We start from the raw sequence: 55487 nt of genomic DNA, 5'->3' as shown, positions 1-55487 counted from the left end.
GCGAGTCGTTTCGGCAACCCCGACTCATCCAGCGTCCGATAGCCCAGCTTATGATAGAAATGTTCGTTGAACGCCAGATCCCGGAACGTAGTCAGGGTGAGAGCCGGAATATCGTGTTCGATCGCATATTCTCTTGCGGTTCCCAGCAGGCGTCTTCCGACACCATGGCCCTGATGCCCGTCCTCGACCGCCAGTTCGATGATGTGCAATGCATCTTTATATCGTGCCGTCGTGACGAATCCGATGCAGCGCTTGTCCATTGTCGCTACCCAGACCGTGCCTTCATCAATGTAAATCTGATGCAGTTCAGCGGACATTACGGTGTCGCTGGCGATCCATTCCAGTCCGGCTACCGGCAAGAAGGCCTTTGCCGCCGATCGCTCTATATCCGGCAAGTTCGCCGCATCAGCGGCACTTGCTGGTCGAATGAAGATGCAGACCATCTTCGCGCCGCGCCTATTTGACCGCGCAGATCAGTCCGGAGGACGTCACCACACCGACGATTTCGGGATCCTGCAACGACCGGGTCTGTTTGACAAATTCCTTGACCGTAACATCGCCCGGTTCGCGTTTCCTGAGCTTGCCAAGATCATTGAGCTTTTTAAGTTGCCCCAGCGACAGGCGATCCACCATCCGGTCCGCCATGCAGGCCGATATCGGTGCGGACAATCCCGCACTGATCAGCCCGTTGCGGACCCGGGTTTCAGGAGTAGCGCATGCCGCCAGGGCCGACAGTGCCGTCATCATCAAGATGATGCGGGTGGCGTTCATTTCTTGCTTTTCGCCAGCTCGATCGCTTCGAGTACAACGCGTTTGGCGTCTTCGGCATCGCCCCATTTGCCGACCCGGACCCATTTCTCGGGTTCGAGATCTTTGTAATGGGTGAAGAAATGCTCGACCTGCTGCATGACGATTTCCGGCAAGTCATTGCCTTCACCGATCTTGCGATAATAGGGAAAGGTTGCGTCAATCGGGACGCAGAGCAATTTTTCGTCGCCGCCATGTTCGTCTTCGAGGTTGAGAACCGCGATTGGCCGGCAGCGCACGACGCAGCCAGGCATGAACGGCGAACGGGCCACGACCAGCGCATCGAGCGGGTCGCCATCCGGCGACAATGTGTGCGGAATGAAGCCGTAATTGGCCGGATAGCGCATCGGCGTGTGCAGGATACGGTCGACAAACAGAGCGCCGGAAGCCTTGTCAAATTCATATTTGACGGGTTCGCCACCAACCGGAACTTCGATTACGACGTTCAGGGCTTCTGGCGGATTATCGCCAATCGGGATTTTGTTAATGTCCATGGAAAAGGAGATCCTTATCTGGTTTTAGACTGTAATAGCCGGTCTATGCCGCCTTCTTGATCAACACCCTCTCCGGTGATTTTCTCGAGCGCCGGATAGCGCAGGCCGCCGGAATGGTCGACCATAAAATTGTGATAGGCTTCACCATTTTTCGCAAAAATATCTATCATACCGGTGCCGCCTTGATTTTCCTCGATCGCCTGTTTGAGGGCTTCGTCGCTGTAAGCCTTGCCATTGACAGCCGAAATGGTGAGTCCCGATTTCAGTCCTGCCTTGAACGCCGGACTGTCCCAGGTCACCGATTTTATCGCTCCCTTGCTGCCCATGATCAGGCCAAGGCTATAGCTGAGGTCAACCTGTTTGCGGCGTTTGTCATTGGCAAGTATATAGGCGCTTGGCGTATCGACATAGACGAGCCGGTAGCCGCCGAGGGTGAGGCCGTCCTTCGGCGCTTCGATGCTGGTCCGATAGACCCGTTCTTCAATAAACCCGTCCCAGTCGTAGGGCTGGACCTTGTCGAGCGCGGCGATAACATCCTGTCGTTCATAGGTGGCCACGCCCCAGTCACCGTTCTTGCCGCCAAAAAAGTCTCGCGCAAAATTTTCAAGCGACTTATTGCCACCCGATTCACGACGGATGATCTGGTCGGCTTCGAGCCAGATCAGCAGGCCTTCATTATAATAATCTTCGGACCGCTGCCAGCTGGACCAGGGCTTGGGCTGCCGGGCTGCGATAATCGGATCATGAGTGGTGTCGATCAGCGGGCGCCAGCTCCGTCCGACTCGCTGGTCCATTCCTGCCGCGATAGCCGCGATGGCATCCAGCGTATCCTGTTTTGAATAGAGCCCGGACCGCGCGCCGAGCACATAGCCCCAGAATTGCGTCTGGCCTTCATAGACCCACAGCAGATTATCGCGCATCGGCTGCCGGAAATCGGGCGTCCACATGCCGGCGGGACGACGATATTTGCCATTCCAGGCATGGGTGAGCTCATGTGCCAGAAGATTGCGCCGACCGGGCCCGCTGTCCCAATTGGTAAAATATTCGCGGTTCACGCCATTTTCGGACGAGCGGTGATGCTCCAGGCCGATACCGCCCATTTCGTCGGTCAGCGCGAGCAGGAAATCATAGCGGTCATAGGGATGGCTGCCGAACAACGCTTCCGCTTCCTTGACCAGCTTGATGTGTGGGGCGATCTGGTCTTTTCTGGGCTTCAGGAATTTTGCATCGTCAGCGACAATATTGAGATGCACGCGACTGGTCAGCTGGTGGGTTTGAAAATGCTCTCCGGCGAAAACCGGACTGTCGACCAATGTGTCATAGTCGGTCTTCTGATAGGCAACGGTGCTGCCGGTGGTTGATTTCGGGCGCAAGGCGCTCGCTGCCTGCCAGCCTTCGGGATAGATGGCAGTCGCCTCGACCGGAATCTGGCGGACATAATAGCCGGCCGGATAAAGCGAGACCTGATGCCAGCGCAGGTTGAGCATCGATGGTGCCATGACAATGCGGCCGTGGCTGCTGGTGGTGGCCGAGACAAACTGGAATTTTGCGGTAATCGAGCGGACATTTTCCGGAACCGTCAGGTGAAAGGCGAACACATCGACATCGTCGCGGACCCACGACAATATTTCCCCATTGGCGGTGAATTCCAGCCCGGTGACCTTCTCGATTTCGCCGCGCGGCGCATGGTTGCCCGGGAGCCATTCGGGGTAGAGCAGGGTCAGGCGACCGGCTTTTGCCACCGGAATCGTCTGGATGACACGGAAAATGCCCTGGTCATGATCGCGCGCATCGACTGTCAGAGTCATGGTGCCGGGATAAGCGATGTCCTGTGGTGCAGGAATCGTCTCCTGCGGCGCAACATAGCTCGGCTTGCTGAGGCTGTCCGGCATTGCCGCCGCCGTTGTAGAAATGCCGAGGGCCAAGACCAGACCGAAAATGCCAACCAGACGCATGCGAAGAAAATCCCTTTGATGATCAGCACGCGTAAATGGGGGATTTTGCAACTTTCGTCCAGAGCCTAGGTGCAAATAAGCCACTTCCGCTTTGCCGCTTCACTGGCTAAAGCGCTCTCCATGGCAAAGATACAGACACCCCAGCCGGTGCGCGGCACGCAGGATATATTTGGCGAAGATCAGGAGCGGTTCCAGCATGTGGTCGAGACGTTCGAGCGCGTGCGGCGACTCTACGGTTTCAAGGGTGTACAAATGCCGGTCTTTGAACCGACGGCGGTTTTTGCCCGCTCGCTCGGCGAGACCACCGATGTGGTGTCGAAGGAAATGTACTCATTCGAGGATCGTGGCGGTGATAGCCTGACCCTGCGGCCGGAATTTACCGCGGGTATCTCGCGTGCTTTTCTGACCAATGGCTGGCAGCAACATATGCCGCTCAAAATTTCCGCACATGGCCCACTGTTCCGCTACGAGCGGCCGCAAAAGGGCCGCTACCGGCAGTTTCACCAGCTCGACGCAGAGATAATCGGTACCAGCGAAGCCACGGCGGATGTGGAATTGCTTTGCTTCGCCGACCAACTCCTGCAGGAACTGGGCATAGCCGATGGCGTAACCTTGCAGCTCAACACTTTGGGGGATGCCGAAAGCCGCGATGCCTGGCGTGATGCGCTGGTCGAGCATTTTCAGGCGCATCGCAAGGAGCTATCGGAAGACAGTCAGGACCGTTTGGAGCGCAATCCGCTCAGGATTCTCGATAGCAAGGAACGGCAGGACCGCCCGATTGCAGATGCTGCTCCGGATATTGACGCCTATCTGTCGAGCGAGGCGAAGAAATTTTTTGCGCAGGTTACTGAAGGACTTGATGCATGCGGCGTAGCGTGGACGCGCAACAGCCGGCTGGTGCGCGGGCTTGATTATTATCGCCACACGGCGTTTGAATTTGTCACTGACCGGCTGGGCGCACAGGGCACGGTGCTGGCTGGCGGACGCTATGATGGTTTGATCGAAACTCTTGGTGGCCCCGCAACCCCTGCTGTTGGCTGGGCTGCCGGTATCGAGCGGTTAGGCATGTTGCTTACCGAAGTGCCCGAAGCTTCACTGGAGCTGGCCATCGTGCCGATGGGCGATGATGCCACGGTCAAGGCGCTGTCGGTGGCGAACGAACTGCGCAAAACCGGATTTTCAGCTGATATTTTCGGTAGCGGAAAGTTCAAAAAACGCATGGCGCGCGCCAATCAGGCAGGTGCCTCGGCGGCGATTATCATTGGCGAAGACGAGCTGGCGTCCGGCAAACTGCAGTTCAAAAATCTGGCTACGGGTGAGCAGACTGGGCTGGATGTTACGGAAATCATCGAAAAAATGTGGGACCTGAGATTTTCCGATGACCTCGCGAATCTTGATGCGGATCTGAATGATCTGGAGCAGGATGTGGCACGGCTGGGAGAGGATGGTTGACCACCATTACCCCGCAAAGACTGGCGCAGATCGAGGCACGTTTTGCCGAACTTCAGGCGATGATGGCGTCAGGCGATCTCGACAGCGAGAAATTTGTCTCTGTCTCGAAGGAATATGCCGAGATTGAACCGGTTGCCGAAGCTGCTGCCAGCGTCAAAGCCTTGCGCGATGAGCAGCAGGGATTGGCCGAAATGCTCGCCGGGGATGATGCGGAGATGAAGGCGATGGCTTCTGACGAGGTCGATGGCGTGAAGAAGGCGCTGGAAAAGGCCGAACATGCTCTGGCGCTGCAATTGCTGCCCAAGGACAGCGCCGATGACCGGCCCGCGATGCTCGAAATCCGCGCCGGCACCGGTGGCGACGAGGCTGCGCTTTTTGCCGGTGATCTGTACCGCATGTACACTCGCTATGCCGAGGACCAGGGCTGGAAGGTCGAGATGATCTCCGCCAATGCTTCGGAAGTCGGCGGCTTCAAGGAAGTGGTCGCCAATATCCAGGGCAAGGGCGTGTTCGCCAAGCTCAAGTTCGAATCCGGCGTACACCGGGTCCAGCGGGTTCCGGAAACCGAGAGCGGCGGGCGGATTCATACTTCCGCGGCGACGGTGGCGATCCTGCCCGAACCCGAAGAAGTCGATATCAAGATCCGCACCGAAGACCTGCGCATCGACACCTATCGGGCGAGCGGGGCCGGTGGCCAGCATGTCAACAAGACCGACAGCGCGATTCGCATCACCCACTTGCCGACCGGACTGGTCGTGCAATGCCAGGACGGCAAGTCGCAGCACAAGAACAAAGCGCAGGCGATGAAGGTACTGGCGGCGCGGATGTATGAGCAGGAGCGCGATGCGGTGCAGAGCGAGGAAGCCGAAGCGCGCAAGTCGATGGTCGGTTCCGGCGATCGTAGTGAACGCATCCGGACGTATAATTATCCGCAGGGACGGGTGACCGACCACCGGATCAACCTGACTCTGCACAAGCTGCCCGAAATCATCGAGGGCACGGCGCTCGGCGACATGGTCGACGCATTGATCGCGGAGGATGAAGCCAGCCGGCTCGCCAATCTGGATGGGTGATGCGGCCAGCGCACTGCGTGAAGCGGCGCAGGGCCTGTCCGAAATTTCCGACAGCCCGCGCCTCGACGCGGAATTGCTGATGGCGCATGCCTTGCGCATCGACCGGTCCGAACTGCTGCTGAAACTGCCAGAGCTTAAAGCGCCGGTAGAATTTTCTGCGCTGGTCGAACGGCGCCAGAAATCGGAACCGATTGCCCATATCACCGGCATGAAAGAATTCTGGGGCCTCGATTTCCAGATCACGCCCGATGTGCTGATTCCCCGGCCCGACAGCGAATTGCTGATCGATGAGGCGGTCCGCATATTTGGATCCGCGCATCCGCACAGGATAGTCGATCTGGGCACCGGCAGTGGCGCGCTTGTGCTGGCAGCCTTGCATGAATTTCCGGAAGCCAGGGGGCTCGGCATCGATGCCAGCAGTGCTGCGTTGCAGATTGCCCACAATAATGCGGATTCGCTCGGCTTGACGGATCGTGCCAGTTTTATGCTGCTGGACTGGACGGAGGCAGACTGGACCAGCGCGCTTGGTTCCGGCTTCGATCTGATCCTTGCGAACCCGCCCTATGTCTCGACTCTTGCTCCATTATCTGCGGATGTCGCCGGCTTCGAACCGCATCAGGCGCTGTTCTCCGGCGCAGATGGGCTGGACGACTACAGGATCATCATCCCGGCACTGGAAAAGCTGCTCTCATTGACCGGATTAGCCTTGCTTGAAATTGGCTTTGATCAGGCAAAGCCGGTTTCAAAAATAGCCACAGACAGCGGCTATCATGTTGAGTTAAAACAGGATTTGGGCGGAAATGACCGTTTGCTGGTCCTCCGCCGGTAAAAAGGGCTTGGTTTTGATGGATCGAGTCGCTAAGACTTGCGTAGGCCCAGAGGATTTCTGGCTTTTTCCCTAAATCTCTGGCCTGCCCCCAACTCGATAATGTTGCTGGTTTTCGGCGTGCATTTGTCTTGTATGGGCCGCTGTGGACGGGTTGTCTGCAGCGCAATCGCCACCCGAGTGTGGCTATGACTTGAGAAAGACCAAGTTTATTATCGGTATAAGGATACCTAAAATTTGATGAACAATCGTCAGCCTGGCCGCCGTGGACGCAGCCGGAACACCAATAACCGCCCCCAGGGCAACCGCGGTGGCGGATCGGATCGCGATAACCGGATCGACAACCGCGCGCGTGGCAATGCTGTGCAAATGCTCGATAAATTCAAGAAAATGGCGCAGGACGCACAGGTCAATGGCGACCGCGTCCAGGCCGAATATTATCATCAGTTTGCCGATCATTATTTCCGTGTGAACGCCGATACTATTGCCCGTCGCGAAGAACAGCGGATCGCCCGCGAAGAACCGCGCGGAGACAACCGTCCGGATAATCGCCCGGACAACCGTGGTGATAATCGTGGCAATGGCCAGGATGATAGCAGCGAAAATGAAGGCAATGGACAGCGCAGCCGTCCGCCGCAGGCGCAACAAAGTCGTCCGAAACGCGATGATCGAAATGATCAGGGTGAAGCGGCCACGACTGACGCGCCTGAAGAGAAAAAACCGGTTCGCAGCCGGCGCCCGCGCAAGGTCGAAGCTGCACCGGTTCGCAACGAATCCGAAGAGAAAAATGGCGAGAGCAATGGCCTTGATGCCAGCGCCCTGCCACCGGCAATTTCGCAGTCGACCGAGGTCGAAGTTGAAAAGAAACCGGCTCGTAAAAAGCGGGTGATGAAACCCAAGGCAACCGAAGAAAGCGACGCTGCTTAAGCGACGCCAGGTTTAACAAAGACAAAGGCGGGCAGCGGCGGAAGCTGATGCCCGCCTATTCGTTGTTACAGCGCTCTCGCCAGCCAGTCCGGCAGATCGAGCGCTTTCAGATCGTCGACGCGACGATGTTCCACGGACAGATCATAATCGGGGTAGGCGATGCGCTGGCGCTTTTCATCGGCCTGCGCAATCGGCACGACAACCAGCCGCCGGTTGACCTTTTGCCGGTAATTCATCCGCGCCGTATTTTCCTGTCCGACATAGCAGCCTTTGGTGAAGCTGACGCCGTTGAGCTCCGCTGCATTGCATTCGAGCCATAATGTCTTGTCGCTGCCAAGCTCTGCCGAGCCCTCGGTCACGCCGAAGGACAGGCGATGCTTTCTATAGGCTTCGTCGGCTCCTTCACCATCTGCTGCAGCATCCAGCCAGCGGTGCCCCAATGCGGGTAATCGCGGGTCGACCGGCTGGTTCTCCGCGATCAGGCCCCAGTGCACGCTGAGGGAATTATCCAGGGCGATTTCAATCTTGCGGCGGAGACGATAGATTTTCAGGCGTTTGACCAATGCGTCGGCCTGATCCTGTTCACAGTCGATCAGGATGTCATCACCCTCAGCCCACAGGAAGAAATCGAACAGGACTTTTCCCTGCGCGGTGAGCAGCGCCGACCATTGCGGCGCGCCCTCTACCACAGCGGTCATATCCTGAGTCACCAGCCCCTGCAGAAACGCGCGGATATCTTCCGACCCGTCCGTTGCCGAAAGACGGATGATGGCGCGGTCATTAAGTCTGGTTTCGGTCATGGCATTTAGGTAGGGTGTGCGGAGCGAAAAACCAAGCCTTACGCGGAGCTATATGACCGATACTATTACCATCCGTCGACCAGATGACTGGCACGTGCATCTTCGTGACGGCGCCATGCTGGAAGCAGTCGCGCCGTTTACCGCGAAACAATTTGGCCGGGCGATCATCATGCCCAATCTTTCGCCACCGGTAACCAGCGCCGCCAGCGCCGCCGCCTATCGCGACCGGATCATGGCAGCGTTGCCGGCCGGGTCCGGTTTCACGCCGCTGATGACCTGCTATCTCACCGATGATGCGGACGCGGATGATATTGCTGCGGGCCACGCAGCTGGAATCTTTACCGCCGCGAAACTCTACCCCGCCAATGCAACCACCAATAGCGCGCACGGTGTCACCGATGTGGCGCATATCATGCCGGTGCTCGAGCGGATGCAGGAGATCGGCATGCCGCTGCTGGTCCATGGCGAAGTAACTGATAGTGATATTGATATTTTTGATCGCGAAGCGGTGTTTATCGAGCGGGTGATGAAGACATTGATCGGGGCATTGCCGGACCTGAAAGTCGTGTTCGAGCATATCACCACCGAGCAGGCGGTTCGCTTTGTTGACAGCTGCGGCCCCAATGTCGCGGCGACGATCACGCCCCATCATCTGCATATCAACCGCAACGCCATGTTTGCTGGCGGCATTCGCCCGCATGCTTATTGCCTGCCGGTGGCCAAGCGGGAAATACACCGGCTTGCGCTGCGCAAGGCTGCGACATCCGGCTCGCCGAAATATTTCTTGGGTACCGACAGTGCGCCGCATGAAATCCACGCCAAGGAATCGGCTTGCGGCTGCGCCGGGATTTTCAACGCGCCTTATGCGCTGGAAAGCTATGCGGCAGTTTTTGACGAAGAGGGCGCTCTGGACCGGCTGGAAGGCTTTGCTTCCGAGCATGGCCCCAATTTCTACGGTCTGTCGCTGAATGAAGATAAGGTAACTCTGGCACGCAGCAGTGCCGTCATCCCCGAAAACCTCGCAGTCGCCGATGCCACACTGGTCCCGTTTCATGCCGGATCTGAATTGAATTGGCGAATTTTATAGCATTGAAACGCCAGCGACTTCAGGCGGATTGCGGTCTCCGCGCAGCCTTGCCTGCCAGATAGGAATCGGTCGAAAAGATCGCGAGGCTGGTCCAGATCAGCACAAAGCATATGATGTGGGATGGCGTCAGCGGCTCTTTGTAGATCAGGACACCGACCAGAAACTGGATCGTCGGCGCGAGATAGTTCAGCAGTCCGATAGCACCAAGGGTCATTTTCTTGACCGCCGAGGCGAACAGCAGCAGCGGGATGGCGGTGACGATGGAGCCGCCGATCAGCAACAGGTCAAGGGTTCGGTCATCGCCGAGATGCTGACTTGTCGCTGACGATGGCATGGCAAAGGTCAACCAGACCAGCAGCAGGATGAAGGGCAGGAACAAGATACCGGTTTCTGCGGTCAGGCCGACGATCGGGCCAATGTCGGCTATCTTGCGGACCAGCCCGTAGCTGCTCCAGCTGATCGCCAGAGCCAGGCTGATCCAGAGCGTGTCGAGTGCTTGTATCGCCAGGACCGAAACCCCCACGGACGCTATCGCAAGGGCGATCCATTTGTTGCGGGAGAGTTTCTCGCCGAGAAAGATCCTGCCCAGCAAGACGCTAAGCAAAGGGCTGATAAAATAGCCGAGACTGGCGGCAAGAATATGATCTTCGTGCACGGCCCAGACGTAGATCAGCCAGTTGGTCGCGATAAGCGAGGCGCTGGCGAGCATCGCCCAGCGCAATTTGCCATCCATCATCGCATTGCCCAGATTGGCGAGGCTTTTGCGGAAATAGAGGATGACGATCAGAAGCGGCACCGACCAGATGATTCGGTGGGCTACGACCTCCAGCGCGTCGACATTTTGCAGCAGCTTGAAATAGACAGGCATCAAGCCCCAGAACACGCATGCGATTAACGCCTGAATGAGGCCGATGCGGCTGGTGGCTGGGGCAGTGGACATAGCTCAGCGATTAGGCTGGCCGGGCCCGCCCGGCAATCAAGAAATCCTATCCTCGGGAAAACCCGGGAACCCGATCAGATGATGCCGCCGCCGATCCACAGCCGCAAAGCGCATATGGCCATGACGATCATACAGAAATACATGCCACTGGTGCGCGAAGAGATCAGCCCGAACAGCGCACCGACGCCGGCGATCGGCAGGATCAGCCAGTTGGTCCATCCCAGCAAGGGAACCAGACCGATGAAGGAGAGAATGAGGGCAATGACGCCGATGAAGATGGAGATAAGATTGAACATAACTGTATTATAAACATAGTGCACCGTCATTTCAAGCATTTGCAATTCAAAAAGCTCATAGTAGGCTGACTGCTGGTGGGACGGAGACAAGGCCATGGCCATTGATGATATCAGAATAGAAACGGAGCGGTTGATCTTGCGGCCGCCCAATGGTGATGATTTCGAAGCCTGGGCCGAATTTCAGACGGATGAAGCCACGATGGCTTATATCGGCGGTGTAAAAAGCCGCGCGGAATCCTGGCGCGTTCTTTGCACCATGGTCGGGGCGTGGCGCGTGCGCGGCTATGCAATGTTCTCGCTCATTCTCAAGGACAGCGGGCAATGGATTGGCCGGATCGGGCCCTGGTATCCCGAAGGCTGGCCCGGCACCGAAGTGGGCTGGGCGGTAGCACCGGAATATGTCGGCAAAGGCTATGCGCTGGAAGCGGCGGTGGCGAGTATGAACTATGCGGTCGACACGCTGGGCTGGCGCGATATCTGTCATACGATCGATCCGGATAATCTGGCCTCGATCAGATTGGCGGAGCGGCTTGGTTCGGCCAATCGCGGGCCGACAAAGCTTCCCGACCCCTTTCAGGATGCGCGGGTTGACGACTGGGGACAATCGCGCGAACAGTGGCAAGAGAATAGAAAACAGTTTCAGTAGGAGAGCAGACCATGGTCGAAGATCGCTATGTGGATCCCACGCGGGAAAGTTTTGACGCATTCAAGGCGCTGCCCCGCGATGTGCCGATCAATATGCTCAATCTGCTGCGCTTCCATGAATCTGCGCAATATCCCGCAGATCATCCCAATGCCGGCAAGGGATGGAGCGGCGAACGGGCCTATCAAGAATATGGCAAGACCAGCGGGCCGATATTCCAGCGCGTGGGCGGCACGATCATCTGGCGGGGGAAAATGGAATCTATGGTGACCGGGCCGGATGACAAGCAGTGGGATTCCTCTTTCATCGCCTATTATCCGAATAGCGGCGCGTTCCTGGAAATGGTCACGGATCCCGAATATCAAAAAGCTGTGGTCAATCGCCAGGCCGCCGTCCTGACGTCCCGTCTGATCCGATTCGGGGAACTGGACGGGCCGGATACGTTCGGCTGAAATCCCGATTCAGGACAAAAGGTTAACAAAGAGTCACCGGATTAACCAGTTTTCCTAACGAAATATTAACGCTTTTTATGCATGTATTTTCCTAAATTCAGGAGCAAATTGCATGTCTAAACTTTCCCGTTCCCTATGGCTGTCCGCTGCGGCTTTCGCGCTGCCTCTGACCCTTGCCGCCTGTGGCAGCAATGAAGCCAGCGAAGAAGAACTGGCGAAACTGGACGACAATCTGACCTCCGACCCGGCGATGAATGATGCGCTGGAAGATGCGATCCTTGTAGATCCGGACCTTACAGATCAGGCTAACCGGAATGCCATTCGCGGTGCCAATAGTGCTGCGGACGGATCGGTGCCACCGGGGACTGGTGAAGACGGCAGAGCCGCTGCAAAGGCAGCTCTCGGAGGTAAGATGCTGACCGCCCCCAAGCCCCGGCAGATGACTTCCGACGATGAAGGATTGACGTTGGGGGACAAAGCCGAGCTCGAGGAGGCGCGCGCGAAAAAGCCTGTCTGCAAGGAAAAGCTGACCTACGACATGGGCTGGGCCAACAAGATGCCGCCCGAATTTGCGGTCTATCCGAAGGCGAATGTCCAGGAAGCAGCTGGTAAATGCGACCTTCGGGTGGTCAGCTTCACCACCGCGACGCCGATCAAGAGCATTGTCGATTTCTATTATACCAAGGCAAAACAGGGCGGATATGACGCCGAATATCTGTTGCGCGGTAGCGAGCATGTTCTCGGCGGTTCAAAGCCGAATGATGACGATGCCTATGTGATCACGCTGAACAAGCGTTCGGGCGGTGGCACGGTTGTCGATATTGTTGCCAGCAACGGTCGCTAGTTCATAAAAATACTACGCCGGATATCGCATTTCAAAACATCCGGACGATAAAGGTGGCCCGCTCCGGCCACCTTTTTTTGTCCGGTCTATTCGCGGTAGCTGCCGCCGCCATCGACGGTGATGTCATTGGCCGTGGTGAAGCTGCTCAGGTCGCTGGCAAGCCATAGCATCGCATTGGCGACTTCGACCGCTTGCCCGACCCGGTTGATCGGATGGTTGCGGTTGAACAGTTCGACCGCTTCATCATGTGGTCCGGGATAGGCGGCGAGATAGCGTTGGTACATTGGCGTGTCGATCGCGCCGGGATGGACAGTATTCACCCGTACCGGATATTTTTCCGCGGCGCAGTGCAGAGCGAGCGATTTGCTCAACGATGTAACCGCTGCCTTGCTGGCGCAATAAGCGGCGAATTGGGCACCGGGACGCATGGCGAGCATCGAGCCGATATTGACGATCGCGCCGTCTTCGCCGCTCTCGAGGATTGCGGGCAGTCCGACACGGCAACCGTAGAATGTGCCCTGCATATTGATGTCGATCGTGCGGTTCCAGCTTTCGAGATCCACCTCGTCGACTGATCCCGGCTCCGAAATGCCTGCGACATTGAACAGCGTCGTCATCTTGCCAAAGCGTTTCTTGGTGGCATCGACGGCAGCCTGCCACTGGTCGAGGTTGCGCACATCGAGCTCGACCGCATCGGCGCGGTCGCCCAGAGAGGCCGCGAGTTCCTTCGCTTTGTCGATCTGGATGTCGGCCAGCATCACCGAGCCGCCTTCTTCGATAACCCGTCGTCCGGCGGTTCCGCCAATGCCTTCTGCGCCGCCCGATATCAGCGCGACTTTTCCGTCCATCATGCCCATTATATGTTCCTGTTTCCTGGCCTGTTTTTCCGGTCTACTTCTTGTCGAACAGGATCGGCAGATTGGCCAGTCCCCGCAACATCATGTTGGGCGGATAGTTGAGTTCAGCGCCTTCCTTGATCCGGATATTGTCCATGCGCTTGGCAAATTGCTGGAACGACACGGTCATTTCCTTGCGCGACAGCATATTGCCAACGCACATGTGGATGCCCCTGCCAAACGCCAGATGGGTGCGCGCATTTTTGCGATCAACCTGGAATTCATTCGGATTTTCAAATTGCTTGGGATCGCGATTGGCAGCGTGATAGCGCATCATCACCATCGCGCCTTTCGGCAGCATCACGCCGCCCAGTTCGGCATCGCGGTGCATAACCCGCCAGATGCCCGACGAACCGCTCGACATGCGCAGCACTTCCTCGACCGCATTGGGGATCAGCGAGGGATCATCCTGAATCTTCTTATACTGGTCCGGGTTGGTAGCAAAAAGCCGCATGCCTTCGGCAAGGGCCGCAGTTGTGGTTTCATTGCCGGCGACCATCAACTGCTGCACGATCGAGAGCGATTCTGCATCGTCGAGCGGGCGCTCGCCATCAACCTGGGCGTTGACCAGATCGGACAATATGTCGTTTTTTGCTTCCTTGCGTCGCTCGTCCATATTGGCTTTCAGCGCGTGCTGATATTCGACAACTTCGCGCTCGGTTTCCAGCTGCCGCTCGCGGGTCATCATACCGGACAAGCGGTCGACGAAAGCATTGGTCCAGCGCTTGATCGTATGGGCGTCGGCCACGTCGAGACCGAGTTGCACGGCAATGGTCCGGACCGGCATCGGAATCGCATATTCCTCGACAAATTCGCATTCGTCCTTGTCGATGAAATTGTCGATCAGTTCGTTCGACATTTCGCGCATGCTGTCTTCGAGCTTGTTCACTTTCGGCATGGAGAAAGCGAGATTTACCAGCTTGCGGAACCGTGTGTGGACTGGCTGGTCGGCGGTGAGCAAGGTGTTGACCTGCGGCCAGCCCTTCGCCTGAATCGCCTGCAATTCCTCGTCATTCTCGAGCTCTTCTTCGGATTTTCCACCAGAGAGCAGCGCATTAAAATTGTTGGAAAAATCGTCCAGGCGACCAACGGCTTCCGAGATCAGATCATAGTCCAGAACCACGTAAGTGCCGCTTGCCTCGTCAAAAAAGACCGGCGTCTTAGCGCGCTTTTCTTCATAAAATTCAAACGGATCAACCAGGATATCCGGTTGGAAAAGGGATTTTGACACGGCTTCGTTCATGACGGGTTCCTGCTTGTATTAGTCAAAAGATGGCGTGGGTTTACCTTCGGCGTTATAAACCGGGCCTTCGGCATCCACGCGATATTTGGCACTGACAGCGTTGATCAGACCAAAGCTGCCAATATGGGCGAGCATGTTGGCATAATGCACGTCCTGAAAATGCTGGGCGAGGGCTTCCTCGTCGGTCCATTCCTCAAACACTTCGATGCGCGAAGGCTTATCCATGTCGGCGGCCCAGCTGTAACAGAGGCAGCCAGCCTGGCTCAACGCGCCATCGATAAACGGCTGTGCCTTCTTCAAGCATTCTTCGCGCGTCGCCGGTTCCACATCGATATGCGCCGCGATCAATATTTTCGCCATGTTCCAAATGCTCCTAAAGCTTGTTTCCGCCAAATTGCGCGACGACAACGAATATGCGTTTGCTGTACAGCCACTGGCCGTCGACTTTGACAAATTCATCATCATAGCGGCCGCCGGCTACCCGCGGCTCGCCCTTTTCGACCAATATCTCGTGGGTTTGATAGCGACCGGACGCCGTATCGCCGGTGACTTCCAGGCTGGCGGGTATGCCGAGAAAGCTCACGGCATCAAACTGGCTCATGGCGCCGTTCCAGAGATTGACGATATTTTCGCGGCCGACAACTTCGGTGCCCATCAGCGACCAGACAGCGTCTTCCGTCCACAAAGCACCCCAGTCGTCGGGATCCTTGCGCAGCACGGCATCGCAATAGGCATCGTGCAATTCCCGGATGGCCAGCCGGTCTTCTATTGGTCCTGAAAACATGGACTCATCCTCTCCTGATTATCGGAGAGACTACACGGCAAAAGCGCCGCAATGACAAGCTGCCATAAGTGCTAGCGAGAGGCGCTCAATCGCCGCTGATCCGCTCGATATCCGCGCCAACGGCGGCCAGTTTCTCTTCCAGCCGTTCATAGCCGCGGTCGAGATGGTAGATGCGTTGCAGGCGGGTTTCACCTTCCGCCGCCAGTCCGGCAATCGCGAGACTCATCGAGGCCCGCAGATCGGTTGCCATCACCGGCGCGCCGGTCAGTTTCTTGACGCCCCGGACCACGGCGGTACGGCCCTTGGTTTCGATGTCCGCGCCCATCCGGTTGAGTTCGGGCACGTGCATGTAGCGGTTCTCGAAAATCGTTTCGGTCAGCACGCTGGCGCCGTCGGCGAGGCAGAGCATCGCCATCAGCTGCGCCTGCATGTCGGTGGCGAGGCCGGGATAGGGAGCGGTGGACAGAGTCAGCGGTTTGAGCTTGCCGTCGGAAGCCACCCTGATGCCCTTCGCGTGGACGTCGATATCCAGGCCAGCGAGCCGTAGCGCATCCAGTGTCGCTTCCATTTCGTCGGCCTTGGCGGCCAGCAGATCGACTTCACCGCCGGCAATGCCGACAGCGCAGGCGTAGCTGCCCGCTTCGATCCGGTCCGACATCACCCGGTAGGTGCATCCGTGCAGCCGGTCGACACCGGTGATGGTCAATGTCGAAGAACCAATGCCTTCAATTTCGGCACCCATGGCAACCAGCATGTTGCAAAGGTCGACGATTTCCGGCTCGCGTGCGGCGTTTCTCAGGATGCTTGTGCCGTTCGCCAGCACCGCTGCCATCAACGCATTTTCCGTTGCGCCGACAGATACCACAGGGAAGCTGAAATCGCCGCCGGGCAAGCCGCCATCGGGCACGCGTGCGATCACATAGCCGCTGGTGGTTTCAATTGTGGCGCCGAGCGCTTCGATAGCCTTGAGATGAAGGTCGATCGGCCGGTTGCCGATCGCGCAGCCACCGGGCAGCGAGACGCGGCATTCTCCGGCGCGCGCCAATAACGGGCCGAGGACCAATATCGATGCCCGCATTTTCCGCACGATATCATAAGGCGCTTCGGTCGAGGTGATCCGGCCGGCCTTGAGCGTCATCACCCGGCCGAAATCTTCCGGCCTTGCGCCTTCGATCGTGGTTGAAACTCCGAGCTGGTTGAGCAAATGGCCGAAACTGTCGACATCGGCCAGCCTTGGCAGGTTGCGCAGCGTGACCGGTTCATCGGTCAGCAGCGCACATGGCAGCAAGGTCAGAGCGCTATTTTTGGCTCCCGAGATCGGGATTGTGCCAGACAGGCGATTGCCGCCGCGTATCGAGATAATATCCATGGTCTAGCATTTACCGAAAACGGTGATGCAGGCAAGTCTATTGCGCCGGTTGCAAAGCGGCGCGGCGGCAAAAGTGGCTAGTTTCGCAACAGTCCGAGCGCGGCATAGGCGGCTTCCACCGTCGGCCGTGCCAATGCCGAGGCTTTTTCCGAGCCGTCCCGTAAAATTGCGTCAATCGCGCTCGTGTCCTTGCGCAATTCTTCGAACCGCTCGCGGATGGGTGACAATTTGCTAACGGCCAGATCGGCAAGCGCCGGTTTGAAGTCGCCAAAACCTTTGCCGGCATATTCGGCGATAACGGCGTCCTGCGATTGATCGGCCAGCGCAGCGTAGATGCCGATCAGGTTTTTCGCTTCCGGTCGTTCGGCGAGATCGGCCATATTGTCAGGAAGTGGTTCTGGATCGGTCTTTGCCTTTTTCATCTTGCGCGCGATGGTTTCGTCATCATCGCTCATGTTGATGCGGCTGAGATCGGACGGGTCCGATTTGCTCATTTTCGCATTGCCGTCGCGGAGGCTCATGATCCTCGCCGCTGTCTTGCCGATAAACGGCTCGGGCAGGGTGAAGGTTTCTGTGCCGGTATCACTGTTGAACTTTGTCGCAATGTCGCGGGCCAGTTCGAGATGCTGTTTCTGGTCGTCGCCGACAGGAACATGAGTGGCCTGATAGAGCAGGACATCCGCCGCTTGCAGTACCGGATAGCCGAGCAAACCCAGAGATGATCTCTGCTTGTGCTTGCCGGACTTTTCCTTGAACTGCGTCATCCGGTCCAGCCAGCCCATCGGCGTGTTGCAAATCAGCATCCATGCCAGTTCAGGATGGGCCGACACGCGCGCCTGATTGAACAGGATCGATTTGTCGGGATCTACTCCGGCGGCAACCAGCGCGGCGACCATTTCGCGGCAATTGGTCGACAGTTCGGCCGGGTCATTATGCACCGTGATGGCGTGCAGATCGGCAAGGAAAAACAGGCATTCGCTCTCGTCCTGCATCTTAACCCAGTTCTTGATCGCGCCCAGATAATTTCCGAGGTGGAGATTGCCCGTTGGCTGGATGCCCGATACCGTCCGCATTGTCTTAACTTCCTTCGCTTGCGGCTTCTTCCGCCGCTTTTTTCTTCGTCAACATGGTGATCTTGTCGCGGTCTATCGCGCCGGTCAGCCATGCGAGCGCGGCATAAACCAGTCCGCCGACGCTGACCAGAGCGGTGATTGACCCGACCCGTTGCCAGATCGTGCCGTCATACATGCCTTCGCCGATCGGTGCGGCGTAGACCAGCACCACGGCCATACCGGCGGCTGACAGGGTGATTCGTCCGATCCGGAGCAGCAAGGTCCATTCCAGATGAAAATGGCCGCGCCGGTGGAGCATCGTGTAAAGCATCACGCAATTGCACCAGGCAGCAATAGCACCGGCAATGGCGAGGCCCCTGATGCCGTAGAGAGGGATTAGCAGCAGATTGAGCGTGATGTTGATGACCAGCGAAATCGCGGCGGTATAGACCGGGGTCTTGGTATCCTTGCGCGCGAAGAACCCCGGGATCAGTACTTTTACCAGCACATAGGCGGGCAATCCGACGACCAGCGCAGCGACAACCGCAGAGGTGGTCTGGCCATCGGCGGCGGTAAAATTGCCACCGACATAGAAAGATGTGACCAGCGGCCCGGCAGCAAAAAACAGGGCGATGGCAGCCGGAATGGTGAGCAGCAGGCCCAGTTCGATGGCGTTGCTTTGCAGGCGCTGGGCGCCGCCCAGATCATCCTTGGCAATGAAGCGCGACAGGGCCGGCAGGATAGCGGTGCCGAGGGCGATGCCGATAATCCCGAGCGGCAGCTGGTTCAGCCGGTCCGCCATTGCCAGATAGACGAACGAGCCTTCCGGCAGGCGCCCGAGGAAGAACAGATCGATGAAGCGGCTGATCTGATAGATGCCGGCACCGAAAACGGCAGGCAGGATGAGCACGCCCAGTTCTTTCACATCGGCATTGAACTTGGGCATTTTGAGCGGAAAGCGGAATCCGGTCTTGCGCGCCCAGTAATAGAGCCAGAGCATTTGCACCAGCCCGGCCGTGGCCACTGCAATTGCCAGAAAATAGGCTGTCTGCCGTGGGTCGGTGCCGTCATTGACTAGATGGGATGCGAGCAGCGCGGTAATCATGCAGATATTGAGCATGATCGGCGCCGCTGCCGCTGCCGCGAACCGGCTGAGCGAGTTCAATATAGCCGCGAACAACGTAGTGACGCTGATCAGACCGAGATAGGGGAAGGTGATCCGGGCCAGTGACACCGAAAAGTCATCCATTCGTTCGCCGCGCCCGAAATCGTCGATCAGCCAGATAATGCCGGGCATGACGAGCATCATGATCGCCGAAAAGACCAGCAGCAGCGGTACGAATACCGAGAGCACGTCGATAGCAAAATTCTGCGCCGCCGTGCGATCGTCATCCGCTTCCATCTTGCGGTTGAACAGCGGCACGAAGGCAGCCGAAAAAGCACCTTCGGCAAACAGGCGGCGGAAAATATTGGGTAGCTGGAAGGCCAGCTGCCAGGCATCGGCTGCAGCTCCGGCGCCGAGGATCCGGGCCAGCATGATATCGCGGACAAAGCCGAAAATGCGGCTGACCAGAGTCAGGCCGGCAATGGTACCGGTGGATTTCAGCAGGTTCATGCCTGCTACCCTAGCAAGGTTGCCTAGGCGTTACCAACCGGTTGTTCGCCTGCCTGCTGTGCCGCCATCTGCTCACGCTGCTGCATGTAGAGCGCCGTGAAATCAATCGGCTCGAGCAATAGTGCCTGGAATCCGGCATCGCGCACGGCATCCGAAATGATTGCCCGGGCGAAGGGGAACAGAAGCCGCGGTGCTTCGGCAAACAGGAACGGATGTGCCTGGTCTTCGGGAACATTGCGGAGACCGAACAGGCCGCAATAAAGCAGTTCGATGGCGAAGGCGACGCCTTCGTCCGCTTTTGCGGTGACGTCGATTTTCAGTTCGACTTCATGGACTTCGTCGGAGATTTGGGACGAGCCGATATTGAACTGCACATCAATCTGTGGCTGCGCGTTCCACTGGTAGACGTCCGGTGCATTCGGATTTTCGACCGACAGGTCCTTCACATATTGCGAAATCACGCCGATTTGTGGCTGGGTGTCAGCGCCATTGGCTAGCGGATCCGGAGTCGTCACATTGCCGCTCGGTTCCATTGTGCTTTCGTCTTTTTCATTCTCATCAGCCATCGGGCCTGTCCTTTCGGAAAATCAGTCAAACATGTCCTTTGGCGCATATTGCTGCGCCGTTCGCTGCGCGCCTAGCAGGGGAAAGAACCAAGGGCAATGAAAGAGTAAACCGCTATTCAGTCGCCCGGCTTGCCGGTGTATTTGTAAGCGCAGGTTCACAAATTGGCCGATAGAAGGGGCTGACCAATTGTGACAAAGCGGCTTTTTCACGAATGCTATTTGAAACCGCCCCTATTTCCCCCTATGTATAGGGTCAAAGAAAAGATTGGATACTGAAGTGACCATCGAAATCATATTATTGGCAATGGTAGCGGCCTTTCTCGGCCTGCGCCTCTATTCGGTGCTGGGCAAGCGCAGTGGCCATGAGCAGGAACATATGCCTCGCAACATTGATCCGCGCGCCAGTGATCGCCGGCCGCTGGAAGATGCCAAACCGCATATTCCTGATATCGTCCCTGCACCTGCCGGAACGCCCAATATGGTTTATGATAGCGGCGCCGAAGCCGGAATGCGCGAAATCCTGAGCGCCGATCGCAATTTTGATGTCGGCCGGTTCATCGAAGGTTCGCAAGCGGCCTATGGCATGATTCTGGAAGCCTTCTGGAAGGGCGACAAGGAAGAATTGAAACTGCTTTGTGATGATGACGTTTACGAAAGCTTCGCCGAAGTCATCGACGCCCGGGAAAAACGCGGCGAAATATTGGAAAACCAGCTGGTGCGAATCGACAATGCGCGCATTTCAGCGGCGGAATATCGTCGGCCTGTTGCCAGCATCACAGTGCAATTTGATGCCGATATCGCTGCGGTGGTCAAAGACAAAAAGGGCAATCTGATCGGCGGTTCGCTATCCGATGCTGCCGAAACCCACGATGTCTGGACCTTCAGCCGCGATCTATCAAGTGCCGATCCGAACTGGCTGCTCGACGAAACCGATGAGGCCTGACCTCCGGTCGGCGAGTAACATGGTCATGAGAATCGGGGCGCTTTTCGGGGCAATGGCGATGGTCAGCGCCTGTTCCATGTCGATCATTCCTCAAGGGGCCGCGCAAAGCCGTGCAGCACCACAGGACGGTGAATGGGTTGCCGGCGATCTGCCAGATGCCGCCGTTCCGCCATCCACCTACAAAAATGGCGCGCCGGCAAGGTTTCAGCCTGTCAATCCCGCACAGCTCGCGAGAATCGGCGATGACCCGACACGCGCTACCGGTTCCGGTATCGCGCTGGGGCCGGATATTGCGAGCCTCAATCTTACTGATTCAAAAGCTGCATCTGCGCTGAAATCCTATCGGACCAGCTGTTCGTCCTTGGTCCGGCGCGAGGATAATAGCGGTCTGACCAAGGGGGCCGACTGGCAATTGTCCTGCTCTGCCGCCCAGGGCTGGCAGGACCAGGATGCCGGCCGCTTTTTCATATCCTATTTCGAAGCGGTGCAGGTCGGCGATGGCCAGGCTTTTGCAACCGGCTATTTCGAGCCGCAGATCCTGGGGTCGCGAGTCAGAAACGGCAATTATACGGTTCCCGTTTACCGGCGACCAGCCAATCTGATCGATGTTGATCTGGGATTGTTTTCCGAAGCGCTGAAAGACAAGCGCGTGCGCGGCAAGGTCGATGGCACCAAATTGGTGCCGTTCGAAGACCGGGCGGCAATCGACGATGGCGCCATTGCCAACCAAGGGCTCGAAATTGCCTGGGCCCAGGATTATATCGAATTCTTCTTTCTGCAGATTCAGGGCAGCGGCCGACTGGCTCTCCCCGATGGTTCGATTATGCGGATCGGTTATGCCGGGCAAAATGGTCATGATTATACCGGTATCGGACGGGTGATGCGGGAACGCGGGCTGCTCGCCGACGGCAAGACCAATATGCAGGGCATTGTCGAATGGCTGCGGGCGCATCCGCAAGAAGGCATGAAGATCATGCGCGAGAACAAGAGCTATGTCTTTTTCCAGGAACTGACCGGTCCGGGACCCTTGGGTGCGATGGGCCATCCGGTGGTTGCGCGGACTTCGGTCGCCGCTGACCGGATGTTTGTGCCACTAGGTGCGCCGGTGTTCCTCGACATGGAACATGATATTGCCGACGGCCTCTGGGTCGCGCAGGATAGCGGCGGAGCGATCAAGGGCGCCAACCGCTTTGATACATTCTGGGGTGCCGGCGAAGAAGCGGCCAGAATCGCAGGCGGCATGTCGTCAAAAGGCCAGGCTTTGCTTTTTCTGCCCAAGGGAAGCGTTTCGCGGCTTGTTGCGGCACGCCAGAACCCGGGCGAATAATCCATGTCGGACCGGCCCCTTACCGCCGGTGAAAAGGCGCTCTGGCAGAAATTTATCGAGAGCGTCGAGCCGCTCGACCAAGGGCGACTGAAACGGATTGAGAGCCTTCCGGTCTCCAAGCGGCCGCCCGACGTCTCCGGGCCGATCACCGCGGAAAGCTTTGGCGGGAAATCGGTGATAGCCGTCCCGTTACGCGACCAGAAACCTGTGCCGACCCGCCACGGGCTGGATGGTGGCTGGGATCGCCGTCTCGCCAAAGGCATGGTGCAGCCCGATGTTACCGTCGACCTGCACGGCTTTACACTGTCGTCCGCCCACGGGCGGCTCGACGGCGCGCTTGAACTCAGTATCGCGGCTGGCCATCGCGCGATATTGCTGATCACCGGCAAGGCGCGTAATGATGACGAGCGCCGCCGCGAAGGCGGTCGCGGAGCGATCCGTGCGGCAATTGCCGACTGGTTGGCAGCGTCCCGGCATCACGCGCATATTGCGACGGTGCGGCGCGCGCATCCCCGCCATGGCGGGGCAGGTGCGCTTTATATCATCTTGCGGCGACGGCGCTGAGCCCAACGCCTCAGGACAGCGCGCGGGCTACGATCAACGCAAAGATTTTCGACAGCTGTTCGAGATCATCAATTGCCACCGCTTCATCGAGCTTGTGCATGGTCGCATTGCACAGGCCAAATTCGACCACCGGCATGATCTTCGCCAGAAAGCGGGCGTCGGAGGTGCCGCCTGATGTGGACAGCTCGGGATCCACACCCGTTACTTCACGGATCGCGCTAGCGACGATATCCGAGAATTCTCCCGGCGGTGTCAGAAAAGGTTCGCCGGAGATAATCGGTTTCAATTCGCCGCCATGCCGTTCGACAATCTCCTTCACCATCATGCTCAGGCTCTCGCCGCTGTGGCGGTCGTTGAAGCGGATCGATAGCCGACCTTCGGCCTTGGCCGGAATGACATTATGGGCCGGATTGCCGACGTGGAGGTCGGTAAATTCGATATTGCTCGGCTGGAACCAGTCGGTGCCTTCGTCCAGCTGAAGCGCGTCAATTTCACCAAGAATCTTGCCAAGCTTAGTGATCGGATTGTCGGCGTTCTGCGGATAGGCAACATGGCCCTGCATGCCGTTCACCGTGATCCACATATTGACCGAACCGCGCCGCCCGATTTTCATCATGTCGCCAAGCTTGTGGACCGATGTCGGTTCGCCGACGAGACAAAGGTCGGGTGTAACGCCGCGCTCGGCCATGAGGTCCATGATCGCGACGGTGCCAAATCGTGCTGGCCCTTCTTCGTCACCTGTGATGATCAGGCTAATCGTACCCAAATCTTCTGGAATTTCGTGGAGTGCGCCGACAAAGGCGGCAATGCTGCCCTTCATGTCGACCGCACCGCGACCGTAGAGAAGGTCGCCGCGGACTTCGGGAGTGAAGGGATCCGTTTGCCAACCCTGACCGGGTGGAACGACATCAAGATGACCGGCATAAGCAAAATGGCGTGATCCGGCGGGACCCTTGCGAATGGCGAAGAGATTCTCGACCGGGCCACCCTGTTCGGCATCTTCGGGCGCATCGCCAGCGAAGAATCGGATTGCTTCGAAGCCGAGCGGCGCGAGCATCGATTCCATTTCGTCAAACACGCCGCCGCTTGCCGGAGTGATGCTGGGCTGTGCGATTAGCCGTTTTGCCAGTTCGAGAGCTGTTGGTGCGGTCATATGCGGGCGCTCAGGCTTCTGCTGATTTCGGTTGTTCGAGCCGCTCGATTACCCATGGTTCTTCCTCCGCGGCCGCCATCCACTGCGCAGTCCATTCATGATCGAGTATGGTCTGCATATAGCTGGTGGCAAAGCCGGGCAGACGAAATCCGTAAGTCTGGAAGCGGGAAACCACCGGCGCATACATGATATCGGCTGCGCCATAAGTGCCGAACAGAAACGGTCCGCCACTGCCAAAGCGGGCGCGTGCCTGCGCCCAGAGTTCGATGATCCGCGCGGCGTCTGTCTTGACCTCGTCGCTCAAGTCCAGGCCGTCATAAATTTTGCGCGTATTCATCGGGCATTGCCGGCGCAACGCCATGAAGCCCGAGTGCATTTCGGCGGCCATTGAACGAGCCATGCCGCGAGCGGTCTCGTCTTTGGGCCAAAAGCGGTCCCGGTGCGTCTTGTCCGCAAGCCAGTCGATAATCGCGAGGCTATCCCAGACGACGGTCTCGCCATCCCACAGGATCGGAACCTTGCCGCCCGAAGGCGCGAAATTTTCGCTTTCGCGGACATGGTCCCAATCGTCGCCGAACAGCGGAACGGTCAATTCCTCGAAGGACAAGCCAGACTGTTTGCAGGCAAGCCAGCCGCGCATCGACCAGCTGGAATAGGCTTTGTTTCCGATTATCAGTTTCATATCTTGTCCCATAACCAAATATGGAAGTCTGTGTATAGAAAAGCGTTGCGCAGAAGAATAGTTTTGGGTGCAGCTAGCTCTGCACGGCCTCTAGAACTGCGAGCCGGAGTTCGTCGATGCCCTGTTTCTTTTCCGAAGAGGTGAGCAGCAGGTCCGGATGCGCGGCGGGATGCTTTTTGGCGATTGCCGCAACCTGTTCTGCCGTGGCATCAAGCTGTTCCTGCTTCACCTTGTCCGCCTTGGTCAGCACCACGCGGTAACTGACCGCCGCTCTGTCGAGCATCTCCATCACTTCTTCGTCGACCGGTTTGATGCCATGCCGCGAATCGATCAGCACGAAGGTGCGCTTGAGCACTGCCCGCCCGCGCAGATAATCGTTGATCAGGAAGCGCCATTTCTGGACCACTTTCGGTGGCGCCTTGGCATAGCCATAGCCGGGCATGTCGCAGATCCGGAAGATCAGGGGTTCTCCGACATCAAAGAAATTAAGCTCCTGGGTCCGTCCGGGCGTGTTGGAAGTCCGCGCGAGACCGTTACGATTGGTCAGCGCGTTGATCAGCGACGACTTGCCGACATTGGACCGGCCGGCAAAAGCGATTTCCGGCACCTTCGGATCGGGCAGAAATTGCAGCTGCGGCGCGCTTTTCAGAAAACTGATCGGGCCGGAGAACAGCTTCGGGTTGAGCGGAGTGTCCATCAGGCGCAGTTCCGGCGATCAGCAACGTGATCGCAGGTCCGAAACTTGTCCGCCGCTAAGCCGTTATGACTTTTGGCATTCGCCAAAATGACAGGGTGCAGGGTCATGCCTCGGCCTTGTCTGCGGCGGCTTTTTTCGCCTTTTCTTCGGCATCCTTCGCCATCATTTCCTTCATCTGCGGGTGACGGGAATAGAGCCACTTTTGCTGCGCGATGGTGAGGATGTTGGATACGGTCCAGTAGAGCTGCAGACCAGCGGCAAATGGTGCCATGATGAACACCAATATCCATGGCATGATGCTGAATATCTGCTTCTGCATCGGATCCATCGGTGCCGGGTTCAGCTTGAACTGGAAGTGCATCGTGATGCCCATGAGAATTGGCAAAACGCCCACTGCGAGAAATGTCGGTGGATCGAACGGCAGCAGGCCGAACAGGTTGACCGGCGTTAGTGGATCGGGTGCGCTCAGATCCTTGATCCACAGGGCAAAGGGCTGGTGACGCATCTCGATCGACAGCATCAGCACCTTGTAGAGCGCGAAGAAGATCGGAATTTGCAGGAAGATGGGCAGGCAGCCGGCAAGCGGGTTCACCTTCTCATCCTTGTACAGCTTCATGATTTCCTGCTGCTGTTGCTGTTTGTCGTCCTTGTGCTTCGCTTGAATAGCCTTCATTTTCGGCTGTACCGCGCGCATTTGCGCCATAGATGCGAATTGCTTCTGTGCAATCGGGAACATGACTCCGCGGACGACGAAGGTCATCAGGATGATCGCTACGCCGAAGTTTCCGACCAGTTCGAACAACCAGTTGAGCAGGTAGAAAAGCGGCTTTTCGAACCAGTAGAACCAGCCCCAGTCGATGGCGCGGTCCAGATTCTTGATGCCATAATCTGCTTCATATTTTTCCAGAAGCGCGTTTTCCTTGGCTCCGGCGAATAGACGCGTTGTGGTCGACAGCTGTTTGCCCGGCGCAATGATCTGCGCGCTCTTTTTCGCTATCTCGGCCTGGAAGATATCACCGCCGCCGGAGCGGAATTTGGCGTCGACATCGTTAATATCATCCGGGATCAATGCACCCAGCCAATATTTGTCGGTAAAGCCCAACCAGCTGACTTCCTTGTCATAGGAGTTGGTTCCGGGCACGGCGGAGGTGCCAAACAGGCTTGCAAAGAAACCGGGCTCTTCGCCAGCAAGATTCTTATAGTCTACGTCGTAATTGGCCGCGCCTTCATAGACGCCGACAGGACCGGAGTGGATGGTCCAGGTGCTGGCTTCATTGGCCGGAATATTATTCAAATCCCGTTTCCGGTTGATCAGGCCATAGGGTTTGAGCGCGATTGCGTTCTCGCCACGGTTGGCGACACTCTGTTCAGTGGTGATCAGATAGTCGGGATCGATCGAGAGCTTTATCGTATAGGTCTGCCCGGTCTCGTTGGACCAACTCAGGGTAACGGGCGTTTCCGGGGTTAGCCGGCTCTGGTCAGCAGACCAGATCGTGTTATCGTCGGGAACCGCGACACCATCGCCAGCCCAGCCGACGCGGCTGAAATAGGCGTTCTCGGTTCCGGATGGTGCAAAGAGCCGGACAGGGTCGCTGTCCTTGCTCATATCAACCGTGTGATCGGTCAGCGTGAGATCGTCAATGCGTCCGCCCTTGAGGTTGATAGAACCCTTCAGGCGCGGTGTTTCAATCAGGACCCGGGGATTCTCGCGTAGAACAGTGGCCAGCGGTCTGATCTTGTCTGACGCAGCCGCAGCCACGATGCCCGCGCCGTCAGTGCCTGGAATGACAGCCGGAGCGCTGGCGCTGCCTGCAACCTGGTCTGTCGCCGGAACATCAGCCTGTTCGACAGCCTCGTTCTTATTGGCCATGTCGGGGAAAAACTGTTCCATCAGCAAAGGCCAGCCGAACAGGATGATCCCCGTGAGGAGTATCGCCATGATGATATTGCGCTTATCGTCCACTATCTCGTCCCGCTTTCGGCCAATTGTTGTAATTAGGATCGGTGTTCAGGGTATCAAGGCACCGGGTCAAAACCCGAGCCACCCCAAGGATGGCAGCGCAATAGCCGTTTAGCCCCCAGCCAGCTACCCCTAATTGCACCATGTTTCTCAATCGCTTCGATCGTATAGGCGCTGCAGGTCGGCAGATAACGACAAGTCGGGGGCAAAATTCGCGACGGGCCCCATTGCCAGCATCGTACGCAGAAGATGAAAGCAGATTTCAACATGTCTAGCCCAGCTTTTTGGCCAGATATCTCAGGCCCTTTTCCAGATCGGCCTTCATGGTGGCAAAATCCGCTTCTTTAACGGCTTTGCGGCCAATCATGATGTGATCGACGCCTGCGATGCCATTGCCGGGCAAGCTTTGCGCCAGCAGCGCCCGGAACCGGCGCTTCATCCGGTTGCGCGCCACGGCATTGCCGATTTTCTTGGTGACCGTGATGCCATAGCGAATCTTGGCCGTCCCGATGCTGTGATCGGAGCGGCGGCGATGCGCGAGCAGGACAAAGCTGGAGGTAACGAATCGCTTGCCCCGATTGGCAGCGAGAAAATCCGCGCGTTTGCGAATCACTTCGATAGGCTGGTTTGAATCAGCGGGCGCCGAATCGGCTGAAGGATTCTTCAAATCCAGATGATCCGGCGATGGGCGTGCTTCGACAGACGTAGCACGGGCGGTCATTTGCTTTTAGGCAGAAAGCTTCTTGCGGCCACGGCTACGGCGGGCAGCTAGCACTTTACGGCCACCAACGGTGGCTTTGCGGGCGCGGAAACCATGGCGCCGTTTACGGACCAGACGGCTTGGTTGAAATGTACGCTTCATCGCGATTATCCTACGTCAAAATTTCGATAAAAAAGGCCGCTATAAGCTGCGGCCGATACGTTGTGGCTGCGATTAGGCAGGCAGGCGCGGAAAGTCAAGCGTTTGCACTAGCACCGGGACCTAATTAATTACGAGGAGCGTGGTTTCAAGCGATTTGGTTTTGCGCGCGGAAGGGAAGCGCAGGCATAGCAATGCCATAGAAAGCTTTTCTGACCCCCGCCGATATATATAACTGGCTCTGGCCCTAGACTTTCTTGTCCCGATTGCCGGTCTTCACCTTGCCGAAAATCGGCAGTTCAAAATCTTCGGGGAGTGTCTTGTGGTGCCGTCTGCGCATCGCCCAGTCGGTCCATTTGCCATAATTGGGGAAGCGGCGCTTGAAATCGACATAGCGCTTCTTTGCCCAGCGCGAATTTTGCAGGACCAGCGCCAGGCCGATGGGAAAGACGATGATAAAACCCGGACCAGGGATTGCGCCAATGATCGGCGAAAGCAGAATCAGCGTGAAGCCGATCACAGAGAGCGCGAATCGGGATCCCGAAGTATATTTCCGGCGCTTGTCGGTCATTTTGTCGGTCATCTCGTTCCACTTGGTGCTTTACGAGCGGAGTCGCAAGTCCGCTCTGTCTACTAAAGCGCGTGGATAAGATTATTGTTCCCGGCCCATGCATGAAACATGAACGGAAGGCAGTATGGCGGAGTTTAGTGGACCATCTGGAAGCGGGCCATATCATTACGCGACAGATGCAATTGCTCGGAAAAGGGAACGCTGTTGGTCAGCGCGTAAAATTCTTGTGCGGTTCCCTTGGGAACGCCCATTTCGGCATAATAATCAAGATATTCCGAGTGGACCGGATCGTTGGCCGGATAGTCATTTGCTTCGCGACCATCTTCATCCATCCAGCTGTGCACGACAAATTCAGCATTACGATGCGCTGTCCGCCGGACGCCGGAGAGAAACAGTTCGACAGCGCCGGATCGGACCGAGCCGCCAGCCGGAACATTGGTGCTGATACCTGCGTTGCGGATCATCCGGGCGAGCCTGAGATTGGCTTCCTCATCGACAGAGCCGTCGCAATCGAGCATTTCAATCCGCTTGATCGCCGGGAAATGTCTCATCATCTGGCGGAATAATGCCGGTGTGTAGCTGTCGACAGTTCCGGTCATTTCTACCGTGTCCGCTGCGATAACGCGAAATGGACCATATTGACCATAGGCCGCGCTGGCTGGTTCTGCGGGTGCTTCCGGTTCGTGCAGATCATATTCGAAAATCTCGACCGTCTCGGTAACGATATAGCTGCTGGCGCTGATCGCGGGCTGAGCCGGGAAGAGGAGCAGCGCAACAAGCAGGAAGGCACTGACAAGGAAGCCACCGGTCGAACCGGTCGAATCGCTGCGATTTTGTGGAATGTCTTTTCGATTAATCTTACTCATGCTGCTTCTCTGAGGGCTGGCGCTTGCCACAAAGTATCGGGGCCTAGTTACCCGATATTAACCATTCGCCGATGCCCGCCTCACTGGTTTTGACCGTTGCGGACATCCAGCGGTTGCCGCTCGACACAATCTCTGGTCATTGCCACTATTCCCGGCATGAAATTGGGGCGGCTATGATGGTGGCGCTGGTTCAGACAGTGGCTTATCTCGGACTGGAGGCGCGGGGCGTGGAAGTGCAATGTCAGGTTGCGCCCGGATTGCCTGCGTTCAACGTCGTCGGCCTGCCGGACAAGGCGGTCGCGGAAAGCCGCGAGCGGGTGCGCGCTGCCATTGCGGCAATGGGCCTGTCGCTGCCTCCCAAAAGAATCACCGTCAATCTGTCGCCCGCCGATCTGCCGAAAGCCGGCTCTCATTATGATCTGCCGATTGCGCTGGCGTTGCTCGGGGCGATGGGGATTATCGATGCCGAGACCTTGGCGAGCTATGTCGTGGTCGGAGAATTGTCACTCGACGGCCGGCTGGCGGTCACGCCGGGTGTGTTGCTCGCGGCGCTCTACGCATCGGGTAAAGATCTGGGCTTGATCTGTCCCGCGCTGCAGGGATCCGAAGCGGCCTGGGCCGGTGATGTAGAGATACTGGCACCGGGCGACCTGCTGGCGCTGCTCAATCATTTCAAGGGCCAGTCGATATTGACCCCACCGGAAACCGGGCCCGCACCCGAACCGGATTATGGACCGGACCTTAAAGAGGTGAAGGGCCAGGAAATAGCGAAGCGGGCGCTGGAAATCGCCGCCGCTGGCGGGCATAATCTGCTGATGAACGGCCCTCCAGGATCGGGCAAGTCGCTGCTCGCTTCCTGTCTGCCGGGCATTTTGCCACCTTTGTCACCATCCGAAGCGCTGGAAGTATCGATGGTGGCTTCGGTTGCCGGGATGCTGGAGGGTGGGCAAATGTCGCGCCAGCGACCGTTTCGCGCGCCGCATCACAGCGCTTCGATGGCAGCGCTGGTCGGTGGCGGGCTCAAGGTCCGACCGGGCGAAGTCAGCATGGCCCATCTCGGAGTGCTGTTTCTCGACGAACTGCCCGAATTCCAGCGAGCGGTGCTGGATTCGCTGCGGCAACCGCTGGAAACCGGAGAGGTCAGCGTGGCCCGGGCCAATGCGCATGTCACCTTTCCGGCGCGGGTTCAGATGATAGCGGCGATGAATCCGTGCCGCTGTGGGCATCTCGGCGATGCCGCTCTGGCTTGTTCGAGAGCGCCCCGCTGCGCGGCCGATTATCAAGCGAAAGTTTCCGGGCCACTGCTCGACCGGATTGATCTGCATATCGAGGTGGAAGCTTTGTCTGCTGCAGATCTTACCATGCCTCCACCGGCGGAGGGTTCGGACATGGTGGCCGCGCGGGTTGCCAGGGCGAGGTCGATCCAGAGTCAGCGCTATGGTGATCTGGAAGCGCGGACCAATAGTGAAATAGACGGTGATGCGCTGAAGAAATATGCGATGCCCGACGAGCCGGGCCAGACTTTGCTGGGTCAAGCTGCGGAAGCGATGCGGCTAACGGCGCGCGGCTATACAAGAGTCTTGCGCGTATCCCGCACCATCGCCGATCTTGCCGGTGCGGATGATATCGGTCGAATCCATGTAGCCGAAGCGCTGAGCTACCGGCGACAGGCGCCGAGAAATTAACTTCGGGGATCGTTTTCGATCAAACGCTAGCGCATAATGGTGAGGTCAGGCCGCTCTGTCGCCGGGAGTCAGTTCCAGCGGGATAGCCATTTCGTTCATGTTCACCGTCGATTTGGCAAGATTGGGTGATTTGCTGCTGCGATGCTTGAACTTGCCGTCGACATGTCCGCCTTGCTCGATCGTCACATTTTCATAAGTCACATCGCCGCCGATGCGTGCGGTGGAAGCGATGGCAAGATCGCCGGCATCTATCGACCCTTCGACCGCGCCCGACAGGCTGGCGTTCTGGGCAACGATCGCACCCTTGATTTTGCTCGATGGCCCCTGGACCAGCGACAGGCATTTCACGTCGCCGATCACTTCGCCGTCGATATGCAAATCAACCTTCGATTCAATATTGCCGGTGATGACGATACCGTCACCGATGATCGAAAAGCTTGATCCGCTGCTGCCACTGCTTCTAGCCACGGCTGGAGCCTGACTCGCTGCGTTTCGGGGTGCTGGCGCGTTGTCGCGCGATGGCTTTGATCTTGAGAACATCTGTATTCGCCTCTAAAAATGGTCGGGGGTTGATTGCGCGCCCGTTCAGCCGCACCTCAAAGTGCAAGTGCGTGCCGGTCGAGCGTCCGGTGCTTCCCATTGCTCCCAATTGTAATCCCTGTTCGACCTTTTGGCCAGCGGTCACGCCAATTTTCGACATATGTGCGTAACGCGTCATCAATCCGTTGCCATGGGTGATTTCCACGGTCTTGCCATAGCCGGATTTCCAGCCGGCATGGGTAACCTTGCCGCCAGCGGCTGCGAGGATTGGCTGGCCGAGCGGCCCCTTGAAATCCATGCCGCTGTGCATCGCGCCCGCGCCGGTGAAGGGGTCGCGGCGAAAGCCGTAGCTGCTCGAAACCATGCCGCTGCTGGCTGGCTTGCCTGACGGGATAGCGATCAATGTCCGTTCCAGAGCATCCATTTTCTGAAGCGCCAGATTAAGCCGCTCGAGCGTTGGGTGCAGATGTTGATCATCATTGTTGAAGAAAGGAATGAAGGGGCCGCCCATTGCCGCCGTGGAGTTTTTGGTCAGCTTGTCGGGGTTTAGGCCGAACTTGCGAATCGCCGCAGCGGCTTGTGCGGTACGTTGCATCGCAGCTGTTGTCAGTCGGCGGGCAAAAGCAATTTGCCGCGCTTCCAGCTTTGCGAGATGGGCCGCTTCGGGAAAAGCGGCGCTGATTTTTCTGGTATTTTCGGAAAGTTGTGTTGCTGGCTGGTCTTCTGTTGCTGGATCGGCTGTTTCCAGCTGTTCGCCGACAAACTGTTCGGTCATCTGGTCGAGCGCGTCCTGACGCTGCTCAAGATCGGCGGCGACTCCGTCGATCGACCTTTTATAGCTGGCCACGCGGCTTTCTGTGCTGTTCACCAAAGCTTCTTTTTCAGCGAGCGCCAAACGTTCGCCAGTAACTGTCAACTGATTGAACATCATTGCCAGCGTGATCAAAAGCCAAATCGCCAGTGCAGAAACGACGGAATAAACCACGCGTTTCTGCAATATCGCCGATATCGTGATAAAGCGGACCTGTCCGTGCGATCGCATGAAAAGTTCGCGATCCGTAAACATATGGTCCAGCCGGGCCTTAAGCCCCTGTCTGGTATTTTTTGTGTGCATGACCCGCCGTTGTTATTCGTAATCCCCATTCATTCGGTAGCAGAGGGTATCGAGGCTGGCGAATCGCATCGGGGAGACTCGTGACGAGTCGAACGAGTCGTGCGATGAATTGCGCGTTTGCAGATAATTTCACTGCGAGATTAGCGATTTGGAAGAATCGATTGTTGTTCCACGACAAAATTTTCTTGCTCAAACTATGCGGCGATTTTGGGTTAAATTGATGACGTCGTCATGCTAGCTAGCCGCTTATGACAGAACCTGCACAACTGATTACCGACATGGGCCGCAAGGCGCGCTCTGCATTTTCAATGCTCACCGGCGTGAGCGATGCGCAAAAAGCAACCGCTCTGAAAGCGGCTGCGCGGCATTTGCGTGCCAACCAAAAAATCATATTGGCTGCCAATCAGCGCGATGTGGAAAGCGCGCGGGATCGAGAGCTGAGTGATTCCATGATCGACCGACTGATGATCGATGAAGGGCGGCTTGAAGCTATTGCGGCAGCGGTGGAGCAGGTTGCCGACCTGCCAGATCCCGTCGGACAAGTTATCGACCGCACCGAACGGCCCAATGGTCTGGTGATGGAGCGTATCCGGGTGCCGCTGGGCGTCATCGGGATTATTTATGAAAGCCGCCCCAATGTTACCGCCGATGCCGCTGCCCTGACGCTGCGTTCAGGCAATGCGGTTATCCTGCGCGGCGGATCGGAAGCGATCCACAGCAACGGCGCAATTTTTGATGCGATGGCGGCGGGCGTTGTCGAAGCGGGACTTCCTGCGGACGCGATCCAGCTGGTCCAGACCACCGATCGCGCTGCGGTGGGCGCGATGTTGAAGGCCAGCGGACTGATCGATATCATCATCCCGCGGGGTGGCAAGTCGCTGGTCAAACGGGTGCAGGATGAAGCACGGGTACCCGTGCTGGCGCATCTCGACGGCATCAACCATATCTATATCGGCAAGGATGCCGACCAAGAGAAAGCCGTAGCCATTGCGGTCAATGCCAAGATGCGGCGGACCGGTATTTGCGGAGCGATGGAGACATTGCTGATCGATCAGGATTATCCGGCGCCCGGCCCACTGGTTCGCGCGCTGCTTGATGCCGGCTGTGAAATTCGCGGCGATGATGCGGTGCTCGAACTGGACGAGCGAATCGTCTCGGCGGAAGCGGCAGACTGGGATACCGAATATCTTGCACCGATCGCGTCCATCGCAATGGTAAACGGCGTTGATGAGGCGCTGGCCCATATTGCCGAACATGGCTCGCACCACACCGACGTGATTGTAACCGAAGATAAAGATCTGGCCGAACGTTTCATCCTGCGCGCCGACAGCGCGATTGTGATGCACAATGCATCGAGCCAGTTTGCCGATGGCGGCGAATTCGGCCTGGGCGCGGAAATCGGCATTTCTACCGGACGGCTACACGCGCGTGGTCCGGTGGCGCTGGAAGGGTTGACCACCTATAAATGGGTGGTGCGCGGAACCGGGCAGGTACGCCCTTGAACGCGATTCGGTGAAAACTACCGGCCTTCTCGGTGGATCGTTCAATCCGGCCCATGGTGCCCATCGCTCGATCAGCCTGTTTGCCATGGAGCAGCTTGATCTCGATGAATTCTGGTGGCTGGTTTCGCCTGGCAATCCGCTGAAAGAGGGGGCCAAAGACATGGCCGGGTTGAACGCACGGCTGGCCTCTGCCCAAACAATGGCGCGCCGGAGCAAGATTCAAGCCACTGCCATCGAACAGGAATTTGGTACACGCTATACGTATGACAGCCTGCGCAAACTGGTGCGCCGCTACCCGAAACGGCGATTTATATGGATCATGGGAGCCGACAATCTGGCGCAATTCCACCGCTGGAAAGACTGGCGAAAGATCGCCCGATTATTGCCGATTGCAGTTATTTCCAGACCCGGCTATGATGACGATGCTTTTGCGGCTCCCGCAATGGCTTGGCTGCGGCGCTTCGTCCACCCCGCGAGCCAACGTGGTAACTGGACCAACTGGAGTACGCCGGCGCTGACATTCCTGCGCTATCGTCCCGACCCACGCTCGGCCACCGCGATCCGGATGGCCCGGCCCCATTGGCATCAGCAATATGATGATCGCCGCGTTCGTGACGCGGTGACACACCGGCTGATTGGCCCAGAAGATTAGGATTTAAGTTGACGAAACCGAAGGTAAAAGCTCTGAAATCTGCCACTTCCAAGGAAGGAAAGGCCGAATCAGACGCGCTCCATGCGCTGGTCATGAAATCGCTCGACGATGATCAGGCTCAGGACGTTGTCTCCATACCGCTGGCAGGCAAAAGCAATATTGCGGACCATATGGTGATCGCCGAAGGGCGTTCGACCAGACAGGTTGCCGCGATTGCCCAGAAGCTTGCCGAGCGGGTCAAACAGGCTGGCGGTACCGCCCGAATCGAAGGCCTCGCCAATGCCGACTGGGTCTTGATCGATGCTGGCGACGTAATCGTGCACCTGTTCCGGCCAGAAGTGCGCAGCTTCTACAATCTGGAACGGATGTGGGCTGTCGATGAGGAAGGCGATGCGGCGGAAGTCGCCGAAGCCTGATTCTGCCGGGCGATGAGATTGCATATCGTCGCCCGCGGTAAAATTGGCCGCAGCCCGGAAGCGGAGCTCGTCGACCGCTATGTGAAGCGTATCGGCTGGGACGTGAAGATCAGCGAACTGCCCGATCAGGGCGGCAAGTCACCAAAGCTGCAGCAAGGCGTCACCAAGATTATCGCTATGGACGAAGCGGGCGAAAACTGGACCTCGAAGGAATTTTCGGATTTGCTCTCGGCCTGGCGCGATGACGGAGCGCGCGAAGCGCGTTTCCTGATCGGTGCCGCTGACGGCTTGAGCGCCGAGGAACGCGCCAGCGCGGACCATTTCTTCTCTTTCGGCAAGGCGACCTGGCCGCATATGATGGCGCGGGCGATGCTGGCGGAGCAACTGTTCCGGGCAACGTCGATCATTGCCGGTCATCCCTATCACCGGGAGGGATGAGCATGGTTATCCGTTCTATTCTCGCCCTGATCGGTTTTCTCGGCCTGGCCACCGCGGGAGCAGCGCTGCTTTCAGCGCAGAGCCCCGGACCAAGTCTATCAGAACAGCAGCGCAGCCTGTTGACTGCGCGCGAACAGTCCGAACGCGCGCGCCAGCGTAGTGATGCGTTGCGACGCCAGGCCGAAGCGGCCAGCAATGATGCCGACCGGATCGCCGCCGAAGCCGCTGCTCTCGCCGCGCGTATCCAGTCCGCGGAAGCCGATATCAAGGCAGCGCGGACGCGCATCGCCATCGTCAACCAACTTCAGCAGCGCCAGCGTGCACGTCTGGCGGAAAAGCAGGGGCCGATGATCCGCCTGACCGCTGCGCTGCAGATGATGACCCGCAAGCCGACCGCCCTTGCTCTGGTAGAACCGCGTTCGCTCGACGAGCTTATCTATATGCGCTCAATTCTGTCAGCCGTGATGCCGGAAATCGAGCGGCGGACCGCCAGCTTGCGCGATGAAGTCAGGGAGGGCGAACAGCTTCGGCTGCAATCCGTCCGTGCGATTGCATCGCTCGACGAAAGTCAGCGCCGTCTGACCGAGCGGCGACGGCAACTGGCCAGTCTGGAAGCCAGCGAACGGATTGAAGCCGCGCGATTTTCCGACGATGCCGGGATTGAACAGGACCAGGCGCTGGCCCTTGGCGAGGAAGCGCGGGACATACTGGATCTGATGGACCAGATTCGCGAAAGCGGAGCGGTCCGCGAATCGCTGGCCGAACTGGAGGGACCTGTTTTGCGGCCCGGTCAGGGGAAAGAGGCGTTGGTCAAGCAGCCGAAGCAGAATAGCACTGTCGCCAATGCGTACCGTTTGCCCGTGATCGGTGAAATTGTCACCGGCCTCGGCGAGATATCCGATAGTGGCTATCGCTCGCGCGGCCTCACGATTGCCGTCGACCCCGGTGCACAGATTGTAGCGCCGGCAGCGGGGCGGGTGGCCTATTCCGGCCGTTATCGGGGCTATGGCAATATCCTGATCATCGAACATGATGCCGGCTGGACCAGTCTGATCACCAATATGGCGACGAGCAGCGTCGCGGTCGGCGACCGGGTGGTGCAGGGCGCTCCGGTCGGGCGATCCGGTTCCGATGATCCCACCGTCACCGTTGAACTGCGCCGCAATGGCAGGCCAATTGATATTGCCGCTCTGGTTGGTTGAAAAAGGGCAAAACGACTCGAAAAGCGTTGTTGGTCGAAGGCTTCCGTCATTATTGGTTAAGCTGCTTTGCTTTACAGACGATTCCAGCCTATATTTGACGCCGATCTAGACCGACAGGACACTATTGATGAAAAAGCCCGTTTTGCAAGCCGCCGCCCTTGTGCTGACTGTTGCGCTTTTGCCCGCGACAACTTCTGCAATTTCGGCTGTGGACGCAAATACCTATCGCGAAATGGAGCAATTCATGAGCGTCTTTGAGCGGGTCCGGAATGACTATGTCGATCAGGTCGACGATGCTGATCTGATCAAGGGCGCCATTGAAGGCATGCTTGGCAGTCTTGACCCGCACAGCAGCTTCCTCGACGCGCGCGATTTCGAAAATCTGCGGACCCAGACCGACGGCAATTACGGTGGCCTGGGCCTTTCGGTGACGCTGGAAGACGGCGCCGTGAAAGTCATCGCTCCGTTCAAGGATACGCCGGCAGACAAGGCGGGCGTGAAAGCGGGCGACTATATCACCCATATTGATGGCGAGCTGATCTACGGCGGCACGCTGGATGAAGCCGTTGAGGAAATGCGCGGCAAGCCCGGCGAACCGATCACCATCACGATTGTCCGCCCCGGCCGTGACAAGCCATTTGATGTTTCGATGAAACGCGCGATTATCGATCTCAAGCCGGTGACCTGGGAGATCAAGGACCAGATCGGCGTGATCAGCATCAACAGCTTCTCCAATGACACCGGCGCCGATGTCGCCGCAGCGATTGTTGGCATCGACAAGTCTCTCGGCAAGAAACCGCTCGGCTATGTGCTGGATCTGCGGTCCAATCCCGGCGGCTTGCTCGATGAAGCCGTGTCTGTCTCCGATGTATTCCTGTCGCGCGGAGAAATCGTTTCGCAGCGCGGACGCGAAAAATCCGATATCGAACGCTATTTTGCCAAGAGCGGTGATGCCGCTGGCGGCCTGCCAATCATTGTCCTGATCGATGCGGGCTCGGCTTCGGCTTCCGAAATTGTTGCCGGTGCCTTGCAGGACCATCATCGCGCACTGGTCATGGGCGAGCGCAGTTTCGGCAAGGGTTCGGTGCAGACATTGCTGCCGCTTTCGAACAGCAGCGCATTGCGCCTGACGACAGCGCGCTATTACACGCCATCGGGCAAGTCGGTGCAGGAGGGCGGGATCGAACCCGATATCAACGTACCGCAATTGTCCGATCCGGATTACAAGACCCGGCCCCGGTTCCGGGAATCCGATCTGCGCCGTCATCTGGTCAACGAGATCAAGTTGAAAGACGAAGTGCTCGAAGAAGACAGCAAGGAAGATCCACGCTTCAAGCAGACAGCAGAAGAATTGAAGGAGCAGGGCGTTGAAGATTTCCAGCTGCATTATGCTCTGGAGACGATTGGCCGCCTCGGAGCAGAAGGATTGAAAATGGCGATGAACAAGGCTGCTAAAAAACCTGCGAAGAAAACACTGGCTGCGAAAAACTAGGCCCTTCTGATGGCATCCATCCGTATTGCTGCCATATTGGCCTTCCTGCTTCCAACAGCTTTGCTCGGCGGTGCGCTGATCGGACAATATGGCTTTGGCCTTTATCCCTGTGAAATGTGCATGTGGCAAAGATGGCCGCATCTCGCCGCTATCATCCTTGCCTTTTTTGCGCTGATGTTGCGTTCCAAATCCGGATCGATGCTGATGGTGGTCGCCGCAGCGATGGCAATATTGATCAGCGGGCTGATCGGCGGCTTTCACGCCGGTGTGGAATATGACTGGTGGGAAGGGATTACCTCCTGCGCGACCAATCTTGCGGCAGGTGGGAATATGCTCGATTCGATCATGAATGCGCCGCTCGTCCGCTGTGATGTCGCGCCCTGGTCGCTGTTCGGCATTTCGCTGGCCGGCTATAATTTTCTCTTGTCAGTCAGTGGCGCTATCCTCATCTTGATGATGCTTGCGAAGCAGCGAAAGGGTGCCAACTATGTCTGAGACGAAATTGGGACAAACAGGAGCCGATATCGCGTCGATGATCCGCGTCAATCAGGCCGGTGAATATGGCGCGGCGCAAATCTACAAAGGCCAGCTTGCGGTGATGGGCGACAATGCGCCGCAGAGCAGCGAGATCCATCATATGGCCGAGCAAGAGCGACGGCATCTCGACGCTTTTGACCAGATGATCGCCGAGCGCGGAGTGCGGCCCACGGCGCTGCAACCTTTCTGGAAAATTGCGGGCTATGCGTTGGGCGCGACAACGGCGGCGATGGGCCCCCGGGCTGCCATGGCCTGTACGGCGGCGGTCGAAACCGAAATCGACCACCATTATCAGGAACAGCTTGATGCGCTTGAGGCAGAAAGCGAACCCGAACTGACCCGTATGATTGCGGAGTTTCGCGAAGAGGAATTGGAGCATAAGGCAACCGCAATTGCATCGGGAGCGGAAGACGCTCCCGGCTATCCGGTTTTGAGCGCGGCGATCCGGCTGGGCTGCCGGGTTGCGATAGGATTATCGAAACGAATTTAGGAAGCGCAACCCGCTTCAGCACCGGTTCAGAACGGTGCGGACAAAGGAACAATATGATGAAGAAAATTTTGATCTCCGCCGCCGCACTCTCAGGTGCAGGCTTGTTGGCATTTCCGGTGCAGGCCCAGGATCAGGCCGGAGACCGGGTCAATCAGCTGGTCATCTATGGTGACGACGCCTGTCCGCAAAGCAGTGCTGAAGAGATTGTCGTCTGCGCGCGCAAAGACGAGGGTGATCGGTACCGGATTCCCGAAACCCTGAGAAGCGGCAGTCTGGGTGATGCCAAGAATCAGGGATGGTCGGAACGGGTCAGATCCTATGAATATGTCGGAGCTTCCGGGACCAGCAGCTGTTCGCCCACCGGCGCGGGTGGCTTCACCGGATGTACACAGGAATTATTGCGTCAGGCCTATGCCGAAAAGGGCATTGATGACACGGTCAACTGGGGACAGCTGATCGAGGAGGAACGCCAGAAACGCCTGTCCCGGATCGACGCGGAAGCGGATGCCGTGGAAGAACGGTTGCTCGAAATCGAAGCCCAGCGGGAAGCGCGGGAAGCAGCGGCCGAGGCGGCCAGAGAACGGCTCGATGCAAAGGATGCGGATGCGCTGAAAGTCACCAATGACCTTGCCGTGCCACCGGGGGCAGATGAAACCCCTGGAGAAGACGACTGAATTTTATTGGCTGCGTTGGTTCAATCTGCTTCTTCCAGCAAGTTGCCAATGCTGTCATCGATTGTAAAGCTGGCGATAATCCATCCGGAAGAACGCTTGTAAAACGACAGTTTTAATCGCGTAGCATATTCGTTTTGAAAAATGAGGTAGCTGTTCTCGACATATCTGTTCGAGGCAGATTTTTGCTGCACCAGTTCCCATCCTTCAACGGGTCCGTATATATCCAGCAATGTCTGGATATTGGTCTTGATCTGGGCTGTCAGTGTGGCGGTGCTGTCCAATAACGGGGAGGCCGTCACCAGTTCGGTAAATTCGTCGATATCGCCGTTCTGGTACGCAACCAACACTTCGTTCGCCAGGGTTTCCGGCGTTTCTTGTGCCAGCGAGGGCACCGCTGCGGACAGAGCGATTACGCTCAAAATGGCTCGTAGCAATTTCATCTATTTCTGTCCTTCAATCCACCGGTTCACCTGCGCTTCGAGCATATCGAGCGGTACGGCGCCTTGTCCAAGTACGACATCGTGAAATGCGCGCAGGTCAAATTTATCGCCGAGTTCGCTTGTTGCCTTGCGGCGTAGTTCGCGAATTTTTAGCTCGCCCATTTTATAGGCCAGTGCCTGGCCGGGCCAGCTGATATAGCGGTTCACTTCCGCTTCGATATTGGCTTCGCTCAGCGCTGTATTGTCAGTCATGAAGTCGATTGCCCGCTGCTTGCTCCAGCCCTTGCTGTGGATACCGGTATCGACCACCAGCCGGCAGGCGCGCCACATCTCATAGGATAGCCGCCCCATATTCTTGGCCGGCGTATCATAAAGATCCATTTCAATGCCGAGCCGCTCAGAATAGAGACCCCAACCTTCGACAAAGGCGGTGAAAAACGCGCCATGTTTGCGGAAGTCCGGCATGTCGAGCTCCTGCTGCAGAGCGATTTGCTGGTGGTGGCCGGGCACCGCTTCGTGCACGCTCAGCGCCGGAATTTCCCAGAAGGGCCGTTGGTCGAGCTTCGACGTGTTGACATAATAATAGCCGGCAATGCCTACGTCTGGCGAGCCCGGATTATAATAAGCGGTCGTCGTGCCTTCCGCGGTCTCGGCAGGGATTTCCTTGATGCCATACGGCAGGCGCGCGAGCTTGCCGATGATCGAGGGCATTTTGCCATCGATGATCTTGTTCACCCGAGCGACCTTTTCCATCAGCTCTTCCGGTGTTTTTGCATAATATTGCGGGTCGGTGCGGAGATGTTCGATAAACGCTTCGCGCGTGTCGTAACCAGCCTCCTTGGCGACCTCGACCATTTCGGCGCGAATCCGCTTCACTTCGCTCAGGCCGATATTGTGAATCTCGTCTGCGGTCTTTGCGGTGGTCGTCATCTGCCGGATACGAAAATCATAATATTTCGCGCCCCCGGGCTGGGCCGAGACGCCGGGTGCTTTGGCGCAGTTCGGGGCATAATCCTTTATATACCAGTCGAGATGCTTCTTTAGGGCAGGATTGATCAGCGCGCTGATGGTGACCATGGCGCTTCCTGTCAGGCCTTCAAAAACTTCGGGGTCCATGCCGTCGGGCACTTTGCGTTTAAACGGTTCAAAAAAACGAGATTCGCGAGGATCATCCGTGATCAGACCGGAGATGCTTGTTTCGTAACCGACCATCGACACACAAGGCTGGACATAGCTGCCGGCGAGGGCCTTATTGGCGACTGCAATCGACTGGTCGTTGACCTTGGCATATTGTTTCAGCCGGTTGATATAGGTCTGGTAATCCTCCGCGTTGCGGAATGGCAGATTGTTTTGCATGCTGGCAAAATTCTGGTGCCAGCCGCCGCGGTTGGTGAAGTTGATGGTGCGCTGACCATAAGTGTTCGCCTCGATCTGTTCGGCGAGCGTCCGGCGCAATATGCCATGGTTGGTTTTGTCGTCCTCGCTCAGCGCACCGGTGTCGATCGCGTCCAGTTGCGCGAGCCAGGCCTTGGCCTTTGCGACGCGGCTGTCTTCGGCCTCCAGACTGGCATCGCTGACTCGGCCAATCGGATCGTCGACGCCGAGCGAAGATGCAAATTCCGGATATTGTTCTAGCTGATAGGCCCAATATTGGTCGACTATATCTTTCAGCGCCGTATTGTCCTGTGCGATCGCCGGACTGCCGAACACAACCAATGCCGCCGTTCCCATAGCCAAAATCATCTTGCGCATATTGTGCTCCTTTTTATAGTCGATCCAACCAACGGAGATTGTCATCCTCTTTAAACCAAAGCCTAATCGGTCCAGCAATCCCAAGCAACTAATTCTGACTGATGGCTATGACCGCCTGCTCGGCAGTCTCTCGATCGTTTTGATGCTTGCCGTGATCGCGGCCCTTGTCCGTGGTCAGAGCCAATGGGATATGCTTCCTTGGCAGATATGGGCGCACCTCGCGACCCTCAGCATTGCACTGCTGTTAACACCCGTCATGTTGTGGCGAAAGCGCGGAGACAGTCTGCACCGGCAACTGGGTTGGGTCTGGTCGCTGGCGATGGTCGTCACCGCATTGATCAGCTTTGACATAAGGCAAGTTAATGATGGGGGATTAAGCTTTATTCATGTGCTGTCGGTCATGACGCTGGTCCTTGTGCCGCTGCTGATCTGGGAAGCACGACGACACAAGATTGCCGCTCATCGTTCGGCGGTCAGGGGCTTGATAACCGGTGCTTTGCTCCTTGCGGGCTTTTTCACTTTTCCATTCAACCGGCTGTTGGGGAACTGGCTGTTCGGCTGATCAACTGGCTGCGCAGGTCCATCGCTTTTGCAAACGGGATCGCCTCGATTTTCAGCGGCCGGATTGACGAGCCGCCGGCAATGCCGATCGTGACTGTCGCGAGGCCCAGCGGATGATCGAGCGGCCTCTGGCTGACATCGACGGTCTGAATCTTGCGAAGCGGAAGGGTGGTCGAGATGCGTCGCCACCAGCCCGATCGCACATATATTTGGCTATCGGTCAAAGCATATTGATGGTGCCGCCAGTTGAGATATTTGATCAGGCCGACCGGGACTGCCAGTAGAATGATGCCGAAAAGCCCGGTATGTACGAACAGTCCGGTGCCGAGGGCGATGGCCGTTAGGAGCAGCGAGACCATGACAGTGCCGCGCCACCAGAAGGCGGGGTTAACGCCCTGAAATACCAGATCGGCAGGAGCCGGGCGAATGGCGCATTCTTCAAGGATCGGTTCGATCTCTGCCAGACTTGCGCAGGGCGCGGCGCTATGATCCGTCTCGCCACTGGCGTCGCTGGCCAGTGATGTGAATTTCAGATGATACCAGCCAAAGCGCGCGCGAACCGGACCGGTCTGCAGGATTGCCGCCTGAACCCGATGGATCGGCATCACCATGTCGGTCAGCGTGAACAGCCCGCGCCGTCGCCGGAAACCGGGCTGTCCGCTGTCGGTCCGGTCCAGTCGGAAGCCATATTCGCGGACGAAAGTTCGGACGATACCGCTGACAAAGCCTATCAGCACCAGCGACAGGATCGCGGCCAGCGCGCCGCCGATACGGACCCATGAACCAAAAGCATTGATCGTGTCCTGTTCCGGAAACGCATCGATCCAGCTACGCGGATCGAAGAAACCGTCGGGCAGCAGGAAGTCCAGATTCTGCGCAAGGGCGCCGAGTATTGCCAGCAGGACGAAGGAGAAATTGAACAGTCCGGCGATCAATATGCGGCGGTTATCCATCGCGAATAGCGGCGGGGTGTCTGTCGCGCTCTGGTGGTCTTCCGCAGGGGTCGCGGCTGCGCGCAATCCTGCTTTATAGTCGCGGATCGTGTCGCGCAGCTGCTCTGCGTCAGACCGCGACAGCGCGTCGAGCTGGCCGTCTTCGCCGCCGCCGGATCCGGTTTCCAGCGCTACCGTGGTCAGGCCCAGCAAGCGGCTAATCAGCTTCTGCTCGAGACTGACATCCTGAATCCGGTCGAACGGAATCGAGCGGTTGTTTCGGTTGAGCAGGCCGCTTTTGATCCGGATTTCCCGCTCTGTGACCTGATAGGTAAAGCGGGACCAGATCAGAGTGGTGACGCCGACGACCAGCGAGATCAGCGCGAGTGCGGCGAGACCGGTGTAGAAGAAATTCTGATCGAACAGGCTGAAATGGAGGACGAATATCGCGACGATATTCCGGCCCAGCATCGACAGTGATTTCAGGATGATGCTGAGCGGGTGCAGCCGCCGAAAGGGCGCTGCATCGCGATCCAGCGCTGTTGTCGCCTCGTCGCTCATATCATGTCTTGGCGGATATGGCCCTTGATCGTCTCGCGCATATCCTCGGCATCGGCAGTGGCGAGGCCGGGCAGGGTGACGATGCTGTTGTGCGTTCCGGCGGTGTGCACGATCAGGGTCGAGAGGCCGAACATCCGCTGCAGCGGGCCCTGTGCGACGTCGATATGCTGAATTCGATTGAAGGGGACGATTGTGTCGGTTCGCCAGAGGAAGCCGCGGAGCACCCGCAATTGCTCGTCGCCCATGTCATAGCCCCAGCGGCGATAGATGCGATTGGGCAGGACGAAAACCTGCAAAATCGTGAAGAATGCCGCGGGGACCAGCACCATTCCCGGCTGCACCTCATGATGTATATAAAGCAGAAATTCTGCGACCGAGGCGAGTATCAGCAGGATCAGCGCCCGCAGGATCATATTGACCCGGATCAGGCTTTTCTGCGGCGGGTGGAGGGGTGTGAGGCCCTGATTATAGCCGGGTGACGGGTCCGGTTCCATCGCCGCGAATTGATCGGAATTGGAAGAATTGGAAGCATGTTCGGTCATGTCCTGCCTATGCCCAAGCTGTATCGTTCAGGCAAGACGGTTGGCCGCTATCGTGCCAGTGCGGTTTCTGCCTGGTCGATCAGAGATTTGATAATTTCGGCCACGGATTCTTCCGCCTTGACCATTCCAACCGACTGTCCGGCCATGACACTTCCATGCTCAATATCGCCATCTATGACCGCTTTTCGTAACGCTCCTGCCCAAAAATGTTCAATTTGTAACTGTGCTTCGCCCATTTCGATCGCGCCGGAATCCAATAATTTGGCGACCTCGATCTGCTTGCGGGTAAATTCCTCGGTGCCCTTGTTCTTCAGCGCGCGGACCGGGATCACCGGCAGGCGCGGATCGACCTGGACGCTGGTGATTGCATCGCGGGCGTTGCCGCGGATGAAGGCTTTCTTGAAATCGGGATGGGCGATCGATTCATGGGCGCAGACAAAGCGCGTGCCGAGCTGGACGCCGCTGGCGCCCATTTCGAGATAGGCGGCGATCATTTCGCCGGTGCCGATTCCGCCGGCGACGAAGACTGGTAGTTGATCGGCTATTTCAGGAAGGATTTCCTGCGCGAGCACGGAGGTGGAAACCGGTCCGATATGGCCACCCGCTTCCATGCCCTCTATGACGATGGCATCGACACCGGAACGGACGAATTTCTTGGCCAGCGCCATGGCGGGGGCGAAGCAAATGACTTTCGCGCCGGTTTCCTTGATCGCCTCGAGGCTGCCCTTGGGCGGCAGGCCACCGGCGAGAACAACATGGGTCACGGCATGTTTGCCGCAAACCGCAATCAGTTCCATCAGGTCGGGATGCATGGTGATCAGATTGACGCCAAACGGCTTGTCGGTGCGCTTTTTCGTTTCGGCAATTTCGGTGTCGAGCAAATCCGGCGTCATCGCACCGCAGGCAATCACACCAAAGCCGCCGGCGTTGGATATCGCGCTGACCAGATTGCGTTCCGAAACCCAGGACATAGCCCCGCACATGATCGCGGTTTCGCAGCCGAGAAAATCGGTACCGCGTTGCATGAGATGCTGGAGTTTGGATTGGGTCATATTTTTCTTTCGGTCAGGCGTTTTGGCAAGCCAGGGAGGCTAACAGAGTTCGGCTCAAGCCGCATCCTCTGCGTCCAACCCATAAGCCGTGTGCAACACGCGTAGTGCCAGCTCAGTATAATCTTCCTCGATCAGCACGCTGACCTTGATTTCCGAAGTGGTGATCGCCTGGATATTGACGCCGCGCTCGGCCAGCGCCTTGAACATGGTGGCGGCGATACCTGCGTGGCTTTTCATGCCGACGCCGACGACCGAGATTTTGGCGACATTGCTGTCGGGGATCAGGCGGTTGAAGCCGATGCCTTCGCGGGCGCCTTCCAGTACCTGCATCGCCTGGTCGAGATCGGCGCTGGGCACGGTGAAGGTCACATCGGTTTCGCCTTTTTCGCGGCCGACATTCTGGATAATCATATCGACGTTGATAGCCGCATCGGCGAGCGGCGCAAAAATATTGGCAACCGCGCCGGGCTTGTCGGGCACGCGGGTCAGGGTGATTTTGGATTCATTCTTGTCGTGGGCGATGCCGGTAATCAATTGGCCTTCCATATCGTCCGTCTCCATTTCGTCTTCGCTGATAATCATTGTTCCGGGCAGGTCGTCCGCGGTCCAGTTGGTATTTTCATCGGTGAAGGAAGACAGCACCTGGATGCGCACGCCTTCTTTCATCGCCAGCCCGACCGAGCGGGTCTGCAAAACCTTTGCCCCGACGCTCGCCAGTTCCAGCATTTCCTCGAAAGTCACGGTCTTCAGCTTGCGCGCCCGGGTCACGATGCGCGGGTCGGATGTATACACGCCATCGACATCGGTGTAGATATCGCAGCGATCGGCCTTGACCGCTGCCGCTATGGCAACCGCGCTGGTATCGGAGCCACCGCGTCCCAATGTCGTGATCCGGCCATCCTCGCTAATGCCCTGGAAACCCGGAATGATCGCGATTTCGCCGCTCTGCATGGATGCGGTCAGCGCCGTTGCGTCGATAGAATCAATCCGTGCCTTGCTATGCGCCTCGATCGTATGGATCGGCATTTGCCAGCCCAGCCAGCTGCGCGCCTTTGCGCCCAGAGACTGCAAGGCGATGGCGAGCAGGCCCGAAGTCACCTGTTCGCCCGAGGCGACGACGACGTCATATTCTGCCGGATCATAAAGCGAACTGGCTTCGCGGCAGAAATTGACCAGCCGGTCGGTATCGCCGGCCATGGCGGATACCACCACTGCCACTTCGTGCCCGGCGTCGGACTGCTGTTTGACGATCTGCGCCACCCGGCGGATACGTTCGATTCCGGCCATCGAGGTGCCGCCGAATTTCATCACTATGCGTGCCATGCTGCTGTCGGTAAAACTTTCGATAAAAAGGGCCTGAACAGGATTGAAAAGCCTGATAAAGAGGGGGCATGACAAAGGCAAGTAGCACAATCAAGCCCGAAGAAGCCGCACATTTCGGTGCGCTAGCCGCAGACTGGTGGGACCCGAAGGGGTCTTCGGCCATGTTACACCGGCTGAATCCGGTGCGGCTCACATATATACGCGACGCGATTGACCTGCATTTTCATTGCGACAGCAGCTTGCTGAAACCGCTTTCCGGCAAGAGGGCGCTGGATGTCGGTTGCGGTGCCGGCCTGCTCTGCGAACCGTTGGCCAGATTGGGCGCGCGCGTGACCGGGCTGGATGCGGCAGCGGAAAATATCGCGGTGGCCAAGGCGCATGCCGGACCGCAGGGTCTGGATATCGATTATCGCAACGAGGCAATCGAGGATTTTACGGGCCGTGGCTTTGATCTGGTGACCTCGCTGGAAGTGATCGAACATGTCGATGATCCGCAGGGATTCGTGAACGGTCTGGCCAAGGCTATGGCTGATGATGGCTTGATGATCATCTCGACCCCCAATCGCACAGCGCTGTCCAACCTGCTGCTGGTCGAACTGGCCGAGCGGAGCGGGCAGATTCCGCGCGGAACCCATCATCACGAACAGTTCATCACGCCGGAAGAGCTGGAGAAGCTGCTCAACAGCGCCGGTCTCGAGGTCGTCGACACCAGCGGCCTGTCCTACAGTCCGGCCAGGGGCTTTGCGCTGTCCGACAATCTGTCGCTCAACTATCTGATGACTGTCGTCAAAGCCTGATGGTCGATGTCCGGCCCTATGGCATTGACGACAAGAACGCCTGCCTTGCCCTGTTTGACAGCAATGTCCCGGATTTTTTCGATCCGACAGAGCGCGACTTGTTTGTCGACTTTCTCGACCGGCCGAAAGGGAAGTATTTCTGCATCGAAAAGGACGGGCGGATTGTCGGTTGCGGTGGCTTTGCCAGGGAGGAGCGGGGGCAGGCGCGCTTTACCTGGGGCATGGTCGATCAGGCGCTCCACGGCGACGGTCTCGGACGGCTGCTGACCGAGCATCGGCTGCAGGAAATTGTCAGGTCCGGCGACTATAGCGAAGCCGACCTTTCCACTACGCCACGAATCGCGCCCTTCTTCGAGAAATTCGGATTTATCGAAATCGGCCGGGAAAAAGACGGCTTTGCGCCCGGCATGGACAAGGTGTTGATGATCAAGACGCTTTAGTGGTTGTCGTAACCAGACCCCGGATCAAGTCCGGGGTTGACGCTGCGGAACGCTATCGCATTCCGTGGCGCGTCAAAAATCCACTTTTTCATAATGGGGTGGCGGTGCGATCACTTCCATCCGTTCGGACAATAACGGCCGGAAGGAAGGGCGGGATTTGAACATGCTGTACCAGGCCTTGGTCTGTTCGTGCCCCGTCCAGTCGATTGTGCCAAGATAGTCCGCAACTGAAATCTGCGCCGCCGCCGCGAGATCGGCGAGGCTCATTGTTGCTCCGGCCAGCCAGCTGCGGTGGTCGATCAGATAGTCGACATAGTCGAGATGCGAATTCGCCCGGCGCATCGCTTCGCGCAAGATCTTGGCATCGGGTGGCTCGCGCCGGACCAGCCTCTTGTGCATGCGCTCGTGCATCATCGGCGCGGTGACATCGCCGTAAAATTGCTCGTCAAACCAGGCTACCAGACGCCGGATCTCGGCTCGGTTTACCGCCGTGCCGTTGATCATCGGGGCCTTCTCGACCGTTTCCTCGATATATTCGCAAATGGCGACGCTATCGACCAGCTGGATGTCGCGCTCGCTATGTTTCATCACCGGGGTGCGGCCGGTCGGGTTCATCGCCAGAAAATCGTCGCGCTGATCCCATGGCGATTCGCGGACAAGCTCATAGCCAACCGACTTCTCGCCCAGCAGCAAGCGGACTTTACGGGAAAACGGACATAGGGGGAATTGGTACAACTGCCACATGGGATCGTGTTAGTCCTGAATATGATTCTGGGGAAGAGCTATGATGCAGGACAGTCAGATTATACTGCGACGGACAGCCTATAGCATTAGCGTGCCGATTACAGCCGGTGCTTCATCCTTCTCCCCGATAGCTTGTGCGGGAGGGCAGTATTAGTCCGGCTGATAGATGGCCAGCCGGTTGCCCGCCGGATCGAGGCATTCGAAACGCCGTCCGCCGGGGAAGGCGAAGATTTCCTGGACGATTTCGCCGTTCGCGGCCTTGACCTGCGCAAGCGATGCTTCGAGATCATCGGTCTGGAAGGTGGGCATCGGCGCGACCGGTTCGGGTCCTGCGGCGATTCCGATTTGTACCGGTCCGTCTTCAACGGCGGCATAGCCCGGGCCATAATCGGTGAAGGCAAAGCCGAAGGCCTGTTCGTAAAAGGCCTTGCTGGCGGGCAGGTCGCTGGCTTTCATTTCGAGATAGTTCGGGGTGATTTTCGGCATGGGTTTTCCCTCTATTGTGGGTACGGGCGGCCTTGATATGCCGTTCATGCCTGGAACGCCAGCTATGCGAAATTCACCAGTCTGCGCTGGTGCAGGATTTTGATACCATACGGTAGAATTGCTCGTCTGCGTTTGTGGTGGCCAGCAACCGAACAGCGACGCTGTCGCCGATCGAACAATCTGCAATTTGCTTTACCAATGCAGCGGCAGTGGCGGTCTGTCCGTTGTCGAGCTGGATGGAAAGCTTTGCCATATGCGTTCCAGTTCGCCGATGGTCCAAAGCCGGAACCCGTTCGATCGAGAGAAGATGCGCCGTCGTTCTCGGTCCCAATCTGGAGTCATTCAACAGGTCAAAAGGGCGAAGAACCCAAGCCAAAACGGACAACAAGACGGCGCTTGCCAAGAGGATCAACAGGTTTCTCTTTGTCCGGCGCAAATCAGCTCACTCCGCCGCTTCTATCGCCTCTTTATCCGACAAGGGATGCGCGATCCGGCTGACCATTTCCTTCGGGCAAACCTGCCAGAAGCGATCCCGCCAACGGTCCCAGTCGCGCAATATCGATTCGGACCATTTGCTGTCGGTGGTCTTGTGATGGCGCTCGATCAGTGCGTGCAGATGCGCTTCCCAATAAGCGCTGTCGAGGCGCTGCCAGACGATGCTCTCGCCATTGGCGTGTTTCTCGAAATTATCGTCAATGTCGAGGATGAAGGCCATGCCGCCGGTCATGCCCGCGCCGAAATTGCTGCCCACAGAACCCAGGATGACGGCATTGCCGCCGGTCATATATTCGCAGCCATTGGCGCCGCAGCCTTCGACCACGACATCGGCGCCGCTGTTGCGCACGGCGAACCGCTCGCCCGCCTGTCCGGCTGCGTAAAGCTGTCCGGCGGTCGCGCCATAAAGCACGGTATTGCCGATGATTGTATTGTTCTGGCTGACCAGCGGCGAACTGACCATCGGGCGGACGACGATCTTGCCGCCGCACAGGCCCTTGCCGACATAATCATTGGAATCGCCGAACACTTCCAGCGTGATCCCCTGACAGAGAAAGGCACCGAGCGACTGGCCGGCCGATCCGCGCAGGCGGATATGGACATGGTCCTCGTTCAAGGTGCTCATGCCATATTTAGCGGTGATTTCGGCAGAGAAGCGCGTGCCGACCGCGCGATGCGTGTTGCGTACCGTATAGGTCAACTGCATTTTCTCGCGCCGTTCGAACACCGGCTTCGCATCATCGATCATTTCCGCGTCGAGACTGTCCGGCACTTCATTGCGCGGCGTGTCGATATTGAAGCTGCGCTGGTCATCGCGCGCGTCGACCTTGGCGAGGATCGGGTTGAGATCGAGATCGTCGAGATGCTCGGCGCCGCGGCTCACCTGTCTCAGCAATTCGGTGCGGCCGATGATTTCATTGAGCGAGCGATAGCCGAGGCGGGCCAGTATCTCGCGCACTTCCTCGGCCATATAGGTCATCAGGTTGATCACCTTTTCCGGCGTGCCGGTGAATTTCTCGCGCAGCTTTTCATCCTGCACGCAGACGCCGACCGGACAGGTGTTGCTGTGGCACTGGCGGACCATGATGCAGCCCATGGCAACGAGGCTGAGCGTGCCGATGCCGAATTCCTCGGCGCCTAGGATCGCGGCGATGACAATGTCGCGGCCGGTCTTGAGGCCGCCATCGGTGCGCAATTTGACCCGGTGGCGCAGGCCGTTGAGGGTGAGCACCTGATTGGCTTCGGTCAGTCCCATTTCCCAGGGCGTGCCGGCAAATTTGATCGAGGTTTGCGGCGACGCGCCGGTACCCCCGGTGTTGCCGGAGATCAGGATGACATCGGCATGGGCCTTGGCCACGCCGGCTGCAATCGTGCCGATTCCGGCCGAGGAGACGAGCTTGACGCAGACCCGGGCGCGCGGGTTGATCTGCTTGAGATCATAGATCAACTGGGCGAGATCCTCGATCGAGTAGATATCATGATGCGGCGGCGGCGAGATCAGGGTGACGCCGGGCGTTGAATGGCGCAGCTTGGCGATAAATTCGGTAACCTTGAAGCCGGGCAGCTGCCCGCCCTCGCCGGGCTTGGCGCCCTGGGCGACCTTGATCTCGATCTCTTCGCAGGCGCCGAGATATTCCGATGTTACGCCGAAGCGGCCGGAGGCGACCTGCTTGATCGGGCTCGAGGCATTGTCGCCATTTTCGAAAGGCTTGTAGCGGCGCTTTTCCTCGCCGCCTTCGCCGGACACGGATTTCGCGCCGATCCGGTTCATCGCTATGGCCAGTGTTTCGTGCGCTTCGGGGCTGAGCGCGCCGAGGCTCATGCCGGGCGTGTTGAACCGCTTGCGCACTTCGGTGATCGCCTCGACCTCGTCGATCGGCATCGGCACCGGCGCATAGTTGAACTCCATCAGGTCGCGCAGATAGATCGGCTCCATCTCGCGCACCGCTTGCGAAAATTGCAGATAGGAGGTGTAGCTGTCATGGGCGACCGCCGATTGCAGCAGGTGCATCATATGCGCGCCATAAGCATGGGCTTCGCCGCCATCGCGCTGCTTGTAGAAGCCGCCGACCGGCAGGCGAACGACTGCCGGTTCGAAGGCCGCCGCGTGCTTTTCCTGCGCGTTGATGAACAAAGACGCATAGCCTTCGCCGGATATCTTGGTCGGCATGCCGGGGAAGAGATCGTTGCACAGCGCGCGGGACAGACCGACGGCTTCGAAATTATAGCCGCCGCGATAGCTGGAAATCACCGCGATGCCCATTTTCGACATGATCTTCAGCAGGCCTTCGTCGACCGCTTTCTTGTGACGGGCGAGACAGTCATCAAAGCCGAGGTCGCCGAACAGGCCGCGGGCGTGCCGGTCGGCAATAGCGGCTTCCGCCATATAGGCGTTGACCGTGGTCGCGCCGACACCGATCAATACGGCATAGCAATGGGTGTCGAGACATTCGGCTGCCCGGACGTTGATCGAGGCGTAGGAGCGCAGACCCTTCCGGACGAGATGCGTGTGCACCGCCGCGGTCGCGATGATCATCGAGATCGCCAGCCGGTCCTCGTCAATATCCTCGTCGGTGAGGAAAATCTCGGTCTTGCCGGCCCGGACCGCCTGCTCCGCTTCGGAGCGGATGCGGGCGAGGGCATCGCGCAGTTCGATGGCACCGCCGGTGGTGCTCATGGTGCAGTCGATCTGCGCCACGGCGTCGCCGAAGCCGAGTTTCAGTCGCTCCCACAAAGCGCAGCTAAGCACCGGACTTTCCAGCACCATGACGTCCTCGTTCTGGCTGTCCTGTTCGAGGATATTGGCCAGATTGGAGAAACGTGTGCGCAGGCTCATCACATGGCGCTCGCGCAGACTGTCGATCGGCGGGTTGGTGACCTGGGAAAAATTCTGCTTGAAGAAATGGCTGATCTGGCGTGGCTTGACGCTGATCACCGCGAGCGGCGTATCATCGCCCATCGAGCCGATCGCTTCCTTGGCATCCTCGACCATCGGCGCGAGGATCATTTCCATATCCTCGAGCGTATGGCCGGCAGCGGTCTGGCGGCGGATCAATTCTTCCTTGGAATAGCCCATGCCGGAAACTTTCGGCGCCGGAGGCAGGTCGTCTACGGTCTGGAAGCCCTTGACCAGATCGGCATAGGGTTCTTCCGACGCGATCCGGTCCTTGAGTTCGCGGTCCTTGAACAGCACGCCTTCATCCAGATCGACCGCGATCATCTGACCGGGGCCGAGGCGGCCTTTTTCGACAACCTGGCTTTCGGGCACAACGACCAGGCCAGATTCGGATCCGATGATCAGCAGATTGTCGGCGGTGATCGAATAGCGCAACGGCCGCAGCGCATTGCGATCAACCCCGGCGACGGCCCAGTGGCCATCGGTCATTGCCAGTGCGGCCGGACCATCCCACGGCTCCATGACACTGGCCATATATTCGTACATCGCCTGATGGGCGGGATCGATATCCGGATCATTCTGCCAGGCTTGCGGCACCAGCATGATCTTTGCGGTCGGCGCATCGCGGCCGGAGCGGCAGATGGTCTCGAACACCGCATCCAGCGCCGCCGTGTCGGAGGAACCTGCCGGGATTACCGGTTTGATATCCTCGCTATGGTCACCAAAGGCGAGGCTCGCCATTTTGATCTCGTGGCTCTTCATCCAGTTCTTGTTGCCGCGAATGGTGTTGATTTCACCATTATGGGCGAGGCAGCGGAACGGCTGGGCCAGCCACCATTGCGGAAAAGTATTGGTCGAATAGCGCTGGTGGAAAATCGCCACCCGGCTTTCGAACCGGTCATCCAGCAGGTCGGGATAGAAAACCGACAGGGATTCAGCGAGAAACAGGCCCTTGTAGATGATCGAGCGGCAGGACAGGCTGCAGATGTAGAAATCCTGAATCTGCGCAGCGATCACCTTCTTCTCGATCCGCCGACGGATGAGATAGAGATTCTTCTCGAATTCGCGCGCGTCCTGCCGGTCCGGCATCGGTCCGGCGATCATGATCTGCTCGATCTCGGGGCGGGTGTTCTGCGCTTTCTGGCCAATCACCGATACGTCGACCGGCACCTGCCGCCAGCCATAGATGGTATAACCGGCCTCGATGATTTCCGCCTCGACAATGGTCCGGCAGCTTTCCTGTGCATTGAGATCGGTGCGCGGCAGAAAGATCATGCCCACGGCTAGCCGGTTCGGCCGGACCTTGTGGCCGCTGTCGGCAATCGCATCGTCAAAGAAGCGCTCGGGCAGATCGACGTGCAGGCCGGCGCCATCACCGGTCTTGCCATCGGCATCGACCGCACCCCGGTGCCAGACCGCTTTCAGCGCATCGATGGCGGAGGAGACAACACGGCGCGACGGTTTGCCATCGGTCGCCGCCACAAGGCCGACACCGCAGGCATCGGATTCAAATTCCGGCCGGTACATGCCTTCGCGGGCGAGGCGTTCATGTTCGGGGGTGGGGTAATGGTGCGTCATTCGTCGTCTTCCTGCAGATGCGCCCCGGTCTTGACCGGCGGAAGGTGGGCGGTCGCTTCCTCGACTTTTCTCATGATCGCTGGCATGGCTTGCATTATCTCCGGTACGAAGTTCATCATCGACTGCATCATTTCCGGATCGACAAAGACCATCATATAGTCACGGGCAAAGGCGCCGCCGGTTTCGGTAGCAAAAAACGCGTTCATTTCGGCCAGTTGGTCAGCCGTGAACTTTCGGGCATAGATGTTCGCAAGTGTTTCGCGAATTGCCGGTTCCATTGCGGTCATCAGGTCGACCATTTCATTGGTCATGATTCTGGTCGATATCTGCATCCGCTCTTTAAAATGCGGGTCCCGTTCCAGCATCATGTCATTGATGGAGGCATCACCCATTTCCTCTATCG

General features: G+C 57.9%; 61 protein-coding genes (2 of these 61 cut by a window edge). 24 read left to right on the top strand and 37 right to left on the bottom strand.

Annotated elements, in window-relative coordinates; all coding sequences use genetic code 11:
- The 4 genes from ACWFTY_RS01095 to ACWFTY_RS01080 form a co-directional block, all read right to left on the bottom strand.
- A protein-coding gene (locus ACWFTY_RS01095; protein ID WP_447525562.1) for a GNAT family N-acetyltransferase crosses the window boundary here: on the bottom strand, positions 1-395 show its 5' portion. It extends 73 nt beyond the left edge of the window; the window shows 395 of its 468 coding nt (coding positions 1-395); its start codon is at positions 393-395; the stop codon falls past the left edge of the window.
- 61 nt (positions 396-456) lie between these two features.
- Complete coding sequence (locus ACWFTY_RS01090; RefSeq protein WP_447525561.1) at positions 457-771, bottom strand: hypothetical protein; 315 nt, start codon at positions 769-771, stop codon at positions 457-459.
- A complete protein-coding gene (gene ppa / locus ACWFTY_RS01085; RefSeq protein ID WP_447525560.1) occupies positions 768-1301 on the bottom strand; it encodes an inorganic diphosphatase in 534 nt (177 codons plus the stop codon). The genes ACWFTY_RS01090 and ppa overlap by 4 nt, the downstream gene beginning before the upstream one ends.
- Before the next feature lie 14 nt (positions 1302-1315).
- Positions 1316-3256: a M61 family metallopeptidase gene (locus ACWFTY_RS01080; RefSeq protein ID WP_447525559.1), complete on the bottom strand. Its 1941-nt coding sequence runs from the start codon at positions 3254-3256 to the stop codon at positions 1316-1318.
- Between the two features lie 120 nt (positions 3257-3376).
- Here ACWFTY_RS01080 and hisS point away from each other — a divergent pair, with 120 nt between their 5' ends.
- From hisS to ACWFTY_RS01060, 4 genes are all read left to right on the top strand, one after another.
- Complete coding sequence (hisS, locus tag ACWFTY_RS01075) at positions 3377-4708, top strand: histidine--tRNA ligase (RefSeq protein ID WP_447525558.1); 1332 nt, start codon at positions 3377-3379, stop codon at positions 4706-4708.
- Positions 4705-5781, top strand: a complete 1077-nt coding sequence (gene prfA, locus ACWFTY_RS01070; protein WP_447525557.1) for a peptide chain release factor 1 — start codon at positions 4705-4707, stop codon at positions 5779-5781. The genes hisS and prfA overlap by 4 nt, the downstream gene beginning before the upstream one ends.
- Positions 5774-6610 carry a peptide chain release factor N(5)-glutamine methyltransferase gene (prmC, locus tag ACWFTY_RS01065; protein ID WP_447525556.1) on the top strand — a complete coding sequence of 279 codons (837 nt, stop codon included), beginning with the start codon at positions 5774-5776 and terminating at the stop codon, positions 6608-6610. The genes prfA and prmC overlap by 8 nt, the downstream gene beginning before the upstream one ends.
- Positions 6611-6847: 237 nt before the next feature.
- Complete coding sequence (locus ACWFTY_RS01060) at positions 6848-7534, top strand: DUF4167 domain-containing protein (RefSeq protein ID WP_447525555.1); 687 nt, start codon at positions 6848-6850, stop codon at positions 7532-7534.
- Between the two features lie 65 nt (positions 7535-7599).
- On the opposite strand, the gene ygfZ is transcribed toward ACWFTY_RS01060, so the two are convergent.
- The gene (gene ygfZ / locus ACWFTY_RS01055) at positions 7600-8334 is read right to left on the bottom strand and encodes a CAF17-like 4Fe-4S cluster assembly/insertion protein YgfZ (RefSeq protein WP_447525554.1); all 735 of its coding nucleotides are present in this window, start codon (positions 8332-8334) and stop codon (positions 7600-7602) included.
- Positions 8335-8386: 52 nt separating this feature from the next.
- Between ygfZ and pyrC the strand changes: the two genes are divergently transcribed.
- On the top strand, positions 8387-9421 hold the full coding sequence (pyrC, locus tag ACWFTY_RS01050) for a dihydroorotase (RefSeq protein ID WP_447525553.1): 1035 nt from the start codon (positions 8387-8389) through the stop codon (positions 9419-9421).
- A gap of 19 nt (positions 9422-9440) precedes the next feature.
- On the opposite strand, the gene rarD is transcribed toward pyrC, so the two are convergent.
- Complete coding sequence (rarD, locus tag ACWFTY_RS01045; protein WP_447525552.1) at positions 9441-10361, bottom strand: EamA family transporter RarD; 921 nt, start codon at positions 10359-10361, stop codon at positions 9441-9443.
- A gap of 74 nt (positions 10362-10435) precedes the next feature.
- The gene (locus ACWFTY_RS01040) at positions 10436-10687 is read right to left on the bottom strand and encodes a hypothetical protein (RefSeq protein ID WP_447525551.1); all 252 of its coding nucleotides are present in this window, start codon (positions 10685-10687) and stop codon (positions 10436-10438) included.
- 64 nt (positions 10688-10751) lie between these two features.
- On the opposite strand from ACWFTY_RS01040, the gene ACWFTY_RS01035 reads away from it, so the two are divergent.
- The 3 genes from ACWFTY_RS01035 to ACWFTY_RS01025 all read left to right on the top strand — a co-directional run bounded on the left by ACWFTY_RS01035 (position 10752) and on the right by ACWFTY_RS01025 (position 12596).
- Positions 10752-11303 (top strand): GNAT family N-acetyltransferase, encoded by a 552-nt coding sequence (locus tag ACWFTY_RS01035; RefSeq protein ID WP_447525550.1) that lies wholly within the window; start codon positions 10752-10754, stop codon positions 11301-11303.
- A gap of 11 nt (positions 11304-11314) precedes the next feature.
- Positions 11315-11752: a DUF1330 domain-containing protein gene (locus ACWFTY_RS01030; RefSeq protein WP_447525549.1), complete on the top strand. Its 438-nt coding sequence runs from the start codon at positions 11315-11317 to the stop codon at positions 11750-11752.
- A 112-nt stretch (positions 11753-11864) separates the two neighbouring features.
- Complete coding sequence (locus ACWFTY_RS01025) at positions 11865-12596, top strand: hypothetical protein (protein ID WP_447525548.1); 732 nt, start codon at positions 11865-11867, stop codon at positions 12594-12596.
- Between the two features lie 86 nt (positions 12597-12682).
- Here the strand turns inward: ACWFTY_RS01025 and ACWFTY_RS01020 are convergent, their stop codons facing one another.
- The 8 genes from ACWFTY_RS01020 to secB form a co-directional block, all read right to left on the bottom strand.
- Positions 12683-13447, bottom strand: a complete 765-nt coding sequence (locus ACWFTY_RS01020) for an SDR family oxidoreductase (protein WP_447525547.1) — start codon at positions 13445-13447, stop codon at positions 12683-12685.
- 40 nt (positions 13448-13487) lie between these two features.
- Complete coding sequence (locus ACWFTY_RS01015) at positions 13488-14735, bottom strand: cytochrome P450 (protein WP_447525546.1); 1248 nt, start codon at positions 14733-14735, stop codon at positions 13488-13490.
- An 18-nt stretch (positions 14736-14753) separates the two neighbouring features.
- Positions 14754-15095: a putative quinol monooxygenase gene (locus ACWFTY_RS01010; protein WP_447525545.1), complete on the bottom strand. Its 342-nt coding sequence runs from the start codon at positions 15093-15095 to the stop codon at positions 14754-14756.
- 13 nt (positions 15096-15108) lie between these two features.
- Positions 15109-15519, bottom strand: a complete 411-nt coding sequence (locus ACWFTY_RS01005; protein ID WP_447525544.1) for a nuclear transport factor 2 family protein — start codon at positions 15517-15519, stop codon at positions 15109-15111.
- Between the two features lie 85 nt (positions 15520-15604).
- Positions 15605-16888: a UDP-N-acetylglucosamine 1-carboxyvinyltransferase gene (murA, locus tag ACWFTY_RS01000; RefSeq protein ID WP_447525543.1), complete on the bottom strand. Its 1284-nt coding sequence runs from the start codon at positions 16886-16888 to the stop codon at positions 15605-15607.
- A gap of 77 nt (positions 16889-16965) precedes the next feature.
- Complete coding sequence (gene trpS, locus ACWFTY_RS00995) at positions 16966-17961, bottom strand: tryptophan--tRNA ligase (protein ID WP_447525542.1); 996 nt, start codon at positions 17959-17961, stop codon at positions 16966-16968.
- Between the two features lie 4 nt (positions 17962-17965).
- On the bottom strand, positions 17966-19555 hold the full coding sequence (murJ, locus tag ACWFTY_RS00990; protein ID WP_447525541.1) for a murein biosynthesis integral membrane protein MurJ: 1590 nt from the start codon (positions 19553-19555) through the stop codon (positions 17966-17968).
- 23 nt (positions 19556-19578) lie between these two features.
- Entirely contained in the window at positions 19579-20121 is a 543-nt protein-coding gene (gene secB / locus ACWFTY_RS00985) for a protein-export chaperone SecB (protein WP_447525540.1), read from the bottom strand.
- Between the two features lie 277 nt (positions 20122-20398).
- Between secB and ACWFTY_RS00980 the strand changes: the two genes are divergently transcribed.
- The 3 genes from ACWFTY_RS00980 to ACWFTY_RS00970 are packed head-to-tail and all read left to right on the top strand — an operon-like array spanning position 20399 to position 22955.
- Positions 20399-21064, top strand: a complete 666-nt coding sequence (locus tag ACWFTY_RS00980) for a Tim44/TimA family putative adaptor protein (RefSeq protein ID WP_447525539.1) — start codon at positions 20399-20401, stop codon at positions 21062-21064.
- A gap of 19 nt (positions 21065-21083) precedes the next feature.
- The gene (gene mltA / locus ACWFTY_RS00975; protein WP_447525538.1) at positions 21084-22391 is read left to right on the top strand and encodes a murein transglycosylase A; all 1308 of its coding nucleotides are present in this window, start codon (positions 21084-21086) and stop codon (positions 22389-22391) included.
- Between the two features lie 3 nt (positions 22392-22394).
- Positions 22395-22955, top strand: coding sequence for a Smr/MutS family protein (locus ACWFTY_RS00970; RefSeq protein ID WP_447525537.1), 561 nt, complete (start codon positions 22395-22397; stop codon positions 22953-22955).
- 10 nt (positions 22956-22965) lie between these two features.
- On the opposite strand, the gene dapE is transcribed toward ACWFTY_RS00970, so the two are convergent.
- The 9 genes from dapE to ACWFTY_RS00925 all read right to left on the bottom strand — a co-directional run bounded on the left by dapE (position 22966) and on the right by ACWFTY_RS00925 (position 29743).
- Positions 22966-24108 carry a succinyl-diaminopimelate desuccinylase gene (gene dapE, locus ACWFTY_RS00965; RefSeq protein ID WP_447525536.1) on the bottom strand — a complete coding sequence of 381 codons (1143 nt, stop codon included), beginning with the start codon at positions 24106-24108 and terminating at the stop codon, positions 22966-22968.
- A 10-nt stretch (positions 24109-24118) separates the two neighbouring features.
- Positions 24119-24790: a glutathione S-transferase family protein gene (locus ACWFTY_RS00960; protein ID WP_447525535.1), complete on the bottom strand. Its 672-nt coding sequence runs from the start codon at positions 24788-24790 to the stop codon at positions 24119-24121.
- A 73-nt stretch (positions 24791-24863) separates the two neighbouring features.
- Positions 24864-25487 (bottom strand): ribosome biogenesis GTP-binding protein YihA/YsxC, encoded by a 624-nt coding sequence (gene yihA / locus ACWFTY_RS00955; RefSeq protein WP_447525534.1) that lies wholly within the window; start codon positions 25485-25487, stop codon positions 24864-24866.
- Positions 25488-25590: 103 nt separating this feature from the next.
- Entirely contained in the window at positions 25591-27450 is a 1860-nt protein-coding gene (yidC, locus tag ACWFTY_RS00950; protein ID WP_447525533.1) for a membrane protein insertase YidC, read from the bottom strand.
- Between the two features lie 53 nt (positions 27451-27503).
- Entirely contained in the window at positions 27504-27716 is a 213-nt protein-coding gene (gene yidD / locus ACWFTY_RS00945; protein ID WP_447525532.1) for a membrane protein insertion efficiency factor YidD, read from the bottom strand.
- 2 nt (positions 27717-27718) lie between these two features.
- Positions 27719-28168, bottom strand: coding sequence for a ribonuclease P protein component (gene rnpA, locus ACWFTY_RS00940; RefSeq protein ID WP_447525531.1), 450 nt, complete (start codon positions 28166-28168; stop codon positions 27719-27721).
- Between the two features lie 6 nt (positions 28169-28174).
- A complete protein-coding gene (rpmH, locus tag ACWFTY_RS00935) occupies positions 28175-28309 on the bottom strand; it encodes a 50S ribosomal protein L34 (protein WP_082788408.1) in 135 nt (44 codons plus the stop codon).
- A gap of 244 nt (positions 28310-28553) precedes the next feature.
- The gene (locus tag ACWFTY_RS00930) at positions 28554-28889 is read right to left on the bottom strand and encodes a hypothetical protein (RefSeq protein WP_447525530.1); all 336 of its coding nucleotides are present in this window, start codon (positions 28887-28889) and stop codon (positions 28554-28556) included.
- Between the two features lie 122 nt (positions 28890-29011).
- On the bottom strand, positions 29012-29743 hold the full coding sequence (locus ACWFTY_RS00925; protein WP_447525529.1) for a hypothetical protein: 732 nt from the start codon (positions 29741-29743) through the stop codon (positions 29012-29014).
- A 176-nt stretch (positions 29744-29919) separates the two neighbouring features.
- Here ACWFTY_RS00925 and ACWFTY_RS00920 point away from each other — a divergent pair, with 176 nt between their 5' ends.
- A complete protein-coding gene (locus ACWFTY_RS00920; protein ID WP_447526927.1) occupies positions 29920-31428 on the top strand; it encodes a YifB family Mg chelatase-like AAA ATPase in 1509 nt (502 codons plus the stop codon).
- A 45-nt stretch (positions 31429-31473) separates the two neighbouring features.
- Here the strand turns inward: ACWFTY_RS00920 and ACWFTY_RS00915 are convergent, their stop codons facing one another.
- Positions 31474-31896 (bottom strand): bactofilin family protein, encoded by a 423-nt coding sequence (locus ACWFTY_RS00915; RefSeq protein WP_367947221.1) that lies wholly within the window; start codon positions 31894-31896, stop codon positions 31474-31476.
- Positions 31889-33082, bottom strand: coding sequence for a peptidoglycan DD-metalloendopeptidase family protein (locus ACWFTY_RS00910; protein WP_447525528.1), 1194 nt, complete (start codon positions 33080-33082; stop codon positions 31889-31891). The genes ACWFTY_RS00915 and ACWFTY_RS00910 overlap by 8 nt, the downstream gene beginning before the upstream one ends.
- Before the next feature lie 248 nt (positions 33083-33330).
- Here ACWFTY_RS00910 and ACWFTY_RS00905 point away from each other — a divergent pair, with 248 nt between their 5' ends.
- From ACWFTY_RS00905 to ACWFTY_RS00865, 9 genes are all read left to right on the top strand, one after another.
- On the top strand, positions 33331-34584 hold the full coding sequence (locus ACWFTY_RS00905) for a glutamate-5-semialdehyde dehydrogenase (RefSeq protein ID WP_447525527.1): 1254 nt from the start codon (positions 33331-33333) through the stop codon (positions 34582-34584).
- 10 nt (positions 34585-34594) lie between these two features.
- Positions 34595-35236, top strand: a complete 642-nt coding sequence (locus ACWFTY_RS00900; protein ID WP_447525526.1) for a nicotinate-nucleotide adenylyltransferase — start codon at positions 34595-34597, stop codon at positions 35234-35236.
- A gap of 92 nt (positions 35237-35328) precedes the next feature.
- Positions 35329-35652 carry a ribosome silencing factor gene (gene rsfS, locus ACWFTY_RS00895; protein ID WP_447526926.1) on the top strand — a complete coding sequence of 108 codons (324 nt, stop codon included), beginning with the start codon at positions 35329-35331 and terminating at the stop codon, positions 35650-35652.
- Between the two features lie 12 nt (positions 35653-35664).
- Positions 35665-36090, top strand: coding sequence for a 23S rRNA (pseudouridine(1915)-N(3))-methyltransferase RlmH (locus tag ACWFTY_RS00890; RefSeq protein ID WP_447525525.1), 426 nt, complete (start codon positions 35665-35667; stop codon positions 36088-36090).
- A gap of 2 nt (positions 36091-36092) precedes the next feature.
- Positions 36093-37292: a murein hydrolase activator EnvC family protein gene (locus tag ACWFTY_RS00885; protein ID WP_447525524.1), complete on the top strand. Its 1200-nt coding sequence runs from the start codon at positions 36093-36095 to the stop codon at positions 37290-37292.
- A 127-nt stretch (positions 37293-37419) separates the two neighbouring features.
- Positions 37420-38784, top strand: a complete 1365-nt coding sequence (locus ACWFTY_RS00880; protein WP_447525523.1) for a S41 family peptidase — start codon at positions 37420-37422, stop codon at positions 38782-38784.
- A 9-nt stretch (positions 38785-38793) separates the two neighbouring features.
- A complete protein-coding gene (locus tag ACWFTY_RS00875) occupies positions 38794-39279 on the top strand; it encodes a disulfide bond formation protein B (protein WP_447525522.1) in 486 nt (161 codons plus the stop codon).
- Positions 39272-39811 (top strand): demethoxyubiquinone hydroxylase family protein, encoded by a 540-nt coding sequence (locus tag ACWFTY_RS00870; protein ID WP_447525521.1) that lies wholly within the window; start codon positions 39272-39274, stop codon positions 39809-39811. The genes ACWFTY_RS00875 and ACWFTY_RS00870 overlap by 8 nt, the downstream gene beginning before the upstream one ends.
- 53 nt (positions 39812-39864) lie before the next feature.
- A complete protein-coding gene (locus ACWFTY_RS00865; RefSeq protein ID WP_447525520.1) occupies positions 39865-40485 on the top strand; it encodes a hypothetical protein in 621 nt (206 codons plus the stop codon).
- Positions 40486-40505: 20 nt separating this feature from the next.
- On the opposite strand, the gene ACWFTY_RS00860 is transcribed toward ACWFTY_RS00865, so the two are convergent.
- Together ACWFTY_RS00860 and ACWFTY_RS00855 are read right to left on the bottom strand one after the other, a co-directional pair.
- Entirely contained in the window at positions 40506-40925 is a 420-nt protein-coding gene (locus tag ACWFTY_RS00860) for a hypothetical protein (RefSeq protein WP_447525519.1), read from the bottom strand.
- Positions 40926-42677: a DUF885 domain-containing protein gene (locus tag ACWFTY_RS00855; protein WP_447525518.1), complete on the bottom strand. Its 1752-nt coding sequence runs from the start codon at positions 42675-42677 to the stop codon at positions 40926-40928.
- Between the two features lie 142 nt (positions 42678-42819).
- Here ACWFTY_RS00855 and ACWFTY_RS00850 point away from each other — a divergent pair, with 142 nt between their 5' ends.
- On the top strand, positions 42820-43239 hold the full coding sequence (locus tag ACWFTY_RS00850; RefSeq protein ID WP_447525517.1) for a DUF2306 domain-containing protein: 420 nt from the start codon (positions 42820-42822) through the stop codon (positions 43237-43239).
- Here ACWFTY_RS00850 and ACWFTY_RS00845 read toward each other — a convergent pair.
- From ACWFTY_RS00845 to ACWFTY_RS00830, 4 genes are read right to left on the bottom strand one after another with little or no spacing between them, the layout of a single operon-like run.
- Entirely contained in the window at positions 43205-44731 is a 1527-nt protein-coding gene (locus ACWFTY_RS00845; protein WP_447525516.1) for a PH domain-containing protein, read from the bottom strand. The genes ACWFTY_RS00850 and ACWFTY_RS00845 overlap by 35 nt on opposite strands.
- Positions 44728-45273, bottom strand: coding sequence for a PH domain-containing protein (locus tag ACWFTY_RS00840; protein WP_447525515.1), 546 nt, complete (start codon positions 45271-45273; stop codon positions 44728-44730). The genes ACWFTY_RS00845 and ACWFTY_RS00840 overlap by 4 nt, the downstream gene beginning before the upstream one ends.
- A 47-nt stretch (positions 45274-45320) precedes the next feature.
- A complete protein-coding gene (locus tag ACWFTY_RS00835) occupies positions 45321-46325 on the bottom strand; it encodes an NAD(P)H-dependent flavin oxidoreductase (protein ID WP_447525514.1) in 1005 nt (334 codons plus the stop codon).
- 54 nt (positions 46326-46379) lie between these two features.
- Positions 46380-47648 (bottom strand): aspartate kinase, encoded by a 1269-nt coding sequence (locus ACWFTY_RS00830; protein ID WP_447525513.1) that lies wholly within the window; start codon positions 47646-47648, stop codon positions 46380-46382.
- Between the two features lie 68 nt (positions 47649-47716).
- Between ACWFTY_RS00830 and ubiG the strand changes: the two genes are divergently transcribed.
- Both ubiG and ACWFTY_RS00820 read left to right on the top strand, forming a co-directional pair.
- Positions 47717-48445 carry a bifunctional 2-polyprenyl-6-hydroxyphenol methylase/3-demethylubiquinol 3-O-methyltransferase UbiG gene (gene ubiG, locus ACWFTY_RS00825; RefSeq protein WP_447525512.1) on the top strand — a complete coding sequence of 243 codons (729 nt, stop codon included), beginning with the start codon at positions 47717-47719 and terminating at the stop codon, positions 48443-48445.
- Complete coding sequence (locus ACWFTY_RS00820) at positions 48445-48885, top strand: GNAT family N-acetyltransferase (RefSeq protein ID WP_447525511.1); 441 nt, start codon at positions 48445-48447, stop codon at positions 48883-48885. The genes ubiG and ACWFTY_RS00820 overlap by 1 nt, the downstream gene beginning before the upstream one ends.
- Positions 48886-48957: 72 nt before the next feature.
- Here ACWFTY_RS00820 and ACWFTY_RS00815 read toward each other — a convergent pair whose 3' ends face one another.
- From ACWFTY_RS00815 to ACWFTY_RS00795, 5 genes are all read right to left on the bottom strand, one after another.
- Entirely contained in the window at positions 48958-49629 is a 672-nt protein-coding gene (locus tag ACWFTY_RS00815; protein ID WP_447525510.1) for a glutathione S-transferase family protein, read from the bottom strand.
- A gap of 150 nt (positions 49630-49779) precedes the next feature.
- Positions 49780-50115 (bottom strand): VOC family protein, encoded by a 336-nt coding sequence (locus tag ACWFTY_RS00810; RefSeq protein WP_447525509.1) that lies wholly within the window; start codon positions 50113-50115, stop codon positions 49780-49782.
- A gap of 73 nt (positions 50116-50188) precedes the next feature.
- Positions 50189-50368 carry a hypothetical protein gene (locus ACWFTY_RS00805; RefSeq protein WP_447525508.1) on the bottom strand — a complete coding sequence of 60 codons (180 nt, stop codon included), beginning with the start codon at positions 50366-50368 and terminating at the stop codon, positions 50189-50191.
- Positions 50369-50557: 189 nt separating this feature from the next.
- Positions 50558-55084: a glutamate synthase large subunit gene (gene gltB, locus ACWFTY_RS00800; RefSeq protein ID WP_447525507.1), complete on the bottom strand. Its 4527-nt coding sequence runs from the start codon at positions 55082-55084 to the stop codon at positions 50558-50560.
- On the bottom strand, positions 55081-55487 hold the 3' portion of the coding sequence (locus tag ACWFTY_RS00795; protein ID WP_447525506.1) for a DUF2059 domain-containing protein. The gene runs 283 nt beyond the window's last position; 407 of the gene's 690 nt are visible here — the last part of the coding sequence; its start codon lies beyond the right edge, outside the window; its stop codon occupies positions 55081-55083. The genes gltB and ACWFTY_RS00795 overlap by 4 nt, the downstream gene beginning before the upstream one ends.

The organism is Parasphingorhabdus sp. NYA22, assembly GCF_976973735.1.
This window is presented reverse-complemented; position numbering and strand designations above follow the sequence as displayed.

What these genes read in the sequence shown, in the direction of transcription:
- ACWFTY_RS00860 (WP_447525519.1), bottom strand. Translation starts at nt 40,925, where the DNA reads ATGAAATTGCTACGAGCCATTTTGAGCGTAATCGCTCTGTCCGCAGCG.
- ppa (WP_447525560.1), bottom strand. Translation starts at nt 1,301, where the DNA reads ATGGACATTAACAAAATCCCGATTGGCGATAATCCGCCAGAAGCCCTG.
- ACWFTY_RS00820 (WP_447525511.1), top strand. Translation starts at nt 48,445, where the DNA reads ATGGTCGATGTCCGGCCCTATGGCATTGACGACAAGAACGCCTGCCTT.
- ACWFTY_RS00830 (WP_447525513.1), bottom strand. Translation starts at nt 47,648, where the DNA reads ATGGCACGCATAGTGATGAAATTCGGCGGCACCTCGATGGCCGGAATC.
- mltA (WP_447525538.1), top strand. Translation starts at nt 21,084, where the DNA reads ATGGTCATGAGAATCGGGGCGCTTTTCGGGGCAATGGCGATGGTCAGC.
- ACWFTY_RS00835 (WP_447525514.1), bottom strand. Translation starts at nt 46,325, where the DNA reads ATGACCCAATCCAAACTCCAGCATCTCATGCAACGCGGTACCGATTTT.
- ACWFTY_RS00855 (WP_447525518.1), bottom strand. Translation starts at nt 42,677, where the DNA reads ATGCGCAAGATGATTTTGGCTATGGGAACGGCGGCATTGGTTGTGTTC.
- ACWFTY_RS01010 (WP_447525545.1), bottom strand. Translation starts at nt 15,095, where the DNA reads ATGGCGAAAATATTGATCGCGGCGCATATCGATGTGGAACCGGCGACG.
- pyrC (WP_447525553.1), top strand. Translation starts at nt 8,387, where the DNA reads ATGACCGATACTATTACCATCCGTCGACCAGATGACTGGCACGTGCAT.
- ACWFTY_RS01005 (WP_447525544.1), bottom strand. Translation starts at nt 15,519, where the DNA reads ATGTTTTCAGGACCAATAGAAGACCGGCTGGCCATCCGGGAATTGCAC.
- ACWFTY_RS00880 (WP_447525523.1), top strand. Translation starts at nt 37,420, where the DNA reads ATGAAAAAGCCCGTTTTGCAAGCCGCCGCCCTTGTGCTGACTGTTGCG.
- ACWFTY_RS00925 (WP_447525529.1), bottom strand. Translation starts at nt 29,743, where the DNA reads ATGAGTAAGATTAATCGAAAAGACATTCCACAAAATCGCAGCGATTCG.
- yihA (WP_447525534.1), bottom strand. Translation starts at nt 25,487, where the DNA reads ATGGACACTCCGCTCAACCCGAAGCTGTTCTCCGGCCCGATCAGTTTT.
- ACWFTY_RS00970 (WP_447525537.1), top strand. Translation starts at nt 22,395, where the DNA reads ATGTCGGACCGGCCCCTTACCGCCGGTGAAAAGGCGCTCTGGCAGAAA.
- ACWFTY_RS01015 (WP_447525546.1), bottom strand. Translation starts at nt 14,735, where the DNA reads ATGAACGAAGCCGTGTCAAAATCCCTTTTCCAACCGGATATCCTGGTT.
- ACWFTY_RS01035 (WP_447525550.1), top strand. Translation starts at nt 10,752, where the DNA reads ATGGCCATTGATGATATCAGAATAGAAACGGAGCGGTTGATCTTGCGG.
- ACWFTY_RS00845 (WP_447525516.1), bottom strand. Translation starts at nt 44,731, where the DNA reads ATGAGCGACGAGGCGACAACAGCGCTGGATCGCGATGCAGCGCCCTTT.
- ACWFTY_RS00885 (WP_447525524.1), top strand. Translation starts at nt 36,093, where the DNA reads ATGGTTATCCGTTCTATTCTCGCCCTGATCGGTTTTCTCGGCCTGGCC.
- ACWFTY_RS00930 (WP_447525530.1), bottom strand. Translation starts at nt 28,889, where the DNA reads ATGACCGACAAAATGACCGACAAGCGCCGGAAATATACTTCGGGATCC.
- hisS (WP_447525558.1), top strand. Translation starts at nt 3,377, where the DNA reads ATGGCAAAGATACAGACACCCCAGCCGGTGCGCGGCACGCAGGATATA.
- ACWFTY_RS00840 (WP_447525515.1), bottom strand. Translation starts at nt 45,273, where the DNA reads ATGACCGAACATGCTTCCAATTCTTCCAATTCCGATCAATTCGCGGCG.
- ACWFTY_RS01020 (WP_447525547.1), bottom strand. Translation starts at nt 13,447, where the DNA reads ATGATGGACGGAAAAGTCGCGCTGATATCGGGCGGCGCAGAAGGCATT.
- ACWFTY_RS00920 (WP_447526927.1), top strand. Translation starts at nt 29,920, where the DNA reads ATGGTGGCGCTGGTTCAGACAGTGGCTTATCTCGGACTGGAGGCGCGG.
- ACWFTY_RS01040 (WP_447525551.1), bottom strand. Translation starts at nt 10,687, where the DNA reads ATGACGGTGCACTATGTTTATAATACAGTTATGTTCAATCTTATCTCC.
- ACWFTY_RS00810 (WP_447525509.1), bottom strand. Translation starts at nt 50,115, where the DNA reads ATGCCGAAAATCACCCCGAACTATCTCGAAATGAAAGCCAGCGACCTG.
- ACWFTY_RS00850 (WP_447525517.1), top strand. Translation starts at nt 42,820, where the DNA reads ATGCTTGCCGTGATCGCGGCCCTTGTCCGTGGTCAGAGCCAATGGGAT.
- ACWFTY_RS00890 (WP_447525525.1), top strand. Translation starts at nt 35,665, where the DNA reads ATGAGATTGCATATCGTCGCCCGCGGTAAAATTGGCCGCAGCCCGGAA.
- ACWFTY_RS00865 (WP_447525520.1), top strand. Translation starts at nt 39,865, where the DNA reads ATGATGAAGAAAATTTTGATCTCCGCCGCCGCACTCTCAGGTGCAGGC.
- ACWFTY_RS00875 (WP_447525522.1), top strand. Translation starts at nt 38,794, where the DNA reads ATGGCATCCATCCGTATTGCTGCCATATTGGCCTTCCTGCTTCCAACA.
- gltB (WP_447525507.1), bottom strand. Translation starts at nt 55,084, where the DNA reads ATGACGCACCATTACCCCACCCCCGAACATGAACGCCTCGCCCGCGAA.
- ACWFTY_RS01025 (WP_447525548.1), top strand. Translation starts at nt 11,865, where the DNA reads ATGTCTAAACTTTCCCGTTCCCTATGGCTGTCCGCTGCGGCTTTCGCG.
- ubiG (WP_447525512.1), top strand. Translation starts at nt 47,717, where the DNA reads ATGACAAAGGCAAGTAGCACAATCAAGCCCGAAGAAGCCGCACATTTC.
- ACWFTY_RS01080 (WP_447525559.1), bottom strand. Translation starts at nt 3,256, where the DNA reads ATGCGTCTGGTTGGCATTTTCGGTCTGGTCTTGGCCCTCGGCATTTCT.
- dapE (WP_447525536.1), bottom strand. Translation starts at nt 24,108, where the DNA reads ATGACCGCACCAACAGCTCTCGAACTGGCAAAACGGCTAATCGCACAG.
- ACWFTY_RS00815 (WP_447525510.1), bottom strand. Translation starts at nt 49,629, where the DNA reads ATGTGGCAGTTGTACCAATTCCCCCTATGTCCGTTTTCCCGTAAAGTC.
- yidD (WP_447525532.1), bottom strand. Translation starts at nt 27,716, where the DNA reads ATGTTGAAATCTGCTTTCATCTTCTGCGTACGATGCTGGCAATGGGGC.
- ACWFTY_RS00870 (WP_447525521.1), top strand. Translation starts at nt 39,272, where the DNA reads ATGTCTGAGACGAAATTGGGACAAACAGGAGCCGATATCGCGTCGATG.
- prmC (WP_447525556.1), top strand. Translation starts at nt 5,774, where the DNA reads ATGGGTGATGCGGCCAGCGCACTGCGTGAAGCGGCGCAGGGCCTGTCC.
- secB (WP_447525540.1), bottom strand. Translation starts at nt 20,121, where the DNA reads ATGGCTGATGAGAATGAAAAAGACGAAAGCACAATGGAACCGAGCGGC.
- rsfS (WP_447526926.1), top strand. Translation starts at nt 35,329, where the DNA reads ATGAAATCGCTCGACGATGATCAGGCTCAGGACGTTGTCTCCATACCG.
- ACWFTY_RS00910 (WP_447525528.1), bottom strand. Translation starts at nt 33,082, where the DNA reads ATGCACACAAAAAATACCAGACAGGGGCTTAAGGCCCGGCTGGACCAT.
- ACWFTY_RS01090 (WP_447525561.1), bottom strand. Translation starts at nt 771, where the DNA reads ATGAACGCCACCCGCATCATCTTGATGATGACGGCACTGTCGGCCCTG.
- ACWFTY_RS00905 (WP_447525527.1), top strand. Translation starts at nt 33,331, where the DNA reads ATGACAGAACCTGCACAACTGATTACCGACATGGGCCGCAAGGCGCGC.
- murJ (WP_447525541.1), bottom strand. Translation starts at nt 19,555, where the DNA reads ATGAACCTGCTGAAATCCACCGGTACCATTGCCGGCCTGACTCTGGTC.
- murA (WP_447525543.1), bottom strand. Translation starts at nt 16,888, where the DNA reads ATGGATATTATCTCGATACGCGGCGGCAATCGCCTGTCTGGCACAATC.
- ACWFTY_RS00960 (WP_447525535.1), bottom strand. Translation starts at nt 24,790, where the DNA reads ATGAAACTGATAATCGGAAACAAAGCCTATTCCAGCTGGTCGATGCGC.
- ACWFTY_RS01030 (WP_447525549.1), top strand. Translation starts at nt 11,315, where the DNA reads ATGGTCGAAGATCGCTATGTGGATCCCACGCGGGAAAGTTTTGACGCA.
- ACWFTY_RS00805 (WP_447525508.1), bottom strand. Translation starts at nt 50,368, where the DNA reads ATGGCAAAGCTTTCCATCCAGCTCGACAACGGACAGACCGCCACTGCC.
- ACWFTY_RS01060 (WP_447525555.1), top strand. Translation starts at nt 6,848, where the DNA reads ATGAACAATCGTCAGCCTGGCCGCCGTGGACGCAGCCGGAACACCAAT.
- ygfZ (WP_447525554.1), bottom strand. Translation starts at nt 8,334, where the DNA reads ATGACCGAAACCAGACTTAATGACCGCGCCATCATCCGTCTTTCGGCA.
- trpS (WP_447525542.1), bottom strand. Translation starts at nt 17,961, where the DNA reads ATGCGGACGGTATCGGGCATCCAGCCAACGGGCAATCTCCACCTCGGA.
- rarD (WP_447525552.1), bottom strand. Translation starts at nt 10,361, where the DNA reads ATGTCCACTGCCCCAGCCACCAGCCGCATCGGCCTCATTCAGGCGTTA.
- rpmH (WP_082788408.1), bottom strand. Translation starts at nt 28,309, where the DNA reads ATGAAGCGTACATTTCAACCAAGCCGTCTGGTCCGTAAACGGCGCCAT.
- rnpA (WP_447525531.1), bottom strand. Translation starts at nt 28,168, where the DNA reads ATGACCGCCCGTGCTACGTCTGTCGAAGCACGCCCATCGCCGGATCAT.